Below are 57,671 nucleotides of genomic sequence, written 5' to 3'. Positions count from 1 at the left end.
GACACCGGCTGGCAACGTGGGAGCGGTGACCGGGTCGTTGTGGTCGATGCGGAGCCGCTGGAAGGTGGTGCTCTGGGTCATCCCATGCTCGGTGATGACCTCCAGCAGCGTCTGGTCGGCGCGGAGCAGGCCGAGTCCCACGGTGATCTCGGCGTGGCCCTGCTCGCGGCCAAGCTGCTCGGATCGGGTCATTGCCTTGGACAACAGCCAGTTCGCGGCCTCGCGCGTCTCCGCCACGAGGTCGAGGTTGAAGCGATCGCCGCTGCCCTGCTTGGAGGTGGTCGAGTAGCCGATCAGCCGACCGGCCTCATCGTGCACGGCCCAGCTGTCGAGGTCCGGATCGAAGCCAGGTGCTCTCAACTGGTTGGCGATGTTCGCCAACGGCCTGCCCACGCTGCCGATCAGACGCAGGCTGTACGCCGAGATGAGGTCCGCCATGTCCTCGGCATCGTCCAGGTGCAATGGGCGAGTCGAGGACCCGGCGGCAAGCGTCACGGCAGCAAAGCTACTGCCGACCACCCCGCGTCAGCCTGCCGGGTGGACGTGGGTGAGGCGTTGACAAGATTTAGACGGTGTGCAAATAATTCGAACTGTGGTAAAGACCTCGGTGGCGAGTGGGTGGCGGGAGGCTCGGCGGGAGAACGCCCGGGCGGCCGTGCTGGTGGCCGCGTGGAAGTTGGTGCGGGAGGACGGGCTCGCCGCTCTGTCGCTGCGGGAGCTGGCGCGGCGAGCGGGGATCACCACGCCGACGGTCTACGCGTACTACGAGTCGAAGAACGCGATCTTCGACGCCATGTTCGCCGAGGCGGCGCAGGAGTTCGTCGACCTCAAGGCCTCGCTGCCCGTCACCGACGACCCGCGCCGGGACCTGCTCACCGAGGCGAGGGCTTTCGTCGACTTCTGCGTGTCGGACGTGCCCCGCTTCCAGCTTCTGTTCCAGCACTCGGTGCCCGGCTTCGAGCCGTCGCCGGAGTCCTACGAGCTCGCGGTCGGTGCCCTGGAGGTCACTCGCGAGCTCCTCGCACGCAACGGCGTGCACGATCCGCGGTACCTCGACATCTGGACCGCCGTGACGACCGGCCTGGTCGATCAGCAGATCTCCAACGACCCCGGCGGTGACCGGTGGAGCCGGCTCGTCGACGACGTCGTCCAGATGTTCCTGGCTCAGTTCTCGACGACCTGAGCCACCGAACCAAGGGGACAGTCATGTCCACAGTCAGTCAGCCCAGGCTTCATCATCTCGCGCTCACCGTGACCGATCTGGAGAGCAGCGTCGAGTGGTACGGGGAGGTGTTCGACGTCCACCCGGTGATGGAGGTCCCGCATCCAGGCGGCGTCGGGCGGGTGCTCGCCGATGCCGACAAGCAACTGATGATCGCGCTGCACCGGCACGACACCAACGACGGCGAGCCCTGCACGGAGACGAGGACCGGGCTCGACCATGCCGGCTTCATGATGCCCAGCCGCGCCGATCTCGAGCAGTGGCAGGACCATCTCGAAGCGCACGGCGTCGTCCGCAGCGACCAGGCAGACAAGCCGCTGACCCAGTCGCCCATCGTCGACGAGCCGTACGCCTCGATCCTGGTCTTCCGCGACCGCGACAACATCCAGCTGGAACTCTTCGCTCCTCCAGCGCAATAGCCGCGACCTGTAGTGCTGCCGGCGAGGTGGACGAGGTGCTCGATGGGTAGATTGTCGACAATGCTGACCCCAGGCCGGTGTGTCCAGCGATCAGTCAGGAGTTCCCGCCGATGAGCCAGTACGACGTACCGCGGCTCGCCCGGGAACTCGGGGGACAACTGCGCGGGTCCGTCGGCGCTGACGCGAGGAGCCGGGCGCTCTATGCGGCGGACGGGTCGAACTACCGGGCCGTGCCGGATCTGGTCGTCGTACCGGCCGATCGGGAGGATCTGGCCGCCGCGGTGGCGCTGACCGCGGCGGCGGGTGCACCAGTGACGTTGCGCGGCGGCGGCACATCGATGGCGGGGAACGCGATCGGCGGGGTCATCATCGACGCGTCGCGGCACGTGAACCGGATCCTGGCCATCGAGGCGGAGGCGCAGACCGCGGTGGTCGAGCCGGGGGTGATCCTGACCCACCTGCTGGCCGCCGCGAGACCCCACGGGCTGGCTTTCGGCGCGGACCCCTCCTCCGGCAGCCGGGCGACGCTCGGCGGGATGATCGCGAACAACGCCTGCGGCGCGCACTCTGTTGCCTGGGGCACCACCGCGGACAACCTGGTCGACCTCGACCTGGTGCTTGCCGACGGCACCAGGCTCACCGTCGATGCGCCCGGCGCCAAAGGACGCGAGTACTACGCCGCCCGGCCCGGCCGCGAAGGGGAGCTCCACCGGGCGCTGCAGGCGTTCGTGGACCGGCATGAGCTGTTGATCAGCAGGAGGTTCGGCCAGTTCAGCCGGCAGATCTCCGGGTACGCACTGCACAGGTTGTTGCCTCAGCACGGCTATGACGTGGCGCGGTTGCTGGCCGGGAGCGAAGGCGGCTTCGCGGCGACGCTGCAAGCCACCGTGCGGCTGACGCCGTTGCCTGCGGCAAAGGTGCTTTGTGTGCTCGGGTTCGGCGATTCGATCACCTCGGCCGACTGCGTGCCGGTGGTCCTGCGGCACGGTCCGCTGACGATGGAGTCGATCAACAGCGATCTCGTCGAGCGGTTGCCCGCGGAGGTCCGGGACGCGGCCGTCCATGCAGGGCTGCCGGCCGGACGGGCCTGGCTGCTCGTGGAGCTGGGCGGCAGCGACCAGGCCGCTGCCACGATCGCCGCGGAGAAGATGCTCGAGGAGCTTCGCGATTCGGGTTCGCCTGCGACCGCTTCGCTGGTGACCGATCCTCGTGCGCAAGGAGTGCTCTGGCGCTGCCGCACTGATGCCGCCGGACTCGCGACCCGCCGGGCCGATGGTGCTGAAGCCTGGGGTGGTTGGGAGGACGCTGCCGTTCCGCCCGAACGACTCGGCGCGTACTTGCGTGGACTCGACGAACTCCTCGCCCGCCACGGGCTGTCCGGCGCGTCGTACGGGCATTTCGGTGAGGGCTGCATGCACATGCGGATCGACTTCGACCTGTTCAGCGCGCGCGGCCTCGCGACGTACCGGGCCTTCGTCGAGCAGGCGACCGATCTCGTCGTCGAGTTGGGTGGATCGGTATCCGGTGAACATGGCGACGGGCGGGCGCGGTCGGAGTTGCTTGCCCGCATGTACGGCGCTGACGGCGTGCGGCTGTTCCGCGAGGTGAAGGAGATCTGGGATCCGGCCGGGGTGATGAACCCCGGGATGATTGTCGATCCGCCGCCGCTGGACGTGAACATCCGGCACGACGGGCCGGCCAAGGATCGCCAGCTGCTGACGGTGTTCGCCTATCACGACGACGACCACGACTTCGCCCAGGCGCAGCGGCGCTGTGTCGGGATCGGCAACTGCCGGCAGACCGCCGGCGGGGTGATGTGCCCCAGCTATCAGGTCACCCGGGAGGAGTTGCACTCCACGCGAGGGCGCGCACACCTGCTCTGGGAGATGCTCCAAGGGGATGTGATCACAGACGGCTGGCGGTCGACCGAAGTACGCGACGCGCTCGATCTCTGCCTGTCCTGCAAGGGCTGCCTCTCCGACTGCCCGGTGAACGTGGACATGGCGACCTACAAGGCCGAGTTCACCCACCACCACTACGCAAGAAGGCCGTGGGCCCGGCCGCTATCGCACTGGTCGATGGGCTGGCTACCCGTCTGGGCGCGACTGGCCGCCCGCGCCCCACGCCTCGCCAACAGACTCGCCGGCCTCGCGCTGGCCAAGCGCCTCGGCGGGATCGCTCCCGAACGCGAGGTCCCAGAGTTTGCGCAGCAGACCTTCACGGATTGGTTCCTTGCCCGGGGCAAGCATGGTCGGGGTGAGCGCGGGAAGGTGGTGCTCTGGCCGGATACGTTCACCGATCATCTGTCTCCGCAGGTCGGGCGCGCGGCCGTCGAGGTGCTGGAGGCGGCGGGGTTCGAGGTGGTGTTGCCGGACAAGCGGGTCTGTTGCGGGCTCACCTGGATCTCCACCGGTCAGCTCGGCGTCGCCCAGCGAGTCATGAAGCGCTCTCTCGCGATCCTCGCACCGCACCTGGCGGCGGGTACGCCGATCATCGGCCTCGAGCCAAGCTGCACAGCCGCCTTCCGCCAGGACGCCCCCGACCTGCTGAACGACAACCCATTGGCCCACGCAGCCGCCAAGTCGACCTTCACGCTCGCCGAGTTCCTCACGAAGTCGAACTGGAAGCCGCCACAGGTAGGAGGGGAAGCCCTGGTCCAGCCCCACTGCCACCAGCACGCAGTCCTCGGCTTCGACGCCGACAAAGCCCTGATGGCCGCGGCCGGCATCACCGCCGTGATCCCCGACGCCGGCTGCTGCGGCCTGGCCGGCAACTTCGGCTTCGAACGCACTCACTACACCGTCTCCAAAGCTGTAGGAGAGCGCGCTCTATTACCCGCAGTCCGCGCAGCAAGCAACGACACCACCATCCTCGCCGACGGCTTCAGCTGCCGAACCCAGATCGAACAAGGCACCGACCGCCACCCGCTGCACCTCGCCGAGATTCTCGCCGCGCGGCTCGCCCGTAATGCTTCAGATTCCGAACCGCGCTGAACACTGCGGGGCCACGATCAATCGCCTTGCCATCCACGGATCCATCGCCTGAGATCGCTCGGTCAATGAGGCGCTTCCGCCGTTGACAGTCACTGGGAGTAAGCGTTCACTGAAAGTCGGGGGTGGGGATGATGGGGCGGATAAAGAATCCTGAACCGGGGCGCTTCTTTGATGACGGCGAGGTGGATGGACCCGCTGAGCCTGGGTATCCGAGCGAGATGCAGGTGTGCCTCAAGAGAGTCGAAGAGGAGAAGAAACCTCGGTACCCGAAGCTCGCGAGCCTCGTGCCGAGTTGGCTCAAGGCTCCACCGACTCAGGAATTGTTCATCCTGGAGCGGCGGATCGGTTACAAGTCGCGGGACTACGGCGACCACGTGGTGCCCGCCGACAACACTTTCCGTTCGGACCTGACGTCCGTGCCCAATCTGTTCACCTGGTTGGTTCCGAGAACCGGGAGCCACCTACCGGCGGCCTTGCTTCATGACGGACTGGTGCACGACCCGAATCAACCTGTGTCGTACATAGGTCCGAAAGTCACCAGAGCACAAGCTGACTTGATCTTCCGGGATGCGATGGCGGACCTCGGTACCGGCTGGGCCAGGCGGTGGCTCATGTGGTCGGCTGTCAGTGTGGCCACTGTCTGGTCGGGGCTCGATACCCCAACCGTCGAGGCTGCTGCCCAGGAAGAGCAGCCGCGCGAGGTCAACCTCGCCAACTGGTACTACCGCGTTGTCGTCTTCGGCTCGATGCTGGCCATCGCACTGCTCGGCGCCGTAGCGACGCTGGACCTGCTCGACATCTGGAACGTGCTTCCGTGGATGGGCGAGCGAGCAGTGGGGTGGGAGCTCCTCTATGGAGCAGCTTTTGCCGTCCTGATCCCCGCAGTACTGGCCATTCTCTGGGCACGGCTACGGGTGGCAGGTCTCTTCGTCGGAATCAGTCTGTCGCTCCTTCTGCATGTGACTGTCGCCTTGATCTTCCTGAGCGGGCTCTTCCAAGCTCTGGAATGGGCCGCCAGGTGTCATAGCCGCTGGCGCCGGTGGCGCAACAGGTCGTCAGTCGACTCAGCCGATCCGAGCTTGGCCGCGCCGCCGGTATAAGGAAAGTTCCGAGATGTTCGCGCGGATGAACGACCCGGAGTTCATCCGCGCGCTGGAGTATGTGCAGAGCGCTGACTTCTTCCCAGGCCGAGGTTGATCAGCCGAGCAGACGCAGCGCCGTGAGGGTGTAGGCCCGCGCGGCGGTCGTGAGCTCGGAGATCGCTACCGACTCGTCGGCGCGGTGGGCCTGTGAGGTCACCGATCCGGGGCCGAGGACGACCACTGGTACGTCGAGGTCGCGGGCGACGAATCCACCGTCGCAAGCGGCGGTCCATCCGCCCAGCGGAAGACCGGGACCACCGGCGTCGGTCAGAGCTGCGTCGGTGATCCTCACCAGGTCGGTATCCGCGGCGGTCTCGAAGGCGGGCATCTCCATCGGCATGTCGAGGTCGACCGACAGGCCACGTTCCTCGAGCTTCAACCCCGCCACCCGAGCGCGGAGATCGTCGAGCACCGCCGCGGGAGACTCACCCGGAAGCAGGCGCCGGTCGGCGACGATGACGCATTCGGCCGGGACGATCGAGCCGCCGGTGCCGCCGTTGATCTGACCGACGCTCCAGGTGGCCGGACCGAGCAGGGGATGGGGGGCGGCGGCGAGTTCCGCGTGCAGGCGTTCGATCTCGGCGACCACCGCGGCCGCGCCGTAGATCGCGTTGGCGCCGTCGGCTGGGTTACCCGCGTGGCTCGCACGACCGTGGATCTCGACCCGCAGGTACGAGTCACCGCGCGCGCCGATGATGGTCTGCAGGTCCGTCGGCTCCGCGGTGATGCACCCGAGCCACGAGCGGGACGCAGTACCGACGTACGAGCGGATGCCTTTGCCGGTCTCCTCCTCGTCCACGAGTGCGGCCAGTTCGACCGGGCCGCTGAGCCCGGCGCCGCGCAGGGCTGCGAGCGCGACCAGGGCGGAAGCGAGGCCGCCCTTCATGTCGGAGGCGCCGCGGCCGTAGATCCGGCCGTCGGCGACCTCCCCACCGAACGGGTCCTTCGTCCAGCCTTCCCCGACCGGTACGACGTCGGTGTGGCCGAGCAGGAGCAGGCCCGGACCGTTGCCGCCGGCAAGGATGATGCTCAGGTTGTCCCGGCCGGGCTGGACCCGGGTGGCGACGACGTCGAGGCCGAGCTCGATGCCGGCGGCACTCAACGCCCCGACCGTCGCCGCCTCGTCACCGGGCGGGTTCTGCCCGGTCGCCTGCAGCAGACTCCGGGTGATCCGGACGAGGAGCTCCTCGTCGATCCGGTCAAGGACCTGCTGTTCCGCGGGCGTGATCGTCATGCACGGCATGCTAGTGCCCTGCACTAGGCCAGATAGTTTCGCCAACTGCCGTGTTCCGTGATCTCGCGGTCGGGATCGGCTCCGTCGGCGGTGCAGACGAAGCCGAGGACCCGCTGCCCGTCGGACAGCTCCAGCGGACCAAGCGCCAACGGCGGGTCGACCGTCGCCGCGAACCCGGCGAACTCACCGGCCGGCAGACTCCACACCTCCACCGCGATCCCAGGTCCGCCGGCCAGAGGTTCGACTGTCCGAGTGAGCCCCGGCCGAGGACCTTCCAGCAAGTACATCCGGTACTCCGGTGCCGTCCGCGCGTCGAATGCCAACCGCCCACCACGTCGTACGAGCTCGTGGTTCAGCGGCTGGCCGGACAGATGCGCGCCCGCGACGGCGAGCAACACCTCGGACGAACGCGTGGGTTCACCGCACCAGACGGCGGCCAGGTCGATCACCACGTTGTCGTGACCCGCCGGTGCGAGCAACTGGATCCCGAAGGGCAGCCCGTCGGCCCGGGCAGGTCCAGGAAAGGCGACCGCGCAGAGGTCGAGCAGGTTGACCATGTTCGTGAATCGGCCGAGCTGGCTGTTCACCCCGATCGGATCCGCCGCCACCGCGGCCAGGGTCGGATGAGTCGACGTGACCGGCAACAACAACGCGTCCAGCTGCGCCCACAGGGATTCGCTGGCGCGGGCGAGCGTCGCCAACCGGTCGAAGCCCGCGAACGCCTCAGCCGCGGTCAGCCCCGCGCCGTTCCGGACGATCGTGCGCACCGTCGGGTCCACCGCCGGGTCGTCGACCATCTTGTCCCCGAAGGCGAGCCACCTCTCGGCGAGCCACGGCCCGGAGTACAGCAGTTCAGCGGCCTCGAGCAGCGGCCGGACGTCCACCTTCACCACCTCGCCCAGCCGATGGGCCTGGTCGAGGGTCTCCTGCCAGGCCTGCTCGTGCAGGGGATCGAGCTCCAGCGGAAGGTCCGGTACGCCGATCACCGCCGCGGCGCCCGGCGTACGCGTCGAGCGGCCGCGCGGGAGATCGGAGGCTCGTCGAGACCAGGCATCGTCCGGATCGAAGGTCGCCATCACGTCGAGGACTTTGCGCGCAGTCCCGACCGTTCGCGCCATCACGGTGACGCAGTCGAGCGAGCGACAGGCGGGCATCACCCCCTGCGCGGACACGAGACCGCGGCTGGGCTTGATCCCCACCAGGGCGTTGAACGCGGCGGGCACCCGACCACTCCCGGCCGTGTCCGTCCCGAGCGCGAAGTCCACCGCGCCCGTCGCCACGGCGACCGCGCTGCCCGAGCTCGAACCGCCCGACACGTGCAGCTCGGAGAACACCGAATGGCAAGCCCCGTACGGCGAACGCGTGCCGACCAGGCCCGTCGCGTACTGGTCGAGGTTGGTCTTCCCGAGCGGCACCGCGCCGGCCTCGACCAGCCGGTCCACCACGAACGCGTTGTGCTCTGCCGGCTGGTCGTTGCGCGGATCGCCGGCCGTGGTCGGTACTCCGGCGAGGTCGATGTTGTCCTTGAGCGCCATCGTCAACCCGTGCAGCGGACCCGTCGCAGGCTCGACGGGATCCACCCGAGTGATCCAGACCGTCATGCTCCCCACCTGGCCCTCTCGGCCTCGAAGGCCGCTCGTCGCTTCGCACGGAGGGTCGCTATGTCCACAGGTGCCTCCTGCTCGATCCGGTGGATGTCGGCGATCGAGAACGTCGCCGGGCTGACCCGCAGGTCCGCGCGTCCCGCCGCGATCTCGACCCGCTCGTGCGCGAGCTGCTCCGCACTCACCGGGGTGAATCTGATCAGGTCGAACTGCCGGAGCAACCACGGCTGCTCGTCGGTCCGGGAGATCCGCCAGACGGGCACGGTCCGCCCGACCAACTGGTAGCCGCCCGGTCCTTCCATCCCGTACACGCACAGGTAGATCCCGCCGATCCCGACGGCGTTCTGCGGCGTCCAGGTCCGGGCCGGGTTGTACTTCGTCGTGACCAGCCGGTGCCGCGGATCGACGGGTACTGCGACCGGCGCGCCGAGGTAGACGTCGCCGAGCCCGACGACCAGGTACGTCGCCGCCTGGATGATCTCGAAGACCTCGTCCCGGCGGCCGAGGTCGTTGACCCGCCGGATGAACTCCACGTTGTCCGGGCACCAGGGCGCGTCGGGCCGGACCGAGGTCGCGTACCGCCGCATCGCCTCGTGCGCCTCCGGATGGTCGAACGCGATCGGCAGCGTCACCTCGCGAGCGGGCAGCACCACCGTCGCCGGATCGGCCAGCCCGGCGGCGAGGAACGCCAGCCGCTCGGCCAGTTCGACCAGCCCCAGTCGCGACGAGTCCACCGCCACCAAGAGCGACCGCACGCCCTCGACGATCTCGACCACGCCCGCTGGTCGATCGTGCCGCAACGCCTGCGCCAGCAGGTGAATCCAGACCCGCACGGTGAGGTCGAGCTCCGCCGGCCCGGCCTCCACCAGCAGGTGCCGCTCACCCGCACATCTGATCGTGTACGCCGGTGAGGTGGGCCCGGCGCCGCCCTGATGGAGGTCCTTCGGGCGCTCGGAACCGCTCATACCGGCCCCGACCGCGACGGGCTCCTGCCGGAGATCCGCCAACCACGCCCGCCGCGCCTGGATCGCCTCGGCCGCGGCGCCCATCGTCACGGGCACCAGCTCCACGGAGTCGCCCGGACGCAACTGCCCGAGCATCCACCGATCCGCTTCGATCACCACCGCCGGTACGACGAAGCCGCCGAGCGACGGCCCGTCCTTCCCGACGATCACCGGGGTGTCCCCGGACAGCATGATCCCGCCGACGGGATAGGCCGAGTCGTGCACGTTCGACGGATGCAGCCCGGCCTCACCGCCATCGGTCCGAGCCCAGTCCGGCGTCGGCCCGACCAGCCGTACTCCGGTGCGGTCGGACCGGTGATCCACCAGCCACGAGGTCCCGAAGAACGCCTCGACGCCTTCGTCCGTGAGGTGATCCGGAGCGCCGTGCGGGCCGGGAATCACGCGCACCTGCCAGCTGTCCGACAACGCCGGCAGCTCGACCGGCGTCGGGCTGAGCAGGTTCTCCCGCCGGCCAAGGGGGAGCACGTCACCCGCGGCGAGCGGTCGCCCTTCCTGACCACCGAAACCGCCGAGGATGAAGGTCGACCGGCTGCCGAGGACTCGCGGTACGTCGAGGCCGCCTTCGATCGCCACGTAGCCGCGCATGCCGGGTCCGTCGAGCGGGCCGACGTCCAGAACGATGCCCGCCGGTAGCCGGACCACCCGACCAGGACGCAGCGGGCGTCCGCCGATCGTCGCTCGCGTGGCTGCGCCGCCGACGGAGACCAGCCGGTCCTCGTCAGTGGTCAGCACCGGCCCGGTCAGCACGCACTCCAGGCCTGCTGCGCCGTCCGGGTTGCCCACGGCCGCGTTGACCAGCGCGAAGCTGAGCTCATCGGCCGCGCCGGAAGGCGGCACGCCGACATCCCACAGCCCCTGCCGGCCGGCCAGGTCCTGCACCGTCGTTTGGGCGCCGGGGGCAACGATGGTGATGGTCGCCACCGTCACCACCAGCCCAGCAGTTGCACGGGAGTCGGGTTCCACCCGTTGCAGGGGTTGTTGAGCTGCGGGCAGTTGCTGATCAGCACCAGGAGATCCCGGCCGGCGGTGATCTCGACGTACCGCCCGGGCGCTGACAGGCCGTCCTCGAAGGAGAGATCGCCGTCCGGGCTGACCGGCACGTTCATGAAGAAGTTGACGTTGTGCGTGAGCTGTCGTTGCCCGATGCCGGCCCGCGCGCCGTAGTACAGGAAGGTCTGGCGGCAGGCGTGCTGGTGCCGGGTGAACTCGCCGTACCGGATCACGTTGCTCTCCTGCGAGCAGGCGCCGCCGACCGTGTCGTGCCGGCCGCAGGTGTCGTCGCTGATCACGGCGAGCTCGTCGAGTCTGGTGGAGAGCAACCGCGATCCGGTGGTCAGGAAGACGGCCCGCTGCTCGCGGATCGTGTCGAACGCCGAGTAGCGGTTGTCCACATCGTTCGCGTCGTAGAACAACGTGTCGACGGCCTGGTTGCCGTGCAGGTCGACGATCCTCAGGCGCCCGCCGGACGGCACCGGGATCATCGCGCCGTCGCCGGGCTGTACGACGGTGTCCAGAGCGGTAGTCGTCTCGGTGATCGTCATACCAGCAACCCCCTGGTCACCTCGAGAGCCCGAACCGCTTCCTCCCGCAGCTCCGGCGGATCGCCCACCTCTTCACCAGCTTCGATCCGTACTGCGACCCCGGCCGGGCTGGTCTCGGAAGCGAGCGGATGAGCTGCCGTCGACACGAACACCACCAGGTCCTGGTCGGCCCGGAGCGTGACCGTGTCGCCTGCCGTGGCGTGGTCCGGCACGAAGGTCAGCGAGGCGCGCGAGTCGTCGCTGATCCCGACCTTCGAGAAGAAGTTGATGCAGGCGTGCAGGTCCGCCTCGCCGAAGCCGTGCTTGGCGAGTTCGAGCTGCAGCAGCCGGTCGGGTCCGCGTCCGGCCAGGCCGTCATGCCAGTCGAGAGACGACGCGAGCACGGTCGCCAGCGCAGTACCGCGGTCGGACATCAGTACCATCCCCGCTCGGATGCGAGCTGACATCTGGGACTTCAGGGTGTCGGGAATGTTGAGGCGATCGAGGCGGTCGGCGCCGATGATCAGGACGGAGGCGTTCGCGCCGTCGGCGAGCGCGGTCAGCGTGAGCGTGCGTCCGGCTTTGACGGCAGCCGACCAGGCGGCTCCGCCGGGGATGTCGTGGTTCATGCTTCCGCCCCGACGGCGGCCGTCTCGATGGAGGCGTGGTACCGGCTGTGCTGGGTGCGGTAGGCGATCAGCCCGCCGATCGCGACGATCGCGAGCGTGATCAGGGGGAGGTAGTGCAGGTACCAGCCCTCGCCGGCGGGGTCGTACACCTCGGCACGCGGCCAGCCCAGGTTGATCGCCATCGCGAGGCCGTAGGTGACGGCGACGATGTTCACGGCCACGCCCGCGCGGCCCAGGGAGAACAGCGGGCGGCCGTCCTCGTCAGTACCGGCGGTCAGCGGATTGCCCTTGAAACGCTGGATCAGCAGGGGAGCGGTGACCATCAGGTAGGCGAAGTACAGCAGCATGATGCAGACGCTCGCCAGGCCGAGGAACAGCCCCGCGTTGCCCACGTTGACCACCAGGCAGAGACCGGCGAGCACGCCCGGCACGATCGTGGCCGCCACCGGTGTACCCGTCCGCTCCGACACCTGACGGAGCCTGGCGGAGAACGGCAGGACGTTGTCCCGCGCCATCGAGAAGATCATCCGCGCCGCCGCCGTCTGGATCGCCAGGGTGCAGACACAGACCGCGAGCGCGACGTCGAGCAGCAGCAGCTTGCCCGTTGTCGTGCCGAGCCGGCTGGTCAGCACGTACGGCAGCCCTTGTCCGGCGAGGTCTCCGTCGGTCAGGGAGGGAGCGGCCATCAACGCGGCGATGATCAGGAAGGCGCCGCCGATGCCCGACGCGATCACCGCGCGGAGGATCGTCCTCGGCGTGGTCGCGCGCGGCTTGTGGGTCTCCTCGGACAGCTCGCCCGCGCTGTCGAAGCCGACCAGCACGTAGGCCGCCATCAACGCCGAGATCAGCAGCGGTACGACGTACCCGGTGCTGCTGTCGAGGTTCGTCGTGTGCAGGACGACCGAAGGTCCGCGCTCCGCGTGACTGGCGAGCAGGATGATGATCAGGACGACGCCGACGAGCTCACAGGTCACCCCGGCGGAGTTCACGATCGCCGTCGTCCGGACGCTGGTCGCGTTGAGCAGCGTGGTCGCCACCAGCAGGATGCAGCCGAGTACGACGGCGTTGGCCGCGCCGTCCCTCGACGCGAGCGTGGAGTCGGTACCGACCAGCTGGAAGCCTGACCACACCGCGGGAAGAACCACCTGCAAGGCGATCGCCGCGGTCGCCAAGGTGATGATCTGCGCGATCACCATCGTCCAGCCCGCGAACCACCCGACCACGGCGCCACCGAGCCGCCGGGCCCACTGGTAGATCGCGCCGGACAGGGGATATCGCGCGGCGAGCTCGGCGAAGCAGAGCGCCACCGTCAGCTGGCCGACCAGAACGGCGGGCCAGGTCCAGAAGAACGCCGTACCGCCGAAGCTGAAGCCCAGTCCGAACAGCTGGAAGACGGTGGTGAGGATCGAGACGAACGAGAAGCCGGCGGCGAACGAGGCGTAGCTGCCGACGCGGCGCGAGAGTTGCTGGGGGTAGCCGAAGGTCCGGAGGTCCTCGGCCCCGTCCGTCGGCAGTGATCCGTTCGGTGGCAGTGTTTCGGTGCTGGCTGACATTCCGGCCTCCGCAGAGAGTCGGCCCGGAATGCGCACGGCAGCCCGGGGCCATCAAGGCCTCCCGGGCTTTTGTCCCGCCGTGGAGCGGCACCACGTGCACGGCGCCGCCTCCCCTCTCGGACCAGGCCTGCCGTCGCCGGCAGCGGAACCCTAGGGGCGCCCCGCCGTCTCGGCGGGTCTCCAACAGTTCAGGGGGCGGCTGTTTCAGCGGCCCGCGTCCTGTGTAACAAGGACGTAAACGAATCCTCTCACCTGCTTGTAGTTGCTGCAAGCAACGATCAGCCGAGGAGATCGACGGCTCGCCGCAGCCGGGCGACGCAACCCGGCGTACGGCTACGAGAACGAGACCGGCACCGGGACCACCGGCGCGACCGTCGCGACCAGGCGTCACTCAAGGGGCGTGGGAGATGACGCCCAGGCCGTGGTCGGCGGTGACGACCTCGACGGTGTCGAAACCGGCCGCCTTCACCGCCTCCGCGACCAACGCGGTGACCCGGTCGCCGCCGGTCGGCCCCTCCGCGCCGTACAGGATGAACAGGGGAGCACCCGAGCGCAGACCTTGCCGGAGTGCGGCGAGTTCGGCCTCGGCGTCGCTGACCCAGAAGAGGTTCACGTTGACGCAGAACGCCTTGTCGATGCTGTCCTCGGGCAGCTTCAGCTCATCCAGCGCGGTGCGTTGAACGGTGAGGCGCCCCGCCTTGACGTACTGCGGATTGCGCCCCGCCGTGCGATTCACCGCCACCGCCGACCGATCCGTTGCCAGCAGGTGACCGGTGGTGAGCCGCTCGCAGACCAGTTGCGCGGCCGCCCCCTGGTCCGCAGCCGATCTCGAGGATCTGCTCACCGGGCTGGGGATCCACCGCGTCCACGGCCCACCGGATCCGATCGGGAACGGTCGCCATCTGCCCTCCTCGGGGAGCACTCGGCTCCCCTCAGAGTTCTAGTCCCCTAGAGGCCGTGGCGGAAGCCCTGGCGCCAGGAGGTATAGGTGGGTTCCCAGTCGAAGGTTGCCTTGGCCAGGGAGTTGTCGGCGCCGCGGATCTTGGTGAAGGCGGAGACGCCGACCTCGCCGACGGCCAGGCGGGCCAGCCAGACGGGGATGTGCCGCGGTGGTTTGGCGCCGAGGATCTTGGCGAACTCCGGCAGCCAGACCGAGGCGGGCGCGGGGTCGTCGTCGGCGATCTGGTAGATCCCGGTGGCGCTGCTCTCGACCGCCTTGACGGTGGCGTCGGCGGCGTCGTCGTAGTGGATGAACGACCAGACGCCCGAGCCATCGCCGACCAACGGCAACTTGCGCTGCTCGATCAGCTTGACGACCTCGCCGCCCTTGCCGATGAAACCGGTCGGACCGTAGAAGCCCGCGTACCGCAGTGCGACGCCTTCGATGCCCTCGGCACCGGTCACGGCCGACTCCAGATGACGCAGCCCGGCCATCGTCTTGCTCGTCGCCGGCACCGGGTCGGGGTCCAGCGGGATCCGCTCGCTCTTGATCTCGGAGCCACCGTGTTCCAGGTTCCAGCCGGCATAGCTCTGGACGACGAACCGCCGTACGCCGGCGGCCTGGGAGGCGGCGAGCAGGTTGTCCGTGCCCTCGGTCCGCAGCCGGTTCGTCAGCGCGAAGCTCTCGTCGAACTTCTTGAAGTCGATGCCACCCTTGAGCGCGGTCATCTGATGTACGACGACCTCGGGCTGGGCGGCAGCGACAGCGGCCTTCACCGCACCGGCGTTCAGCCCGTCCGCGAGCACCACCTCAGCGCCCTGCGCCCGGAGGCCGGCCGCACTCGACTCGGACCGCACCATGCCGGTGACGTCGTGTCCTGCCGCGATCAGTTTCGGCACCAGCGAACGTCCGAGCCCGCCGGTCGCGCCTGCCACTAGAACCTTCATCTCATCCTCCATGTCACCTTTGGTCGACCCAGGGGACACGGCGAACGCCGCCGGTGTGACAGTGACCTAGCTCACATCACAGCGAGTGCAGGGTGAACTCCGTCGGGCCGAAGGAGACGTTGTACCGGACGTCGATCGTCAGGGAGTCGCCGTCCGGGCGGCAGGTGAACGTCGCCACGTAAGGGGTTTCCAGGTAGCGGAAGGTAGCTACGAAGGCGTCATTGTCGGTCGACGCGTTGGTGACCATGCGCTGAGGTGGGTCCACCAGGTCGTCGGTCAGTTCGCGCCAGTCGCCGGGAGCGCAGACGACGTCCTGCGTCGTGCCGGGCGGAACCGTGGTGTCGAAGTCGTGGGAGCTGACCTCGAAGGTGAAGGTGCCGGTGCCGTCCGGGTCCAGCCTGACCGCCGACAGTGAGGCGACGCTCGGATCGAATCGGTAGGTGCGGCCGTCTCCACTCGGAGCTTTGCCTGCGGGGGCCGGGATCTCCAGCTTCGCGGGCCGAGCAAGGTCGGCTCCCGATTCCGCTTGCAGTGCGGGGAGAAGGTGCTCCCAGACGACGTCCAAGGTGGCCTGCATGTCGGGTGAGGCGCTGGTGATGATGAGGGCGGCGTCGTGCTCCGGGAAGATCAGGCAGTACTGCCCGAAGGCGCCGTCGCCGCGGTAGGTGTCGTGCCGCGACCGCCAGAACTGGTATCCGTAGCCCTGCTGCCAGTCGGGGTTGTCCTGGTTGTTCGGCACCTGCTTCGAGGTGGCCGCGTCGATCCAGCTCGCCGGCACGAGCTGCTGCCCGTCCCACGACCCGCGCTGCAGCAGGAGCTGCCCGAAGCGGGCCAGCGACTCGGTGCTGAGGCTCAGACCCCAGCCACCCTTGGTGATGCCCTCGCGGGAGATCTCCCAGGTCGCCTCGCTCGCCCCGAGCGGCTCGAACAGCCGCGGGCGGAGGTAGTCGAGCAGGGTCTCGCCGGTGATCTTCTGCAGGATGGCGGAGAGCAGGTACGTCGCGCCGGTGTTGTAGACGAACACCGTGCCCGGCTCGTGCTCCACCTCCAGGTCGAGGAAGATCCGCACCATCCGGCGGTCCCGCGAGAGCGCTTCGACGGTGTCCTGCGAGTGCCCGGTCGTCATCGTGAGCAGATGGCGGATCTCCATCGCGGCCAGGTTGTCGCTGATCTTGTCGGGCAGGTCGTCGGCGTCGAAGAACGACACCACCTTGTCGTCGACCGACAGCTTGCCGTCCTCGACCAGCAGGCCGATGCCCATCGAGGTGAAGGACTTCGACACCGAGAACAGCAGGTGCCGGTCGCGCAACCGGTACGGCGTCCACTCCTCCGCCAGCACGACGTGACCGTGCCGGAGCAGCATCAGGGTCTGGATCTCCTGGTCGGAGGCGTCGAGCGCGGCGACGAAGGAGTCGAGGGCGGTGGCTGACAAGTGCTGGGCTTCTGGCGTACTCCGTGGAAGGCTGCTCACCTCATCAACGCTATCCCCCTCGAACGGACAAACTGACGTGAGCCCTCGTGCCGCCGTGATCATGAACCCGATCAAGGTTCCCGACCCGGACGAATTCCGCAAGAAGGTCGACACGGCTCTGACCGAGCGTGGCTACGAAGACGCCCTTTGGCTCGAGACGACCGAGGAGGACCCCGGCTCGGCGATGGCGAAGCAGGCGATCGACGAGTCCGTCGACCTGGTCGTGGTGGCCGGCGGCGACGGCACCGTCCGGGTCGCCTGCGCGGAACTGGCCCAGTCGAACATCCCGGTCGCGGTGCTGCCCGCCGGCACCGGCAACCTGCTCGCCCGCAACCTCGGCATCAACCTCGATCTCGACATCGCGCTGACCGAACTGCTCGGCGGCAACGAGCAGCGGATCGACAGCGTCCAGGTGGAGGGCGACGGGCTCGACGCCGACCGGTTCGTGGTGATGGCCGGGCTCGGGCTGGACGCCGCGATCATCGCCGACGCCCCCGACGAGCTGAAGAAGCGCGTCGGCTGGGCGGCCTACGTGGTGTCGACGCTGATGAACCTCAACCACCCGTTCGTCCGGGTCGAGATCATCGTGGACGACCGGCCGCCGCTGGCCCGCCGGGCCCGCACGGTGGTGATCGGGAACGTCGGCACCCTGCAGGCGAACATCCCGTTGCTGCCGGACGCCGTGCCCGACGACGGCATGATCGATGCAGTCGTGCTGGCTCCGCGCCGGATCAGCGACTGGCCCCGGCTCGCGCTCAGCCTGGTGATCAAGTCCATGCGGGAGGGCCGAAACATCGAGCGGTTCACCGGCAAGAGCATCCAGGTCAAGGCGAGCAAGACCGTCCGCCGTGAGCTGGACGGTGATCAGATCGAGGACGGCCGGACTCTCAGCGCGACGGTGGACCCGTCAGCCCTGCTGGTCCGCATTCCCTGAACCCAGGGGCTGCAGATGGGTGAGCTTGTCGGGGTTCACCACGCCGTGGATCGCGACGACGACCCCCTCGGCGACCAGCAGTGACCAGACCGCCAGGGTCCGGTCCACGGCATCGCACATCCTGAGGGCCGGTTGCCCACCGACATGCACCGGCTCGATCCGCAGACCGAGCCGATCGAGTCTTCCGAACGCCCCGAGCAGCGTCCGGGCGACCCGGTCGGCGCCGAGGATCGGCCGCGGGAAGGCGTCCGCCTTGCCGCCGCCATCGCCGGTGAACGTCGCATCCGGTGCGAGCAGCTCGAGGAGCCCCTCGAGCTCGCCCTCACGGCACGCCGCCAGGAACCGCTCGGCGAGCTCGTCCCGCTCGCGCGGCGAAGCGTCGTACCGGGGTCTGCCGTCAGCCAGCTGCCGACGAGCCCGTACTGCGAGTTGCCGGCAGGCCGCCTGGCTCTTCAGCACGATGGCGGCGACCTCCTCGTAGGAGTAGCCGAACACGTCGTGCAGCAGGAACACGGCCCGCTGGTCGGGCGACAACCTTTCGAGGACGACGAGGAACGCCGTGGACAGGGAGTCCGACAGTGCCGCCCGGTCGGCGAGATCGACGTACTCGTCGACGGCCGGATCGGGCAGCCAGGGACCGATGTAGGTCTCGCGTTGACGCCTGGCCGAGCGGAGCTGGTCGATCGCCAGCCGGGTGGTGACCGTGGTGAGGAAGGCCTTGTCCGACTCCACCTCGGGCTCGCGATGCAGGCGCAGGTACGCCTCTTGCACGACGTCCTCCGCGTCGCCGAAGCTGCCGAGCATCCGGTACGCGATCGACAGCAGCAGCGGTCTGAGCGCAGTACTGGTCTGTTCCATCACGTCCTCTAGGACGGTCGAGGGCCCCTTCTTGTGACAGCTGCCTGTGACAGTCACGGGAGACCGTCGTCGTTCGTCTCCGACCGTAACCGAACAGTTGGAGGACTGAAGATGAACGTCGCAGCCTGGATCGTCACCGGACTGCTCGTGGGCGTGTTCACGGTGTCCGGCGTGGCCAAGTCGACGATGTCCCGCGACCGCCTGATCGCCACCGGACAGACCGGCATCGCCCCCTTCCCGATGCCGCTCGTCCGCGTGGTCGCACTCTGCGAACTTCTGGCCGTCGTGGGCCTGCTCGCGCCCTGGTTGACTGACACCGCTCGCTTCCTGACGCCGACAGCAGCAATCGGTCTCGGCATCGTGATGATGGGCGCCGCCACCTCCCACGCCTCCCTGAAGGAGCCAGGGCCGGTGGCGGCGAACGTCCTGCTCCTCTCCGCCTGCGCCTTCGTAGCAGCCGAACGCTTCGCCGCCCTGAACTGACCAAGAGACACTGCCTACTTCTGGACCAGTACTGCGACCGTGCGGGCCGGGACTGACACTGTGCCGGTCGACGCGGTCCAGGTGGTTTGTTTGACGACCGGGTCCGAGCCGGCGGCCTGGATGGGGGACAAGGACAGGTTGGCGCCGGTCAGGGCCTGGACCTGCTGGGTGACCGGAGCGCCGGTGGAGTTGAAGACGACCAGGGCGCCCTCGAGGGCGGGGTCGACGTTCGGGCCAACGGTGTCGTCGATCCGCATCACGACGACCCCGGGCACGGCGGCCGGCGTACCGCTCAGCGGGTAGGAGACCTTCTGGTTGATCAGGTCGGCCGAGCCCAGCCGGAAGAGCGGAGTGGAGAACCGCAGCTTCAGCAGGTCGACGGCCTCGTCGTTCGCCGTCGCCACGTCCGCGGCAGACGGCTTCAGCGCCGCGTTGCCGAGGAGCGGCTTCATGAACGACCACTTTGCCTCGTTGTCCGGCTTCGGTGGCAGACCGTGGCCGAAGCCGTTGTCCGCGCCGGTCCAGTCGAGCGTGTTGAACCAGTCGCCCGAGTCGTACGAGTTCCGGTCGAGCGACTTGCTCCGCAGCAGGTCCGCGCCGGCGTGCCAGAACGACGGCGTCTGGGCCAGCGCGGTGGTTGCCAGCGACAACGTGTTCATCCGGACCCGGTCCGCCATCGGCAGGTTCGCCGGCAGCTTGAAGGTGAGCGAGTCCCACAGCGTCTCGTTGTCGTGGGCATCCACATAGGTGATCACCTCGACCGGCTGATCGGCGTACCCGGCGGGTGATCCGTTGTAGTCGACGCCGTCACCTCGTACGACGGCGCCGGTCTCCGCGGACTTGAACGAGAACGCCCGCAGGTTCCCCGCCAGCCCGAGCTGGACGAGATCCGTGTCGTGCGCGAGCCGCTTCGCCCGGTCCTCCGGTGAGCCGTTGACGGGGGCGCCGTTCGGGTCGCTGGCCGCGCCGGAGCCGAAGCCCTGCAGACGAGGGTCCTCGTCGAACGGGCCACCACCGCGCACCGCGTCGCGCAGGCGGTCGGAGAAGGTGCCGATCCCGGTGCCGCCGAGCTGGCCCTGAGTGGCCTGGACGAACAGCGCGTTGTTGGCGACCTCGCCGAAGTTCCAGCCCTCGCCGTACAGGTAGATCTTCTTGCCGTCCACCCCGTCGCGCGCCAGGGTCAGCTGGTCGAGCGCGGCGCGCACCTTGAGCATGTTCGCCTTGCTGTGGTGGCCCATCAGGTCGAACCGGAAGCCGTCGACGCGGTAGTTCTTCGCCCACGACACGGTGCTGTCGACCATGATCTTCTCCGCCATCGCGTGCTCGGTCGCGATGTTGCTGCAGCAGGTCGAGGTCTCGACGCCACCGGTCGAGTTCAGCCGCTGGTAGTAGCCGGGCACGACCTTGTCGAGCACGGACGTCGGTGCCTGACCGGCCGCCGGCGTGTGGTTGTAGACCTGGTCGAGCACGACCCGCAGGCCGGACTTGTGCAGCCCGCCGACCATCGTGCGGAACTCGGCCACCCGCGCCAGGCCGTCCTTGGCCGTTGCGTAGGAGCCCTCCGGCGCGAGCCAGTGGTACGGGTCGTAACCCCAGTTGAAGCCGTCCTTCGCCGCCACCGCGGTGACGCACGCCTGCTGCTGCTCGGAGTCCGGCGGGAACGACTTGAGATCACACGCGGGAGTCTGCTGCCCGGTCTCCGGGATCGAGGCGATGTCGAACGTCGGCAGCAGATGCACCGTGTTCAACCCGGCTGCCGCCAGCTTGCGCAGGTGCTTCGTGCCGTTGCCCTCGTCCGCGAACGCCAGATACGTCCCGCGGTGTGCGGCCGGGACGGTGGAGTCGCTGATCGAGAAGTCCCGCACGTGCAACTCGTAGATCGTCGAGTCCACCGCCCGAGCCAGCTTCGGCGACGGCGTGCGCGACCACAGCGACGGCATACCGGCCTGATCGTCGAGATCCACCGCCACCGAGTACGCCGAGTCCGTGGTGAGTGCGAGCGAGTACGGATCGGTGACGACGTTGGTCTCCACCTTGCCGGTGCTCGGCGCGAAGACCACGACCTCATAGCGGTAGGTCGCGTTCTTCCAGGACCGCGACCCGTTCACGTACCACGAGCCGTCGTCCGTGGTCCGCATCGGAACCCGCTGCGACCCGACGAGCAAGGTGACCTCCTGCGCGGTAGGCGCCCAGAGCGTGAAGGTCGGAGCACCCCCGCGCCACGTGACGCCGTACGAGCGCCCGGCGGCCGACCCGCCGTACAGGTCGTCCAGGACACCGGGGATCTGTACTCCGCTCGCGTCGAGCAACCGCCCCGCATCGTCGTACTGCGCGAGCCCGAGCTGTCCCGTGAGGATCTTCCGGACGTCATCATGATCGAGCCGGAGCGCCGTGTATCCCTTCAACGCGGGGAACTTGGCAAGCACCTTCGGTGGGATCCCGGCCGGGTCGACCCGCAGCCCGGCAGACGATCCACCGATGTCGTCGGCATCCACCGCGAGCGAGCCCGTCGTCGACCAGTGCAGGCGCCAGCGGGACCGCTCGGGATGAGCGACGGCCGGTACGGCGAGAAGGTCCTTGCCGAGCCAGTGCGCCTTGGCCTGCTTGAGGTCGGGTTGTGCGCCCGGCTTGGCCGTGGTCACCGTCAGCACGTGCGTCGCCAGGACGTAGGAGAAGGTGACGACGAGTCCGTCCCCGGGCACGGTGATGGGGATGTTGCCGCCGGTCGGGCTGCCGCCGGCGCCGTAGCTCTCGTCCCAGGACAGGCCGTGCGCGACCTTCGCCTCATAGCTGCCCGCTCCGATCTTGCTCGTCGACCAGGTGAACGTGCCGTCGCCGTCCTGGTCGGTCAACCAGGGTCGCATGCAGTCGGGCGACCAGTCGGCCGGACAGCCCAGCTCGGACTGGAACGAGCCCGGCACGGTGACGATCGGGCCCTGCGCAGTCGACGTGACGAAGTGCCGGCCGTGCTCGTAGTAGAAGGTCACCGGTCCCGCGGGTCCGGTGTAGGAGATGTTGGCGCCGTTCGCGGCGCCGCCGGCGCCGTAGTTCTCGTCCCAGGTCTTGTTGATCGCGGCCTTGTAGGCGTGCTCGCCCTGCAGCCCGGTGAAGGTTCCCTTCCAGACGTTGTCCTTCGGGTCGAGCGTCAGTTGGGCCTGGTCGCAGTCCGGGGACCAGTCCGCGGGACAGCCCATCTCACTGTTGTGGTCGCCGGGCACGCTGACGTTCGCGGGCTGCGTCGCCGGGTCCTCGCCGCCGCCTCCACCGCCGCCGCCGGGCGTCGGGGCGTCGCCGACGATCCCGTACGACCCGGAGACCGAGTAGTTGCCGGACGCATCCTTGAGGACGGCCCGGTACTCGAGCAGCGTCCCCTTCGGCAGGCCGCTCACGTCGTGGAACACCCGGTACGGCGCGTTGTCGTCCGCCCCGAGCCGCTGCCACGCCGCAGTACCGACCGGGCGGTAGCCGAAGGTGACGGTGACGGGTGTGTTCTCCGGCACGGCCGCGGCGATCTCCGCACGGCCGCCGATCGTCGCGCCGGCCTCGGGCGAGCTCATGTAGACAGCGGGCGCCTTCGAGCGGTTCGGCAGCGTCGACGTCGCGCGGTAGACCGTTACGGACAGGGGAGCCGCCGTGACCGACACGCGTCCCTCACGGTCGGTCCTGAGGTCACCGCCACCGCCATAGATCGGCTTGAACCGGCTGTTCTTCAGGTACGTCGGGATGGTCGCCGACTTCGCGGTGGTCGCGTTGTTGGCGACGACCACGTACTCCGTCTTGTCGTTCCCGATGCGGCTGAACGCGTACAGCCCGCCCGCGTTCGACGAGTAGCGGTGCACCTGGGTGCCGTCGGCCAGCGTCGGGTACTGCGCCCGCAGTTTCTGCAGCGCGGCGATGTGGTTGTACATCGGCGCGTTGACGTCGAAGCGGTCCTGGCTGCCGATCGTGGTGGTGCCGGTGCCGTCGACCACCTCGTCATCGGTGTAGTCGGCGGTCTTCGTCGCGAACATGTCCTGCCGGGCGTCCTTGTCGCCACCCGGACCGGTGAAGCCCTGCTCGTCGCCGTAGTAGATCACCGGCTGGCCGCGGGTCAGGAACATCAGCGAGTGCGCAAGTTTGTCCCGGGCGAGCAGTTCCTGCCCGGCCGCGCCGCCCTGTTTGAGGAACAGGCCGATACGGCCCATGTCGTGGTTGCCGAGGAAGGTCGGCAGCTGGTACGCGTTCGAGTCGGCGTCGGTGTAGTAGTCGTCGTTCGCGTAGAAGTCGCGGAGCTGGGTGCTCGGCTTGCCCTGGGCGAAGGCGACCGCGTTCTGCTGGAAACCGAAGTCGAGCGTCGCCTGCAACGCGCCCTGGGTCGTGTAGGTCGACATCAACCTCGGGTCGGCGTCGAACACCTCGCCGAACATGAAGAAGTCCTTCTTGCCCGTGGCTTTGGCGGCTTCCAGGATCTTCGGCGAGAACTTCTGCCAGAACTCCATGTTCACGTGCTTCACGGTGTCGATCCGGAACCCGTCGATGCCAAGCTCGGCCCACGTCTTGTAGACGTCGATCATCCCGTCGCGGACCTTCGGCTGCTCGGTGAACAGGTCGTCCAGCCCGACGAAGTCGCCGTACTCGGCCGATTCGCCGGCGAAGGTCGAGTCGCCGCGGTTGTGGTAGAGCGTCGGGTCGTTCAGCCAGGCCGGCTGCTTCACCGTCTCGTCGGCCGGAGTCTTGAAGATCGGCACGTTCGGGAACGAGGTGTTGCTGTCCAGCGGCGGGAAGGTGTCGCCACCGGCGTACTGCTTGTCGTCGAAGACGTTGCCGTTCGCGTCCTTGTACGGGCTCGTCGACTTCGGGATGTAGCCGTACTGGCCGGACTGGTACGCGATCACGTCCGCGGTGTGGTTGGTGATGATGTCGAAGAAGACCTTCATGCCCTTCTGGTGGGCGAGGTCGATCAGCTGCTGCATGTCCGCGTTGGTGCCCAGGTGCGGGTCGATCTGGGTGAAGTCGGTGATCCAGTAGCCGTGGTACCCGGCGCTGACGTTCGCGCCCTCGCCCTGCACCGGACGGTTCTTGAACGACGGGGTCAGCCAGATGGAGGTGGTCCCGAGCGACTTGATGTAGTCGAGCTTCTGCATCACGCCGGCCAGGTCGCCACCGTGGTAGAAGCCCTTGTCGGTCGGGTCGAGGCCGGTGGTCAGCCGGTCGCCGGTCAGGCCGCCCGCGTCGTTGGACTTGTCACCGTTGGCGAACCGGTCCGCCATCAGGAAGTAGAACCGCTCCTTGGTGAGGTCCTTGCGCAGGCTCGGGCTCGCCAGCGCCTTGTCGGCCGGGGTCAGCCCGCCGGCCAGGTCGACAGGCTTCACCGACACCACGTGGCTGGTGTCGTCGTAGCTGAACTGCACCTTGGCCGGTCCCTCGAGCCGCAGCGGGATGTTCGGCCCGTTCAGGACCCCGCCTGCGCCGTAGTTCTCGTCCCAACTGCCGTTGACGGTGACCTTGTACTCATAGGCACCGGCGGGCACGTCGAAGACCTTGCTGTACTGCGTGCCTGTGGTGCTCTTGGTGAGCTCGCTCTGGGAGCAGGCTGGAGTCCAGTCGCTGGGGCAACCGAGCTCACTCTGCAGGGACCCGGCGACGGTGATCACCCGGTCGGCGGCGACGTCCGCGGGCGCGGCGACCGGCGTACCGAGGCCGAGCGCGACCACGGCCACCGCCGTCACCGCTGCGGTCAGACGTGCATGGGCATTGCGCAATCTGAACATCACGGGACCCCTCCCAAGGCAGGACAACCTGCGGGGACGCTAACCCGCCACCCACCCCGACGGAAGACCTCGAAGGTCGCGGTCAGGTCACTGCGGTGCGGATGATCAGTCGGACGACGTGACGAGGGCGGGGAGGCATTGTTCGATCGGGGTGGTGAGGACGGCGATTGCCTGGTCGTCGTACGGGGTTGGCTCGGCATTCAGGATGAGGAGGTCGGCGCCGGCTGACAAGGCGACGTCGCAGAGGCCGGCGGCCGGGTAGACCTGCAGAGACGTGCCGATGGCGATGAAAAGGTCGGCTTGCTCGGTGGCGGCGACTGCTGCGTCCAGGACCGCCTGGTCGAGGGTGGCCGAAGGAGACCGTCGCGGACTTGAGGATGCCGCCGCAGACCTCGCAGGCTGGGTCCTCGTCGCCTGCTTCGAGACGGGGGAATACGTCGGCCATCGGGATCCGGCGGGCGCAGTTCAGGCAGTCGACGTACCAGATGGTGCCGTGGAGTTCGTGCACCAGCGCGGGGGAGGAGCCGGCCTTCTGGTGGAGACCGTCGATGTTCTGGGTGATCAGCCCGGTCAGGCGGCCCTGGCGCTCGAGGTCGACCAGGGCTCGGTGGCCGCCGTTCGGCTCGGCGGTCCAGGTCGGTGCGGCGAGGCGGAACTTCCAGGCCTCGATCCGTACCGCGGCCGACGCGACGTACTCGTCGATGTCGAACATCACCTGAGCCGCCGGGTTCTTCGTCCACACTCCCTGTGGACCCCGGAAGTCCGGGATGCCCGACGCGGTGGAGATCCCCGCACCGGTCAGGACGGCGATCCGCTCGGCCTTGGCTACGAGTTCGAGGGTCACGCCTCCGAACGTAACGCAGCCTTCCAGTCCGGGGCCAAGACGGCCATCACGATGTCGTCGTAGCGCTCGCCCTCCCACAGCAGCGCCTCGCGCCGGACGCCTTCGACGACGAACCCCGCCTTCTCGTAGGCACGCCGGGCCCGCGGGTTGAAGCTGAAGACGCCGAGCTCGATCCGGTGCAGGCCGAGCTCCTCGATGCCGTAGCCGACGATCAGCCTGGTCGCCTCGCTGCCGAGCCCGCGGCCCTGACCGGCCGGACCGATCAGGATCCGGAAGCCGCAGGACTCGTCGTCCTTGCTCCACTCGTTCAGCACGGCCTCGCCGACCGTCTCACCGGTCGCCTTGTCGACGATGGCCAGATCCAGCCGGTCGGTCTGGTCCTTGCGGGTCCGCAGCCACTCGCGGTACTCCGGCTCGGTGATCTCGCCGCGCGACCCGGTGAACCTGGTGACGTCCGGATCCAGCATCGCCGCCATCAACGACTCGTAGTCGCCTTCGTCCAACGGCCGCAGGATCACCAGCTCACCGACCAACGTCGGCTTGTCCGAGAAGTCGCTCACGCCCCGGAGTCTCCCAACGAACCACCCGCCCGGCCAACGGATTTAGGTCAGCCGGCGGACGACGTACTGGTGGTCGAGGGCGGAGACGAGTTCCTGGGCGCGCATCCGGCACCAAGCGGGGATGTCGGTGGCGGCGGCCGGGTCGTCGGCCAGGATGGTGATGGTGTCCCCGACCGCCACGGTGGGTAGCGCCTGGGCCAGTTTGATCACCGGGAGTGGGCAGAGCAGGCCGCGGCAGTCCAGGTCGAGGTTCACATCCCCACCTCAGCACGGATCCGCCGGACCAGCCCGGGCAGCACCTCGGCGAACTGGTCGACCTCTTCGTAGGTCGTGGTCCGTCCGAGCGAGACCCGAACGTTGCCATGCGTGAGAACCCCCATCGCCGCCAAGACGTGCGACGGCCGCAGCGTGCTCGCAGTACAGGCCGAACCGCTGGAGACGGAGAAGCCCTCGGCGTCGAGAGCGGTGACCAGGGCCTCGCCGTCGACGTACAGGCAGGAGAAGGTCAGCACATGCGGCAGTCGGTCGTCCGGATCGCCGACCACCTCGACGTCGGCGATGTCCGCCGCCACGCGCCGGCGCAGTTCGTCGATCCAACTGCGGTGCTGCTTCTCCAGCGCCTCAGCCTCCTGCAGCCGCGCCTGCAAGGCGGCCGCTGCCGCCAGGGCCGCCGGGACGTTGGGATGCCCGGGGGCGAGGCCTTCCTCCCGCTCATCCACCGGCCAGGCAGGAGACAGGCGCGTCCCCTTCCGTACTGCGAGCAGGCCCACGCCGGCAGGTCCGCCCCACTTGTGCGCACTGGCTGCCAGTACCGACCACCCGGCCGGTACTGCGTCGCGCCCGATCGAGGCGGCCGCGTCGACGAAGAGGGGGACGCCTGCCTGGGCGCAGATCTCGGCCGCCCAGGCGATTGGTTGCCGCGTCCCTACTTCGTGGTTCGCCGCCTGGAGCGCTGCCAGGGCGACTCCTGGCTGGGTGACCTGGGCGGAGAAGGCGTCCTGGTCGATCCGTCCCACGGAGTCGACGCCCACCTCGGCCGCAGTACCGGCTGCTGCCGCGGCGTGCAGGACTGCCGAGTGCTCCACCGCGGAGTGCACGATCGTCGAGCCGACCCGTCGCCGGGCGGCGGCTACAGCGGGTAGTCCGGAGTGGATCGCAGCGGTGCCGGAGGAGGTCAGATAGAGCTCGTCAGGCCGTACTCCGACGGCGTCCGCGAGCACCGCGCGAGCGTTGTCCAGCAGCAGTCTGGCGTTGCGTCCTTCATGGTGCAGCCGGGCCGGATCGGCCCAGCCGGAATCCAGCGCCGACAGCAGGATCTCCCGCGCTGCCGGATGCAACGATTCGGCCGATGCCGCATCCAGATACGCACGCTCGCTCATACGGGAAACGCTAAGCCCTACCTATGCGCAGAACCGAGGAAGGTGTCCAGTAGTGTTCTGTCGTCAGTCTCACCTGGGAAGGGAAAGGCGCCCCGTGGGTTCGAACGGCACGCCCGGAGTGCGCGCAGCAGGTCTGAAGAGGACCGGCGCGGGAGCACGTCCGGCGAAGCGACGCCTGCTGGTTCCGGCGGCAGCGGTAGTCGGCACATTGTTGCTGACCGGCTGTTCGCAGGCGAACAAGGAGCAGTGGAAACGACTCGGCCTGCCCGTGGGGGCATCTGACCGGACCGAGGCGATGGAGAGCCTCTGGATCGGCGCCTGGATCGCCGCGCTGATCGTGGGCGTGCTCGTCTGGGGCCTGATCCTGTGGGCGTCCGTGCGGTATTACCGGCGCAACGAGAACGCCCCGCGGCAGACGCGGTACAACCTGCCGCTCGAGGTGCTCTACACGCTGGCACCGTTCGCGATCATCGGGGTGCTCTTCTTCTACACGATCGAGCACGGCAACGAGATCACCCACATGTCGGACGACCCGTCCCACACCATCAATGTGGTCGGTCAGCAGTGGCAGTGGACCTTCAACTACAAGGAGACGGTCGACGGGCAGGAGGGGGTCTGGGAGACCGGCACCCTCGAGAAGCCGGCCGAGCTCTGGCTGCCGATCAACGAGTCGGTGCAGTTCGACCTGACCTCGCCGGACGTCATCCACTCCTTCTGGGTGCCCTCGTTCTACTTCAAGCTGGACGTCATCCCGGGCCGGACCAACAAGTTCCAGCTGACCCCGACCAAGACCGGCACCTTCGCCGGCAAGTGCGCGGAGCTGTGCGGCCTGTACCACAGCCGGATGGTGTTCGCCGTCAGGGTGGTCACCCCCGACGAGTACCAGGCGCACCTCAGGGAACTGGCCGCCAAGGGCCAGACCGGCGCCGCCACCGGTGGCCAGGACGCGACCACCATCCCCGGTCACGGTGAGCAGGAGGGCGAGAAGTGACGGAGTACGCCGAGCGCACCGGCACAGTCGGTGCGACGACGGCGCTGCCCAGGCGGCGCAGCAAGGGCCAGATCGCGGTCAAGTGGCTCACCACCACCGACCACAAGCTGATCGGCCACCTGTACCTGATCACCTCGTTCGTGTTCTTCCTGATCGGCGGTGTGATGGCGCTGCTGATCCGCGCCGAGCTCGCCAAGCCGGGTCTGCAGATCGTGAACGAAGAGGTCTACAACCAGCTCTTCACGATGCACGGCACGATCATGCTGCTGCTGTTCGCGACGCCGCTGTTCGTCGGGTTCGCGAACGTGATCATGCCGGTCCAGATCGGCGCGCCCGACGTGGCGTTCCCGCGGCTCAACATGTTCAGCTTCTGGCTGTTCCTGTTCGGTGGTCTGATCACCCTCAGCGGCTTCTTCACCCCGGGCGGCGCGGCCGACTTCGGCTGGTTCGCCTACGCGCCGCTGTCCAACGCGGTCCGCTCGCCGGGCATCGGCGGTGATCTGTGGATCATGGGTCTGTGGATGGCCGGTCTGGGCACCATCCTGGGTGCGGTCAACTTCGTCACCACGATCATCACCATGCGCGCGCCGGGGATGACGATGTTCCGGATGCCCATCTTCGTGTGGAACATCCTGATCACGTCGCTGCTCGTGCTGATCGCGTTCCCGATCCTGGCCGGCGCCCTGCTGATGCTGGAGGCGGATCGAGCTCTGGGGGCTCACGTCTTCGACGCGGCTAATGGTGGTCCATTGCTGTGGCAGCACCTGTTCTGGTTCTTCGGGCATCCCGAGGTCTACATCATCGCGCTGCCGTTCTTCGGCATCATCACCGAGATCCTGCCGGTGTTCAGCCGCAAACCGATCTTCGGCTACATCGGCCTGGTCGCCGCGACGCTGTCCATCGCAGTCCTCTCGGTGGCGGTGTGGGCGCACCACATGTTCGTCACGGGAGCGGTCAACCTGCCGTTCTTCTCCTTCATGACGTTCCTGATCGCGGTGCCGACCGGGGTGAAGTTCTTCAACTGGATCGGCACGATGTGGGGCGGCTCGGTGTCGTTCGACACCCCGATGCTGTGGGCGGTGGGCTTCTTGACCACCTTCCTCTTCGGCGGTCTGACCGGCGTCATCCTGGCCTCCCCGGCGCTGGATTACCAGCTGTCCGACTCGTACTTCGTGGTCGCGCACTTCCACTACGTCGTCTTCGGCACGGTGGTGTTCGCGATGTTCGCCGGGTTCTACTTCTGGTGGCCGAAGATGACCGGCCGGATGCTCGACGAGCGACTGGGCAAGCTGCACTTCTGGCTGTTGTTCATCGGCTTCCACACGACGTTCCTGGTGCAGCACTGGCTGGGTGTCGAGGGCATGCCGCGGCGCTACGCGTCGTACGGGGCGAACGAGGGCTTCACCACGCTGAACGAGGTGTCCAGCGTCGGGGCGTTCATCCTGGGTCTGTCGATGTTGCCGTTCTTCTACAACGTCTACAGGTCGCGTAGATCGCCGCTGGTGGGGGTGGATGACCCGTGGGGCTGGGGCCGCTCGCTGGAGTGGGCTACCTCGTCACCGCCGCCGCGGCACAACTTCGTCAGCCTGCCGCGGATCAGGTCCGAGAGCCCTGCGTTCGACCTGCACCACCCGGACATCGCGATGTCGGAGTACCCGGACTCCGGTGCACCCCGGGACAACCTGCTCGACGCGGGTGAGGACAAGGGCCGGGTGGAGAACCTGGAGCGCAACCTGAACACCGGCACCGGTGTGGACACGGAGGACAAGGCATGAAGGTCGAAGCCTGGGTCTTCGGCATCCTGACGCTGTTCGTACTGATCGTCACGCCGATCTACTGGATCATGTCCGAGGATCCGACCGGCACCACCGCGCTGGTGATGACGTTCTTCCTGTCGCTGCTGGTGGCGTTCTACCTGAGCGTCACCGGCCGGCGGATGGACACCCGGCCGGAGGATCGCAAGGAAGCCGAGATCGTGGAGGGCGCCGGTGAGCTCGGCTTCTTCCCGCCGTACTCGTGGTGGCCGCTGTGGTGCGCGCTGACCCTGTCGGTGATCGTGCTCGGCCTGGTGTTCGGCTGGTGGCTGTTCATCGTCGGCAGCGGCCTGGGCATCATCGCGCTGTCCGGTTTCGTCTTCGAGTACTACCGCGGGGACCACGCCCACTGAGCTGCTTGAAACCGATCGGTTTTACCGATCGGACGTGATCCTTGTCGCGCCGGCCGTAACGTTTTCGGCCGGCGCGACGTCAACTAAAACGTGTGATCGAACGTCACCAGTACTGCGGGCCTGTGGGGCCTCGCCGTACTGGTGATTTTGTGCAGTGCGCGGGTACGACCGGCCGGGAGGTACCGTTGCCCCGGGCGGCAGATCGTTTCTCAGGGGAGCTCAGGTGTCGAGTAGTTCGGTGCGGAAACACGGCCTTGCCGTGGCGGGGGTTTGCGCGATGCTGCTGGTCGGCACCGCCTGCAGCGACTCGGAAGCGGCGGATCCGGCGCCCTCGGCGAGTACGACGCAGAGCAACTCCACGCCTGGCGCGTCCAGCAGTCCCGGGGGCAGCACGCCCTCGCAGGACCCGGCCGCCGCGAACCTCCAGATCGTCCCGGCCCAGGGTGCCTCCGCGGTCCGTCCGGACAAGCCGGTCACCGTCGCCACCAGTTCCGGAACGATCGAGGACGTCACGCTGAAGGACTCCGACGGCGACAAGGTCGACGGCAGCCTCAACGACCGGAAGTCCCAGTGGACCTCCGAGTCGGGGCTCAAGCCCGGCGAGAAGTACACCCTCTCCGGCACCGCCAAGAGCAGCGACGGCAAGGACGTGCCGATCAGCTCGACCTTCCGGACGCTGGCCGCTGCGAGCAACCTGAAGGCCTCGGTCGCCCCGCTGAACGGCGAGACCGTCGGCGTCGCGATGCCCATCCAGATCTTCTGGAACCACACCGTCAAGGACCGCGCCGCGGTCGAGAAGCGGCTGTCGGTGAAGACTTCGGTCCCGGTCGAGGGCACCTGGCACTGGATGAACAGCCAGCAGGTCAACTACCGCCCGAAGACCTACTGGCCGGCCGGCACCAAGGTGTCCGTCAGCATCGACACCCAGGGCGTCAACGCCGGCGCCAACGTCTGGGGCGCCGCCAGCCGCAAGATCGACTTCACCATCGGCAAGTCCGTCGTCACCAACATCGACGTGGTGCGCCATACGATGACGGTCGCCATCAACGGCAAGGTGGCCCGCACCATCCCGATCACCGCCGGCAAGGACGGCTTCACCACCCGCAGTGGCGTGAAGGTGATCATGGAGAAGTACGCCACCAAGCGGATGGACGCCCGGACCGTCGGCATCAAGCCGGGCGACCCGGAGTACTACGACATCCACGACGTGAAGTGGGCCCAGCGAGTGACGAGCTCCGGCGAGTTCATCCACGGCGCTCCCTGGTCCGGCGGTGCGCAGGGCCGCGAGAACGTCAGCCACGGCTGCGTCGGCATGAGCCTCAAGGACGGCGCCTGGTACTTCTCCCAGACCCTCCGTGGCGACCCGGTCGTCGTCACCGGCACCGCCCGCAAGATGGAGACGGGCAACGGCTGGACCGACTGGAACCAGCCCTGGGCCGCCTACAAGGCCGGCTCAGCCCTCGCCTGACCCACTCCAGGCTCCAGGTCTATGTTTGTGAGATGGCGGATGAGGCGGGGAGTCGCCTGATCGGGCTGGCGGGTGGCCGGGCGGTAGAGGTGTGGGAGGGCGGGGACGCGGACGGCGTACCGGTGGTGTTTCACCATGGGACGCCGTCGGGGCGGCTTCAGGCGCGGCTGGGCGAGGAGGCTGCGCGGCGGTCGGGTGTGCGGCTGGTCTCGTTCAATCGGCCGGGCTATGGGCGTTCGACTGACACGCCGCCGAGCCTCGCCTCCGTCGGCGTCGACACGCTCGCCGTGGCGGATGCCCTGGGCATCGGAGAGTTCGCCGTACTGGGTGCCTCGGGAGGCGGTCCGTACGCGCTGGCCACGGGGCTTGCCGACCAGGTGAGAGTGCGGGCGGTCGGGATCGCAGGTGGGGTCGGCCCGTGGCGACTGGTCGAACCGCCCGACCCTCTGGATCCCGATCTGCCGATTCTCGCCCTCGCGGATGCCGGCGACATCGAGGGCGCGTTGAGGGGCTTCCGGGCGGAGGCGGGCGGAAGGTACGAGAAGCTGCTCGCGCTGCCGGATCCTGCCATGACGGAGGAGTTCTTCGCCGGCATGCCCGAGAACGACGCCGGCTGGCTCACTGCGGAGAACAAGCGGCTCTTCGGCCTGGATCTTCGCGACACCCTGCGGACTCTCGATGGCTACGCCCGCGACAACGTCGCCTGGGGCGGCGAGTGGGACATCGATCCGGCCCGTCTCGAGGTGCCCACCTGGCTCTGGTTCGGAGATCTGGATCTGATGGTGCCGCCGTCGCACGGCCGCTGGTACGCCGAGAGAATCCCGAACTCCACCCTCGTCACCAGGTCTGGTATGGGCCACGGCAGCACGCTCTTCGAGTACTGGGACGACATGCTCACCACCCTCCGAGATCAGCTAGACCGCTGACCGCAGGTGGTGCGCGACAAAGTCACGCCAGTGCGCGATCGCTTCCGGAGGCGTGGTCGCGTGCGACCCCGCGAAGGCCATCAGCTGCTTGTCAGGTGATCCCAGCAGGTCGAACAGCTCGAACTGGCCGGCGCGATCGAAGAGCTCGTCATCCCACTGCACGTGGAAGAGAAGCGGCGTAGTGATCCGTGGCGCATCCCGGGCGAACCGCGGAGCCATGTCCACCCCTGCAGGCATAGCCGACGGCTGCTGCATCCCGTACTTCCCCAGTACTGCGCAGCGCAGCCGGCTGCCCACTGCGGCTGCGAGCGGCAGGCCGAAGCGCGTCCCCATCGACAAGCCCACGTACCCGAGCCGGGAGGCATCGACGGCGTCGAGCTCGCCGAGAGCATCCGCCGTCGCGAGCCAGTCGTCGACCATCCCGTCGGTGATCCTGTCCACCCCGGTGGATGCCATCCGCTGCTGGTAGTCGCTGCTCTCGACTGGCTCGGGCACGCGCTCACCGTGGTACGGGCCATCGATCCCCACGACCGCTAGCTGAGCCTCGCCGGCGAACCACCGCGCCAGACGCAGCTGACGATCGGCCCGCTTGTGTCCGCTGCCCCCATGCCCGAGCAGGACGAGCGGCAGGGCCCGCTCAGGTGCTGCCGGCAACCACAGGATCCCCGGGACGCCAGCCGGATCCGGCGCGCCGCCTGCATCCCGCACCAGCCGGAATGGTCGCTCGGTCACTGCGCCCTCTACAACCGGTTCACCGACCCACTGCAGTTCGCCCACACCGCCTCCTCCGACCACGCGACCCGGCCCGGCGAGCCTATGCCGCGCCCAACGCCGACAGCTGGGCCACCGAGGACGAGACCCGGGCCGAGATCATCGAGTCCTGACTGACAGCACCACCCGCAATCAGCTGAGGTGCTTCTCGAGGGCTGCTGCTAGTTCTTCAGTGTGGGCTGCGGGGAGGGAATGGTGGGTGGCGGTTGGGAGGTGGGTGATGGTGGCTGTGGGGATGAGGGTCTGGACTCGGGTCGCGAGCTGAGTTGGGTTCTGGGACTTGCTGTGGTCGGCGATGACCACAAGGAGGTCTTGGTGGAGGGTCCGGAGGGCCTCGTCGGTGGGGCGCTCGGGGCGGACCAGACGGGGCTTGGGGAACTCGGCGGCCAGGCCGGCTACCTCGAGCCAGGCCGGGTTGATGGGGACGCCCTGGGTTTCCCACCGGAGGAACGACTTGGTGCGCGCGCTGCTGGGTTTGAGGAGGGACGGGAGCGCTCGCAGTACGTAGGAAGTTCGCAGTGGGGTGAAGCAGTCTGTGGGGTCGATCAGGGCGAGCTTGTCGACGCGGTCAGAGGCGTGGAGCGCGTAGCTGAGTGCCAGCCAGGAGCCGTATGAGTGGCCGCACAGGTGGGTCCGGGGGAGTTGCAGGCCGTCGAGTACTGCGGTCAGCCACTGCTGGAGGTCTTCGGGCTTCGTGAGCTTGCGCCCGGAATTCACGCTCAGCCCGGCATCGATGATCAGGTCGATCGCGTAGATCCGATGGTTCTGCCCAAGGTGGTTGGCCTGGCCGAACCACACCGGGGAGGTCGCGCCATGGCCGGCCAGTAGGACCAGGGGAGGGGCATCCGGTGGGCCGCAGGCGTTCACGTGGGTGGAGCCGAACTCGGACTCCAGCGTCAGCGACTCCACCGGGAGCGTCCAGTGGCGGAGGAGTTCGGCGTACGCGGCGCGGAAGGCTGAGTCCATGGTTAGCAGATTACCTCACTGAGTGAGGTAATCTGCAGCCCGTGGATACCCGTGAAGGAGTCACCCCGTCGGACCCCGAGCGCAAGGCGGCGCTCGAGCTGATCCACCAGCTGAGGGAGGTCGTCGTACGGCTGGAGTTGGCCGCGGGGGAGTTCGCACGGAGTACCGGGCTGCATGCGACCGACGTACGGGCGCTGATCAGGCTCCTGGACGCCGAGAGAGCCGGGGTGGAGGCGACGCCCACATGGCTCTCCCAACAGCTTGGAATGACCTCTCAGGCGACCACAGCGGTAATCCACCGCCTGGAGGCCGCCGGCCACCTAGAACGCCGCAGAAGCCCGACAGACGCCCGCAGCACCCACCTAGCCGTCACCGAGTCCGCAGTAGCCCTCGGCTGGGACTTCTTCGGCCCCCTCCTGGACCGCCTGATCGCCGTCACCACCCCCCTCACCCCCACAGCCCGCACCACCATCACCACCTACCTAACCGCCATAACCACCGCCACAGACCCCACCTCCACCTGACCCCCGGAGTACACGCGAAAGGCCCCGGCTTGGTAGCCGGGGCCTCTCGGGTGCTGCTGTGGTTAGTGCTCTACAACCTTGTGGGCTGTGGCGTCGTCTACCTCGACGGTGCCGGTGACGCCTTCGACTGCCTCGTGGTGGTCGTCCTCGTGGGCGGTATGGGCGTGGGCTTCCTCGATCTCGGTGGCCGTGGGCTTCTGGACCGCGTCGGCGAAGTAGAACCGCGACAGGCTCGCGCGGACCTTCTTGAGTGCCCGGTGGGGAGCCCGGACGCCGTTGTCGTCGGTCTCGGGACCGATCTCGAGCGGCAGGGTGCGGTCGTGGGCCGTGAGCGAGTAGGCCTCGTACTTCGAGATCGGGGTGTGCTTCTCGTAGTACTCGCCGTCGGGCGTCCGGACGATGATGCCGGATTCCAGGCCGTGCAGGAGCCGATCGTTGTCGGCGCGCTGCAGCGAGATCGCGACCCGCCGGGTGACCCAGAAGGCGAGCACCGGGCCGATGAAGACCGCGAACCGCAGGAACCAGGTCACGTTGTTCAGCGAGAGCCCGAAGTGGGTGGCGATCAGGTCGTTGCCACCGGCGATCCAGAGCAGGCCGTAGAACGTGATGAACGCTGCGCCGATACCCGTCCGGGTCGGCATGTTGCGCGGCCGGTCGAGCAGGTGGTGCTCGCGCTTGTCGCCGGTGATCCAGCCTTCGATGAACGGATAGAGCGCGACCAGCGTGACGAAGGCGGGCGGTATCAGCAGAGCCGGGATGATCAGGTTCCAGCTGAGCGTGATGCCCCAGAAAGTGGACTCAAACCCCGGCATCAGGCGCACGGAGCCCTCCAGCCAGCCCATGTACCAGTCGGGCTGTGAGCCGGCCGTCACCTCGGCCGGGTTGTACGGACCGTACAGCCAGACCGGGTTGATCTGCAGCAGCGCACCCATCAGGGCGGTGATGCCGAAGACGACGAAGAAGAAGCCACCGGCCTTGGCCATGTAGACCGGCATCAGCGGGTAGCCGACGACGTTCTTCTCGGTCCGGCCGGGGCCGGGGTACTGGGTGTGCTTGTGGTACACGACCAGGAACAGGTGGGCCGTGACCAGGGCCAGGATCAACCCCGGGATGAGCAGCACGTGCACGGTGAAGAACCGGGGGACCATGTCGTCACCTGGGAACTCGCCACCGAAGATGAGGAAGTTCAGCCAGGTACCGATCACCGGTGACGACTGGATCATGCCCTGGGTGATTCGCAGACCGGTGCCGGACAGCAGGTCGTCGGGGAGGCCGTAGCCGATGAAGCCCTCGATGATGCCGAGGAACAGCATCGTGAAGCCGATCACCCAGTTCAGCTCACGCGGCTTGCGGAACGCGCCGGTGAAGAAGATGCGGAGCAGGTGCACCATCATCGCGGCGATGAACAGCACAGCCGCCCAGTGGTGGATCTGCCGCATCAGCAGACCGCCGCGGACGTCGAAGGAGAGGTCCAGCGTCGAGGCGTAGGCCTCGGACATGTGCAGGCCCTTGAGCAGGCTGTACGAGCCCTGGTACTCGACCTCGGCCATCGACGGCTTGAACCAGAAGGTCAGGAAGATGCCGGTGAGGATCAGGATGATGAAGCTGTAGAGCGCGATCTCGCCGAGCATGAAGGACCAGTGGTCGGGGAAGACCTTGCGCAGGTTCTTCTTGCCGATCTTGCCGATGCCGAGGCGATCGTCGGCCCATTTGACCGGTGGGGGGAACTCTTTCGTAGCCACTGGTGTCACCCTCGTTCGAAGAAGCTCGGGCCGACCGGCTCATGGAAGCCGCTCTGCGCGACGATGTAGCCTTCCGCGTCCACTGCCAAGGGTAGCTGGGGCAGCGGACGGGCAGCCGGACCGAAGATGACCTTGGCTCCATCGGCCAGGTCGAAGGTCGACTGGTGGCACGGGCAGAGCACGTGGTGCGTGGTCTGCTCGTACAGCGAGATCGGGCAACCGACGTGGGTGCAGATCTTGGAGTAGCAGAGGATCCCGTCGATGCCCCAGTTCTCCCGGCCGGGAGGCACCTGGATCTCGGCCGGTGGGATCCGGACCATGATCACCGCGGCCTTGGCCTTGGCGTTCTGGTACTCGACCGGGCTGTCCTCCTGCATCGCGGCCAGGTTGGCCGGCGCCCCATTGACCAGCTGGCCGACGACCAGGTCGGCGGGCTTGATCGGGCGCAGCGTGACGTCGTTGACGACTCGGATGCCCGCTGCCCAGATGGTGCCGAAGAGCTTGTTGCCCGGCGCCGGGCCGAGGTCGCGCAGCAGCACGATGGCCGGCAGGCCGAGCAGCGCCATCGCCCCGATCAGGGAGCGGCGGATCAGCTTGCGGCGGGTGAAGCCCGACTCGTCGACCCCGACCTGGAAGGCGTCGATGATCTCGGTCTTCTGCTCCGGTGAGGAGTGCGCCGGATGCCGGTCCTCGGAGATCTCGACGTCGACCATCAGCTTCTTGGCCCACTGGATCGCGCCGGCGCCGATCAGGAACAGCCCGAACCCGAGGCACAGGCCCAGGGTGAGGTTGTTCGCGTTGCCATTCAGCGGACCGACGGTGACTTCGCTTTCGCGGGGGATCGCGAAGTACGCGACGCAGGCAACCACCGCGAGCAGGCCCGCGAGGCTGAACATGGTGGCCACCTGGCGCTCGACCCGGTCGGCCGCCTTCGGGTCGATGTCGGTGATCCGGTTCTCGTGCGGCTCGATGCCCGGGTCCGGGATCGGCTCGGCCACCTGGACCTGACCGTGTTCCTCTTCCGCCGTCACGGCGGGAAGGTTCGGCTTCTCGTCGCTCATTCGGCCCTCACTCCCTTGGCCTTGACGCCCTTGGCGCCGATCCAGACCGCTACGCCCACCAGCAGGCCGATGCCGACCAGCCAGCCCCACAGACCCTCGGAGACCGGGCCGAGCCGGCCGAGGCCGAAGCCACCGGGGTCCTTCTGCTCCTGCAACGCGTTCAGGTACGCGATGATGTCGCGCTTGTCCTCAGGCTGCAGCACCTGGTCGGAGAAGACCGGCATCTGCTGCGGACCGGTGAGCATCGCCTCGTAGATGTGCTTGGGGTCGACACCCATCAGGGACGGGGCGTAGCGGCCGTTCGGCAGCGCACCGCCCTTGCCGGCGAAGTTGTGGCACGCCGTGCAGTTCGTCCGGAACAGCTCGCCACCGCGGGTGACCTGCTCGTCGGTGGCCTTGCTGATGTCGTACGACTCCTCGGCCGGGACGGCCGGGCCCGGGGCCAGCGACGCGACGTACGCGGCCAGCGCCTCGATCTCCGCCGGCGTGTACGACGGGGCCTTCTGCGGCACCTGGGCGCCGGTCTGGGTCGCCGGCATCCGGCCGGTGCCGACCTGGAAGTCGACCGCGGCGGCACCGACGCCGATCAGCGAGGGTCCGGCCATCTTGCCTTCGCCGTTGCCGCCGCCTTCGGCGTTCAGGCCGTGGCAGCTGGCACAGCCGACCGCGAAGAGCTTCTTGCCCTCTTCGATCTGCTGGGACTGGGCCGAGGTGTCCGCCACCGCGTTGTCAGGGGCGAACGCGGCGTACGCGGAGCCCACCGCCAGGAGGCCGAAAAGAAGCACGACGAGGCCGGCTGACCGATGCCGTCGTCGCGCGGAAAGGAAACGCGCCGGTGACAAGGAAAGTCTCTTCTCACTCATTGGAGCAGGTAGATGGTCGCGAACAGGGCGATCCAGACCACGTCGACGAAGTGCCAGTAGTAGGACACGACGATCGCGGAGACGGCCTGTTCGTGGGTGAACTTGCGAGCCATGTACGTCCTGGCGAGGACGAACACGAAAGCGATGAGACCGCCGGTCACGTGCAGACCGTGGAACCCGGTGGTCAGGAAGAAGACCGATCCGTACGGCGACGACGAGATCGTCAGGCCCTCGTGGACCAGGGCGGCGTACTCCGTCACCTGGCCGGCGATGAAGACCGAGCCCATCAGGTAGGTGAGGATGAACCACTCGCGCATGCCCCAGCCGCGGACGTTCGCCACCGAGCCGGACCGCCCGACCTTGCCGTGCTCGGCGGCGAAGACGCCTGCCTGGCAGGTGAACGACGAGGCGACCAGGATGAACGTGTTCACCGAGGCGAACGGGACGTTCAGCATTTCCGTGGACGTCGCCCAGAGCGTTTCCGCCCCAGGTGCCGCCGCGGCGGTCGTTACCGACCGGATCGTGAAGTAGGCCGCGAACAGGGCGGCGAAGAACATCAGTTCGCTCGAGAGCCAGACGATCGTGCCGACACTGACCATGCTGGGACGGTCGTGGTGTCCGTGTTCACGGGACGCTGGGAGCGCGGTTGCAGTGGCCACGCGGTCATTATGTCGGTCCGGGGATCCGACAGCACGCCCACCCCCATGCATGTCGGCTACCAATGCTTTCTAGTGTGGAAGCGTGCTTCCCCTCCACGCCGGACCCGGCGACCAGATCGAACCGTTCACGCCGTCGCGTCTGCTGACCGCGTGGACCTTCGAGCCGGTGTTACTGGCTGTGATCGTGGTCGTCGGAGCCCTCTACCTGTACGGCGTGCACAAGCTCCGCGCGCGGGGTGACAAGTGGTCCCGCGGCAGGACCTTCTCCTTCGTCGGACTGGGTCTCGGCAGCGCGGTGATCGCCACCCAGTCGGCTCTGGGCACCTATGACACCGTGCTTCTGAGCGTGCACATGGCCCAGCACATGATCCTGTCGATGATGACCCCGTTGGCGATGGCGCTCGGCGCGCCGGTGACCCTTGCTCTCCGCACCCTGCCGGGCCGGCCGCGGAACTGGTTGCTCTCCGTGTTGCACTCCCGGTTCGCCAAGGTCATCTGCTTCCCGATGATCGGCTTCACGCTGTTCGTGCTGAGCCCCTGGGCGCTCTACTTCAGCGGCTGGTACGACGCGACGCTGCGCTCGGCGCCGCTGCATGATCTTCTTCACGTCCACTTCATCGCGGTCGGCGCGTTGTTCTTCTGGCCGCTGCTCGGGCTGGATCCGGTCCCCGGCCGGGTGATCTACCCGTTCCGGCTGATGCTGGTCTTCCTGACGCTGCCGTTCCACGCGTTCCTCGGCATCACGATCATGTCCGCGAACAAGCTGATCGCGGAGGACTGGTACACCAGCTTCGGCCGGTCCTGGCCACCCTCGCCCCTGCACGACCAGTACATCGCCGGTGGCTTGCTGTGGGGATCCGGTGACATCGTCGGCCTGGTCTTCTTCGCCGTCCTGTTCGTCCAGTGGGTGAAGCAGTCGCAGCGCGAGGCCCGGCGCGAGGACCGCCGGCTGGACCGGTTGGAGGAGCAGGCGCGCAGAGCCGGGCGGGCTCCCCGGTAGCATTCGCGATGTCCACTCGTCACAGACATACAGCTTGGGATGAATCGATGAGTTCAGAGCGTCCTCTGAAGGTGCTGGTCTACAGCGACGACCGCACCACGCGGGAGTCCGTCCGGCTGTCGCTGGGGAAGCGGCCCGCCGCCGATCTGCCCGAGCTCGAGTACGTCGAGTGCGCCACCGAGCCGGCCGTGATCAAGACCATGGACAAGGGCGACGTCGACCTGGCCATCCTGGACGGCGAGGCTGTCCCGGCCGGTGGACTCGGGATCGCCCGGCAGCTGAAGGACGAGATCTTCCAGTGCCCTCCGGTGCTGGTGATCACCGGTCGTCCGCAGGACGCGTGGCTGGCCACCTGGTCCCGGGCTGAGGCAGCCGTCTCGCACCCGATCGACCCCATCCAGCTGGCCGAGGCCACCGCCGGACTCCTCCGGCAGCGGGTCGCCTCGCTGCCCGCGACCACCTGATCCCGTGACCGGCTTGTCGGGTGACCCGGCGCGCGAGCTGACCTGGTCCCAGGTGCTCAACCCGTTGCTGCGGCACGAAGATCTGGACTCGTCCGCGACCGCGTGGGCGATGAAGCAGATCCTTTCCGGAGCGGCCTCTCCGGCGCAGCTCGCCGGGTTCGTGATCGCGCTGCGTTCCAAGGGCGAGACGGTGAGCGAGGTCGAGGGGCTGGTCGCCACCATGCGCGACTTCGCCACCCGGATCGAGGTTCCCGGCCGCACCCTGGACGTCGTCGGCACCGGAGGTGACCAAGCGCACACCGTCAACATCTCCACGATGTCGGCGATCGTTGCCGCGGGCGCCGGTGCGAAGGTGCTCAAGCACGGCAACCGCGCGGCCTCCTCTGCCTGTGGTGCGGCCGACGTGCTCGAGGAGCTGGGGATTCCGCTCGACCTGCGCGCGGACCAGGTCGCTGCGGTGGGGGAGCTGGCCGGGATCACCTTCTGCTTCGCCCCCGCGTTCCACCCGGCGCTGCGGCATGCCGCCGTACCGCGTCGCGAGCTGGGCGTGCCGACCACCTTCAACTTCCTCGGGCCGTTGGCGAATCCGGGCAATCCCTCCGCGCAGGCGGTTGGCGTGGGGGATGGGCGGATCGCCGGGCTGATGGCCGGAGTACTGGCGCGGCGGGGGATCGACGCGCTGGTGTTCCACGGCGACGACGGGCTGGACGAGCTGACCACGATGACCACGTCGCAGGTGTGGACGGTGGGGCGCGGCCTGGTCGAGGGTCCCGAGACTCTGGATCCGCGAGAACTGGGGATCACCCCGGTTCCGGCGGATGCGCTGCGCGGTGCGGACGCGACGTACAACGCCAAGGTCGTCCGGACGCTGCTGGACGGGGAGTCCGGGGCGGTGCGGGATGTCGTGCTGCTGAACGCGGGCGCCGCACTGGCCGCGCATGACGCGAGCACCGGGCCGCTGGTCGCGCGGATCCGGGCCGGGATGGATCGTGCGGCCGAGGCGATCGACTCCGGCGCCGCCAAGGACGTGCTGGACCGCTGGGTCGCAGCCTGCGTCGAGGTCCGCGGCTAGCAATCGAGGTCCACGGCCGGCGGTCGAGGTCCGTGCCTGCTCTTGCCGAACGTGCAACGGCCCGCCGGTCGGGCGGGCCGTTGTCGTCCAGCTCACTGGCCGATCTTGATCTCGGAGACCTTGGCGCGCCAGATCGGGATCCACTGCGGGGTCGAGCCGGCGATGTCACCGACCGCCACGTCCGCGGTACCGTCGCCGCGGTCGATCACCGCGACCAGGACCGTGGAGAACGTCTCCTTCAGCTTCGGCTGGCTCACCACGACCTTGATGCTGAGCTCGTGGCCCGGGTGACCGTCGACCGTGATCGGCTTGTGCACCGCCTTGCCGATGAACTTCACGTTCTCGTCGTACAGCCGGATGATCGCCCGGGACGCGGCCTGGATCGTCGCCTCCTTCCGGCCGGCCGGGGTGTTCGCGTACGGGATGTTCTTGGCCAGGCCGCCGAACGCGACGTAGTTGCCCCAGCTCGCGGTCTTGCCGTCGTAGTTCCTGTGCACCGTCAACCAGATCGCCGCACCGCCGTACAGGCCGGAGTTCTCGCCGTTGTCCGACCACGCCGAACCCATCAACGGCATCATGTCGTTGTTGGAGGCAACCAAGTTGGAGCCGACCACCTTGCCCATCGGCGGCGGGGTCGGCGTGGGCTTCACGGACGGGCTGATCGTCGTCAACGGCTCGGGCTTGGCCGAGGGCAGGGCGATCGGCGTCACCGCGTTCGCCTTGTCCCAGATCCAGTTCGCGCTCAACCCGGTCGTCAGCAGAGCAGCCGCCACCAGCCCGACCACTCCGATCAACCGAGCCCGCTGCCCCTGATCCCCACCACCACCCCCGCGAACCGCGTGCTCCTCCTCATACGGCCCAGCATCAGTAACCCCATACGGCTGCCCCCCACCGTGCGGCGGCTGCCCATACGCCCCGTACTCCGCCCCGCCGCCAGCGGCCCCGCGCTGCAGAGGTCCACCGAACTCCGGCCCGCCGTGTTGGGGTCCGCCCTGCTGAGGTCCGCCGTGCTGAGGTCGCGCGTACTCCGGCAGCCCATGCTGCTGCACCCCACCTTGCGGCCCGGCTCCAAACGGCTGCCCAGGCTGCCCGTACGGCCCCGGCTGCCCGGCCCACTGCTGCCCGGCCCACTGCTGCCCGGCCCACTGCTGCCCGGCCCACTGCTGCCCGGGCTGGCCTTGCCCGTACGGCTGCGGTGCCTGGGGTCCGCCCGCCTGGGATCGGCCATATGGCTGCTGTCCCTGAGATTGGCCGGCCTGATGCTGCCCGTACGGCTGCGAGCCTTGGCGGCCACCCGCCTGCGGCCCCCCGTGCGGCTGCGGCCCCTGAGGACCACCCACCTGGGGTCGGCCGTAGGGCTGCTGGCCCTGCTGAGCTGCGCCGTGCGATTGACCGCCCTGGGGCTGGCCGTACGGCTGCTGCCCCGGCTGCTGCGGGGCCTGCTGCCATGGACCCGGCGCACCTGGCCCCTGCGGTTGAGTCCCGGGCGCCTGCGGCCGGGGTCCCGGCGGAGGTCCGTCAGCGGCGGGTCCAGGAGCAGCGGATACGTGAGGACCTGGCCCCTGAGCAGCTGGCCCGTGAGTAGCCGGCCCCTGAGCGACTGGTCCCTGAGCAGTTGGTCCCTGGGGAGCGGGCCACTGGGGGGCTTGTGGTTGTTGTGCTTGGGGACCTGGCTCCGCTGGTGGCTGCCTCCTCGGCTGTTGGGCCGCCGGAGCAGGGGTTTCGGGTTGCGGCCACCAACCTTGTTCGGCTGGCTGCGGTGGCTGCTCCTGCTCGAACCACGACTGGCCGGCCGGCTGCTTTCCCGGCTGGTCGCCCGCAGGCTGTGCGTCGGCGACTGGCTGGGCGGAGTGCTGTGGGCGCGGCGGAGGAGGAGGTGGCGGTGCCGGCGCGCGGAACTCGCCGAACAGGGGATCCCCGGAAGACAACGGGTCCTCGCCACCCGACAGGGGGCCCGAAGGCTGGCCCGACAGCGGATCCTGGCCACCTGACAGGAGGCCCGAAGGGTGGTTCGAGCGCGCTTCCGCTGGGCGACTCGACAGAGGGTCCTGAGCGGAGGGTGTTTGGGCGGAGGGGGATTGGGCGGAGGGGGGTGGGGGCTGCGGTTGGTGCGGGGGGGCGCTGTGCCGGGCCGGGGGGCGGGGCGGGTGGGGGTTCTCGTTCTCAGCCAACGTTGATTCCCTTGTAGACCTGGGCCTCGGCCGTCCTCAGATCCGGCCGGTTCACGGGGATGTCACTGATATAGGCGACCGCGGTGCCGTCGCCCAGGTCGAAGACGGCAACGGTCAACGTCAGTACCCGTGATGTCACTTTCGTGGAGTTCACCGTGACGGTCTGCCGGTAGAACCAGCCCGCCTTGCCCGAACGCTTCACCGGGCCGTTCGCGCGCGGCTTGAACGTGACCGGGATGTCGCCGTACATCGAGCTGCGGGCCTGCAGCATCAGGTCCGACGCGGTCGCCTGCGGGTTGCCGTTGAACGGCGTGCCGGTACCGAGCGCGCCGACGAACATGTCCGCGTACCAGTCGTTCTCGCCGTCGAAATTCTCCTGCAACCGGACGTACTGCCCGCTGGAATTGATCAGTTGCGCGATCAGCCGCTTGCGTTCGGACCACGGCTGACCCTGGCGCGGGAAGGAGATCGCCTCGGAGGCGACGCGCGGAACCTCGTGCAGCTTGGGGTTCTTCGACTGGCCGGGCGCGCCGGTGGGCTGGTTGCCGGGCGTCGTCGGAGCGTTGGTGGGCGACGGCGGCGCGGAGGTGGGCGGAGGCGTCGGGTTCGGGCCGGCCGCCTTGTCGTCGCGTTGCGAGAGGAAGAACACACCCGCCGCGACGATCAGTACGAACGCCACGGCCGCCGCGATGATCAGCGGCAGTTTGCTCCCGCCGCCCTTGCCTTCCTTGCCGCCGTTGTCCGGCTCGATCCTTCCAGGCCCGCCGCCCTGCTGAACCGGCCACTGACCGGCCCCACCGGACTGCCACTGCCCGACGCCCTGCTCCTGACCAACGCCCTGCTGCTGACCACCCTGCCACTGCTCGGTTGCGGTCTGGCTTCCACCGCCGGTGAGCCACTGTCCCGCACCAGCCTGGTTGCCCTGCCACAGATCGGCAGTAGCCTGCCCGTCTCCAGAGCCCTGCCACTGGTTCAGGCCGCCCTGCTGCTGCGCAGCAGCCGCCTCCCACTGAGTCGGAGCCACCTGCTGTCCCGCCGACGCAGCCCACTGGTCAGGCGCGGTCTGCTGCTCGGCGAAGGCTTGCCACTGGTTGGGCGCGGTCTGCTGGTCGCCGGAGGCTTGCCACTGGTTGGCGGCGGTCTGGTGCTGGTCGGCCGAGACCTCCCACTGGTTGGGCGCGGTCTGCTGGTCGCCGGAGGCTTGCCACTGGTTCGGCGCGGGCTGCTGGTCGGCCGCGACCTCCCATTGGTTGGGAGTTGGCTGCCACGGGGGCGGTGGAGTTTGCAGGTCGCCGTGGTCCGGAACCGCCTGCTCGTCAGGCAAGCCCCAGGTATTGACTGCGGTCTGCTCCTCGTCGGGGACGCCCTGGGTGTTCGCGGCAGTCGTCTGCTCGCCGGGCAGTCCCCAGGTAGTGGCGGCGGTCGTCTGCTGCTCGTCTGGGAGACCCCAGGTGTTGGCTGCCTGCGTCGGCTCCTCGCTCACAGGCTGGCTGGGCTGCTGCGTCCAGCTTGTAGGTCCCCAGCCTTCCGCCTGCGGGGCGGCGCTGATCGGCTCCGTCCAGGAGTTCTCTTGCTCGTCCTTACCCTGAGCCCCTGCATCCGATCCAGCAGCACCAGCGTCAGCGAGCTTGAGGGTCCAGCCAGTCTGAACAGGCTCCGTGTCGGGCCTAGTGACCGGCTCCGGAGCGGTGTCAGGCTCGTCCGGTGCAGGCTGCTGGGTCCAGTGGTTCGCGGCCGACGGGATGGTGGCCGGCTCCATCCAGGTCGACTTCGCCTTCTCCGCGGCACTGATCGCGGCAGCCTCGGGTTCCGACTCAGCCGCGTCCGGAGTGACGTCTTCCTTCTCGGTCTTGTTGGTCCACTGGGTCCCGTTCCACCACCGCAGGGTGTTCGGCTGTCCGGTGGGATCCGGATACCAGCCGACCGGAGGGTTGCTCATGCGTTCACCGTAACTTCAGCGCGTGTCAGTCAGGCCTTCGAATCCGGCCTTCAGACACCCTCGTCCTGACCGAGGCTGAAGGCCGCCTCGAGGTCGTGCGTGGAGTAGGCGCGGAAGGCGATGTGGGTCTCGGTGCTGACCACTCCCGGCACGCGGTTCACGTGGTCGGGAATCACCCGGGCGAGGTCGTCGTGGTGGGCCACCCGGACCATCGCGATCAGGTCGAGCGCGCCAGTCACGGAGTACACCTCGCTGACGCCGTCGATCGCCGCCACCTGTTCGGCGACCTCCGGGATGCGTGCGACGTCGGCCTTGATGAACACGATCGCGGTGACCATGTCGTCCTCTCCTCGAATAGCAGCGCCTACCGCGCTGAAGCATAGTGCCGGGCCGGGCCTGACGAGTCAGCTGGCGCGGGTGGCTCCGAGCGGCCGGAGCCGGCGGCGGCGTTCGCTGGGGGCCCGGTGGTCCTCGGACGCGTGCGCGTTGTCCAAGCGGCTGATGTGGCGGCCTGCTCCGCTCACCGGGCAGGTCCAGGTGCCGTCCATCTCGACCAGCCGGATGCCGGGAGAGTCGAGCCAACGGAGGACCAGGTCGATCTCCTCCGGCGACGCGGACGCAACCGGTCCGATTCCGGGCAGAACCGTCTCGGCGGACGCTCGCAGCATCTCCAGGTACCTGCGGGGATCCGTCCCGCGTGGGCTGATCCCGGCCGCGGCGAGCCGGCCGCGCCGGATCACGTGCAACTCCCAGCCGCCGTCTTCGGTCCGCCGGGCGGCACAGATCTCCGCACACCCGGTGACCGAGGCCATCCGCTGCATCTTCGCGCTGCTCCGGACGAAGGCGCTCAGCCGATCACGATGTACCGCGGCGTCCTCGAACCGCTCGTCCGCGGACAACAGGTCGATCCGCCGGTCCAGTGCCTTGACCACCGGCGCCGGATCCACCGTCAGCGCCGATCGCAGCGCGGTGACGAATTCGCCGTAGGTCTCCGGGGCGATCCGCCCGTCGCAGGGCGCGACGCACTTGCCCATCTCGGCGAGCACGCAGGGCGACAGCCGCGGCGTACGCGACATCCGGCCTGTGCACTGCCGGATCGGGAAAGCCTCGTGCAGCGCGGCCATCGCCCGCTCCGCCGTCTTGCGCGAGGTGAAGGGCCCGAGGTATCCCGCGTCGTCGTCGCGGACCTGTTTCACCAGCGAGAGCCGTGGAAAGGGCTCGACCGTGACCTTCAACCAGTGCTGGCGTTCGGGGAACTTGGAGCGCCGGTTGTACCGCGGTTTGTGCTCGGCGATCAGCCGGAGCTCCCGGACCTCGGCCTCCAGCGACGTGCCGCACTCGATGCCACGGACGCCGGACGCGATGCCGATCATCTCGCCGATCCGGGTGCGGGTCTCGGAGGCGGTGAAGTACGACCGGACCCGGTTCCGCAGGTCCTTCGACTTGCCGACGTAGAGCACTTCGCCCCGGTCGTCGGTGAACAGGTAGACGCCAGGTGCATGAGGCAACGACTCGGCGAGATGCCGCTTCGCCCGCACCTGCGGGGCGACCCGAGACGAGTACGTCTGCAGGTCCTCCAGCGTCTGCACCCCGAGGGATCCGACCCGCTCGAAAAGCCCGTGCAGTACGTCGACCGTGGCGCGCGCGTCGGACAACGCGCGGTGGTTCGGCGTCGTCGTGGTGCGGAACAACTTCGCCAGTGTGCCGAGCTTGCAGTTCGGCGTCTCGTCCGGGGTCAGCACCCGGCGGGCCAGCAGCGCGGTGTCGACGACGGCGAAGTCGGGCCAGTCGTAACCGTGCACCTGGCTGTCGTGCTTGAGGAATCCCACGTCGAAGGGGGCGTTGTGCGCCACCAGCACGCAGCCGCGGGCGAACTCGAGGAAGGCCGGCAGCACCGAGTCGATCCGGGGTGACGAGGCAACCATCCGGTCGGTGATCCCGGTCAGCACGGCGATGAACGGCGGGATCGGCTCGGCCGGATTCACCAGGGTCTGGAACTCGCCGAGCAGTTCGCCGCCGCGCACCTTGACCGCGCCGATCTCGGTGATGCCGGAATCGCCGGGCGCGCCGCCGGTGGTCTCGAGGTCCACGACGCAGAAGGTGACATCGCGCAGCGGCGTACCGAGGTCGTCGAAACTCGGCTGCACGCCGCGGATCGGCGTCACCGGCCCGGACGCCGGGGCAGCGGCGGGATCCGGCAATGAACTGCTCATGCCGACGACGCTAGAAGCCCGCACCGACAATTCGTGGCTGACACGCGGTCGCCGGCGTCCCGCCCACGCTGAAACAACATGGCTAACGGGGCGCTACCGACTAGTCTCTGTGTATGCGTACACAAGCGATCACCGCGAATCCGGGCCCCGCGCCCGTTCGTTGTGGTCTGCGTCACTGGCTGAGCCAGACCACCGTTCCGGCCGGACTGCGGACCGGTGACTGAGGCAGGCACCGCCGCCGGCTCTGCTGCTACCACTTTGCCCGAACCCGTGCGGCAAAGAGTTCTGAACCTGGCCGCCCAGGCTCTGGGGCAGCTGCCCGCGACCGACATCCCAGCCCCACTGCGGCGGTTCGCCAGCTTCGCGCCCGGCAAGCGCGCGAAGCTCTCGGCGTCGGTGCTCGGCCCGATCCTGGACACCGACGAGCACTTCCGCCGCCTGGTCGCCTTCGAGGTACGCCGGGAGCACCCCGAGCTCGGTGACGCCGTCGCCGAGGGAGTGCCGGTGCCCGCCGCGGAACCGACCGAGGTGGCCGCGCTGGCCTACCTCCTCCGGCCCGAGGAGTGGGAGCAGCGGGTCGCCGACGCGGCCCAGTTGCCGCCCGAGAAGCCGCGGGTGGACGACGAGGCCCTCGGGCGCCTGACGGATCAGCTTGATCAGGCCCGCACCGAGACCCGCCAGGTGCGCGAACGCCTGCGCGAGCAGGTCTCCGAGCTCAAGGCCGAGAACGTCACCCTCCGGCGCAAGCTGAACGAGGCCCGCCAGCGGATCGCCGGCCTGCAGACCGATCTCGAGAAGCGCACCGTCGAGGCGGAGACCGCCGACGAACGTGTCGACGCCGCCCGCGCCGAGGTCGAACGCGAGCTGCGCAAGCTCCGCGCCCGCATCACCGAGCTGGAGGCGGTCGAGCACGCGGCACGTCGTACTGCGGGGCAGGAGCGCGAGCTGGCGTCCACGAGGACAAGGCTGCTGCTGGATACGTTGGTCGAGGCAGCGGGAGGACTCCGTCGCGAACTGGCTCTGCCGCCCGGGGGAGAGCTGCGCCCAGCCGACACCGTCGCCGGGGTCGAACCGTCCGCCGCGCCGATCGGGCGGTCCGCGCCGGACGACGATCCGGCCTTGTTCGACGAGCTGCTCGCGCTGCCGCAGGTGCACCTGATCATCGACGGCTACAACGTCACCAAGACCGCCTGGCCGAACTCCCCGCTGCACTCCCAGCGGCAGCGGCTCGTCACCGCACTCGGCGCGTTGGTGGCGCAGCGGCGGATCGAGGTGACAGTGGTGTTCGACGGGGCTGAGCTGTCCGGTCCGGTCCAGCTGAACCCGCCGCGCGGTGTCCGGGTCCGGTTCAGCCCGGCCGGCGTGATCGCCGATGAGGTGATCCGGCAACTTGTCCGCGCGGAGCCCCCGGGCCGTCCGGTGGTGGTCGTCTCCACCGACCGCGAAGTTGCCGAGAGCATCATCGCGATGGGTGGCCGGGCGCTGTCCGCGGCCAGCCTGATCGCCCGCATCGCCCGCGCCTGAACGGTACTGCGGTCCGCGGCGCGGCGGCTCGCCGTACGGGGTCGGTGACGCATGGCCGGCGGAAACTGTCGGTGGGGGTCTCTAGCGTCCTTCTCAGCCGGATGCAAGTCCGGGTGCTTCCCCACTTGGAGGACGTTGTGCTGATCGACTGCGACGCGTGTGTGATGAGAGGGCCGGGCTGCCCGGACTGCGTGGTCAGCGTGGTGCTCGGGATGCCGCCCGAGCAGAGTTCGCTGCGGGTCGACGACGAGGAGCTGGCCGCGCTCGACGTATTGGCCCAGTCCGGTCTGGTGCCGCCGCTGCGGCTGGTGCACGCGGTCAGCAGTGTCGAGCCGAACACAGCTGGTGAAGGCGAGACCGCGGCCGACGCGGTCTGATCCCGACGGCTGCAAGGCCTTTCCCGACGTTAAGTTTGGATCAAACCAGAGGGGCGGATTGCACCGGTCACGAATCGGTTACTACTGTTACCTCTCGTTGCCGCAGAGCGCCGGTTGACCAGACCGGCCGGGCAACACCGATTCATGCCGAGGTGTGACCCGCCGGGCGTGCAGGAGTACCTGGTACTCCGGGCACCGCCGGGCGAGTTGACGGGGACGGCGTCGAACAGAGGAAGGGACCGACCGGGCTGTGTCCATCGGCCGCACGAACCGCTTCAAAGGGATTGCCCTCGCCGCCATCACCACCACCGCCGTTGCGACGGGGGTGATTTTCATCCAGGCATCCGCGGACGCGGACCCCAAGCCGACGCTGCCTCAGGCGAAGGCCCAGGTCCAGGACCTGCAGCACAAGGCCGAGACCGCCGGTGAGGCGGCCAACGACCTGCGCGGCAAGATCCAGGCATCCACCGCCCGGGTGAACGCGCTGAAGGCCGGCATAGCCAAGCAGCAGTCCCAGGTGGACGTGGTGAAGCGGCAGATCGGCTCCCTCGCGGTGGCCGGCTACCAGACCTCCGGGATGGCGACGACGGCGCAGTTGCTGCTGTCGACGAACCCCGACCAGTTCCTCAGCCAGGCCTCCACCGCGCAGGCCTTCGCCGGCCAGCAGAACTCGGCGCTCCGCCGCTTCCAGGCCGCCCAGGGCAAGCTCACCGACCTGCAGGCCAGCGAGCAGACCGAACTCGCCGCGCTGCAGTCCGTGCAGGCCCAGCAGAACGCGCTGAAGAAGCAGATCCAGACGAACCTCGACGCCGCCGAGAAGGTCCTCGACAAGTTGACTGACGCCGAGCGGGCGAAGATCGAGGCCGAGAACGAGAAGGAAGCGCAGGACGCCCGGGACGAGCGCCCGAGCCGCGACGGCGACCGGACGGACAACCTGCCGGTGCCGGCCAACGGCCGCGCGGGCACCGCGGTCCAGGCCGCGATGGCCCAGCTGGGTGACAGCTACGTCTGGGGCGCCGACGGACCCGACTCGTTCGACTGCTCCGGCCTGATGATGTACGCCTGGGGCAAGGCGGGCGTCTCGCTGTCGCACTCCTCCAGTGCGCAGGCCAGCGAGGGCCGCCGGGTCAGCAAGGGCGATCTGATGCCCGGCGACCTGGTGTTCTACTACTCGCCGATCAGCCACGTCGGGATGTACATCGGCAACGGCCGGATCGTGCACGCGAGTCGCCCGGGCAAGCCGGTCAAGACCGACCCGATCGACCTGATGCCGTACAACACCGCGGTCCGCCCGGGCTGAAGCACGCCCGCTCAGACCTGCTCGACGGCTCCGGGGATCCTTTCCCCGGAGCCGAGTCGTTTCCCCCGCCAACCTGTGTTTGACTTGTCTGAGGAGGCACCTGACGTGACTCCCCTGACTGGGGCAGGTGAGCAGCGAGGGGCCGAGGTGATCGACGAGCAGAGCGGCGCGCGAGCTCAGTCCCCGGTGGATGGTTTCCCGGAGCAGGCCTCGCCGTCCGAGCAGACCACGATCCAGATCCCCGCCCAGCATGCCGCGGCGGACGCCCCCAAGCGGCCGCCGACGTTCGAGGCGCTCGGCACCTGGACGCTCGCTCACGGCACGCTGCTCCGTCGGGTGGCCCTGGGCGTCGCGATCAGCGTGGTCGCTGTCACCGGGTACGTAGGTCTGCAAAAGCTCGCCGACGCGCCCGCCGAGCCGGGTGCCCCGGGCAACACCGCTCAGCCGCAGACGTCCTCGACCCCGGACGAGGCCGCCGAGGGAGTACGCCGGGCCGCGGCCGGCCAGCCGGTGCTGCAGAAGATGGCGGACGCGGTCCTGAACGAGAGCCGCGGCAGCTTCCTCAGCACCGTCGACCCGGAGGCGAAGGCGTTCGACGAGCAGGCCCGCACCATCTACACGAACCTCGGCAAGTTGCCGTTGGCCACGTTCCAGCTGCGCTACGTGAGCGACGACACGGGCGCGCTGGCGCCGGACCGGCAGGCGGAGCTGGGTGGCACCGAGTCCTGGCTCGCCCAGGTCGAGGTGTCCTGGCAGCTCACCGGCTACGACACCAAGCCGGCCCGGGAGACCCTGCCCGTGACCTTCGTCACCCGCGACGGTACGACGTACACGGCGTCCTTCTCCGAGCGGTTCGTGGCGGGGCAGCGGCGGCCGATCTGGGCGCTGGGCAGCATCGACGTGGCCGAGGGCGACGACAGCCTGGTGATCAGCCTCGACTCGCAGAAGGACGCGGACGACTACGCGGTGGTCGCCGATCGCGCGGTCGACTCGGTCAGCAGGGTGTGGGGCAAGAACTGGAAGCAGAAGGCGGTCGTCTACCTGCCCGCCAAGCAGTCCGAGATGGAGTACGTGCTCGGCGCCCAGCCGAACACCTACACCCAGATCGCCGCGGTCACGATGGCCGAGCTGGACAGCCCGCAGGTAGGGGCGCCGGTGCGGATCGTGGCCAACCCGAAGCTGTTCGAGGAGCTCGGCAAGCAGGGCCGCCGGATCGTCCTGACGCACGAGACCACGCACGTCGCGTCGACCGCTACCGCCTCGCCGGTACCGTTGTGGCTGGCCGAGGGTTTCGCCGACTACGTCGCCTTCACCGCCGTGTCCGTGCAGGACGAATCGGCGGCGAAGGAGCTGTTCAAGGCGGTCCGCGCGGGCAAGGTGCCGAGGACGCTGCCCCCGCCGGAGGCGTTCGCAGCGTCGTCGGCGGACCTGCCCCAGGCCTACGAGTCGGCCTGGCTGGCCTGCCGGCTGATCAGCGAGCGGGAGGGGCAGAGCAAGTTGGTGAAGTTCTACCGGGCCGTGCACGCGTCCAAGAGTCCGACCGGTCTGGCCGACGCCTTCCGGACCGTGCTCGGCACCACCGAGGCGGAGTTCACCGCCGACTGGCAGAAGTACCTCAAGAGGCTCGCCGGTGTCTGAGCGGGCCGAGAAGTGGGCGCCCCGGGGTGCCGCTCTCGTGCTCGCCGCCGCGCTGGTCGTCGTCATCGTCACCACGACGCCGTGGCACCTGATCGACCTGCCGAAACCGGACCCGGCGCTGGACTTCACCGCGGCCGAGATCGCCCGGCAGGAGCAGTTCCGGCGCGAGTTGTTGCCGTGGTCAACGACCTCCTGGGTGTTGTCGCTGCTGGTCCCGCTGGTGATCGGCTTCAGCCCGCTCGGCCGGCGCATGTACGACGCGATCAAGCTGCGCCGCTGGTACCTCGCCGTCCCGGTGCTGGTGGCCGGGATCGGGCTGCTGACGAGCGTGATCACCTTGCCGACGGACATCATGGCCGAGCGGGTCACCCGGAAGTACGGGCTCTCCACCGAGGCGTGGGACCTGTGGCTGCGGGACCGGCTGGTGAACTGGGTGCTGACGTCGGTCGCGCTGATCGCTGTGGCCGTCGGGTTGATCGCCTTGGCGAAGAAATGGCGGACGTGGTGGTGGGTGCCGGCGGCGATCGCCGCGGCGGTGCTGGTGCTCGGCGTCTCGTTCGCCTACCCGGTGCTGGTCGAGCCACGATTCAATGACTTCACCTCCATGGCGCCCGGTCCGCAGCGCGACGAGTTCATGCAGCTCGCCCGCGAGGACGGGGTGCCGGTCAAGGACGTCCTCGTCGCGGACGCCTCCAAGCGGACGACCACGTTGAACGCCTACGTCTCAGGATTCGGCTCGACCCGCCGGCTCGTCGTTTACGACACGTTGCTGAAGACCGCGCCACCCGGCCAGGTCCGGCTCGTGGTCGCGCACGAGCTGGGCCATGCCGCTGAGAACGATGTCCTGCACGGCACGCTGATCGGAGCACTGGGCGCCGCCTTCGCCGTCGTCCTGCTGAAGTTGTTGCTCGGCGCCCGGATGGCCGATCCGCGCCGGACCGCGTTGCTGCTCGCGCTGATCGTGGCCGGGACCTTCCTGGCATCACCGGTGCAGAACCTGGTCAGCCGCAAGATCGAGGCCCGCGCGGACTACCACTCGCTGCGGCTGACGAACGACCCGACGACCTTCGTCGCGATGCAGCATCAGCTGGCGGTGACGAACCTCTCCGGCCTGACGCCGAGCCGCTGGCGGTACTGGTTGTTCGCGACCCATCCGACGACACCCGAGCGGATCGCGATGGGCCGGGCCTGGGCCGAGGCCCACGGCCAGACGATCCCGCCGCTGGTCCCACGATGACCGTCCTGGTCGTCACGAACGACTTCCCGCCCCGCCAGGGCGGCATCGAGACGTTCGTGCGCTCCCTGTGCGACGAACTCCCCGACGACCTGGTGGTGCTGACCGCCCGGATGCCCGGCGACGCGCAGTACGACGCGGGGTTGTCCTTCCCGGTCGAACGCGACCGTACGACGATGCTCCTGCCGACGCCCCGCGTCACCCGGTACGCCGTACAGGTGATGAGGCGGTACGGCGCTGACCGGGTGGTCTTCGGTGCGGCCGCGCCGCTCGGGCTGATGGGTCCCGCCCTGCGCAAGGCGGGAGCAAGGCGGATCGTCGCACTGACGCACGGGCACGAGACGTGGTGGGCCGGAACTCCGGGAGCACGCCAGGCGCTGCGGCGGATCGGCGACGCGGCGGACACGATGACGACGGTGTCCTCGTGGTGCGCGGAGCAGATCGCGCCGGCCCTGTCGACGGCCGCGGCCGAGCGCATGCGGCGGCTCACACCAGGGGTCGACACGTCGCGGTTCTTCCCGGACTGCGGGGGAGAGCAGGTGCGCAAGGGCCTCGGGCTCGAAGGCGTGCCACTGGTGGCGTGCGTGTCGCGGCTGGTCGCGCGCAAGGGGCAGGACACCTTGATCCGGGCCTGGCCGCAGGTGCTCGCCGCCGTCCCCCACGCGGTTCTGCTGATCGTGGGCGGCGGACCGGATCGCGATCGGCTCGAACGACTCGCCGCAGACGTCGGTGTCGCCCGGTCGGTCCACTTCACCGGCGCCATGCCGTGGGAGGAGATCCCGCCGTACGTCGATGCGGCGGACGTGTTCGCGATGCCCTGCAGGACAAGGCGATTCGGCCTGGAGCCGGAGGCGCTCGGCATCGTCACACTGGAGGCCTCCGCGACGGGGAAGCCGGTGGTGGTGGGCGATTCCGGCGGGGCCGGCGACACCGTGCGCCACGGTGAGACGGGGTACCTGGTCGATCCCTACAACCCGGTCGCGACCGCAGTACGACTGGTCGAGCTGCTGACGGATCCCGACAAGGCTCGGGCGATGGGCGCGGCGGGACGGGCCTGGGTCAGCGAGGAGTGGACCTGGTCGCGGTCCGGCGCGGTGTTGCGAGCACTGCTGGACATCCGCTGACCGGGTGCCTGAAATGGCCGTGACAGATCATGTACTGTTGATGACATGCATCAGATGTCCCGACTTGCAGCAGCCGTACGAGCTTTCCGCTCTCCGGCTGCCGCTGCCTGACATCTTCTTCTCCCACACCGGCGACCGGAAACGGTCCGCCGGTGTTTTGCTGTTCAGCCTGGCCAGCGGTCCCTTTCCGGTCCACCCCCGAAAGGACCACTCCCATGAGCCTCGACAAGACCTTCATCGACTTCTTCGTCCAGCGCGGTCACATCCCGACCACGGGATCCTCGCTGATCCCACGACCTGGCGACCCCGTTCTCTTCACCACCTCGGGCATGCATCCGCTGACGCCCTATCTGGAGGGCGAACCCCATCCACTCGGCCGCCGGCTGGTCGGGGTGCAGCGATGCCTGCGCACCACCGATCTCGACGAGGTCGGTGATCCGACCCACCTGACCGTGTTCGAGATGCTCGGGTCCTGGTCGCTGGGCGACTACGGCAGCGAGCAGACCCTGCGGTGGGGGTTCGAGCTGCTCCGCGACGGGTTCGGCATCGACCCGGGCCGGATGTACGTCACCGTCTTCGGTGGTGACGACCAGGTCGAGCTGGACCAGGAGTCGCTGCGCACCTGGCAGTCCCTCGGCGTCCCGGTCGAGCTGACCACCGACGACAACTGGTGGTCCAACGGCCCGACCGGACCGTGCGGCCCGGACTCGGAGATCTTCCTGTGGACCGGCGACGGCTCACCGGAGGGCACACCGACCACCGACGACCGCTGGGTCGAGGTGTGGAACCACGTGATGATGCGCTACCGCCGGTACGACGACGGTTCGCTGGAACCCCTGCAGCAGCGCAACATCGACACCGGCCTCGGCCTCGAGCGGCTGAGCATGCTGCTCGAGGGCAAGAAGTCCGTCTACGAGACCGAGCTGTTCGAGCCGTGGATGCGGATCATCCCCGAGCTGTGGAAGCTGGACGAGGAGTCCGAGCGGATCGTGATCGACCACCTCCGCTCGAGCATGGTCATCATCGGCGACGGCGTTCACCCGTCGAACACCGGTCGCGGCTACGTGCTGCGCCGGCTGATCCGCCGGGTGCTGACCCTGCTGTGGCGGACCGACGACTCGAGGACGCTGTCGGACCTGCCGCTGGAGCTGTTCGAGCACACGCTGCACCACTTTCACCAGGGTGAGGTCGTCACGCTGGTGCGGCGGATGCTGATCGACGAGGAGATCCGGTTCACCAACCTGCTCGAACGGGGCCGGCGGATCCTCAGCCACGAACGCTTCCAGAAGACGCTCGACCAGAACGACTTCGAGTACCTGCACGAGACCCACGGCCTCCCGCGCGAGCTCGTCCTGTCGCTGGTCGGCTAACCCCAGAGGGCGAGTTCGCCGGCTCGCGGGTTCTCCAGCACCCGGGACTCCGGATGTCCGAACGTCATCACCGGCCGGGCGGTCGCGTCGTACTGCGACCAGCCCGGGCTCCCGGTGGTCACGAAGCTCACCCAGGCGGCGTGCATCCGATCGGCCAGTTCCTGCGGCGGATCCGGCTGGAACAGCGGGGACGTCGCCGTACCGAGGGTGTCGAACACGAACGGCAGCTCCAGCGCGTGGCACGAGCCCAGCCCGGCGAGCGGCGACCGCCAGCAGAACTCGTACCGGTACGTCGCCGTGTGGGAGCACCGGGAGCCCTGTGCCTCCCGGTGTTCAGACGTTCAGGTTGAGGAACTCGGGCCCGAGCTCGATCGGGTTGGTCAGCAGCACGTCCATCGGCGGCTCGTACGGCGGTTGCGGCGCCGTCGGCCCGAGCGCGGTCGCCTCCCGTACTCCGTCCCAGGGCTTCACCGGCGCGGGGGGGGGGGGGGGGGGGGCCCCCCCCCCCCCCCGGCCCCCGGGAACCCCCCCAAAGGGGATCCCGGGGAACCCGGTGAACCCAAACAAACACCGGCCAAGAAGCAGTACACCCCGCGTCAA

Annotated in this window: 49 protein-coding genes, 1 pseudogene and 1 riboswitch (1 of these 51 cut by a window edge); of the genes and pseudogenes, 22 read left to right on the top strand and 28 right to left on the bottom strand. The window is 68.6% G+C overall.

Annotated elements, in window-relative coordinates; translation table 11 throughout:
• Nucleotides 1-495, bottom strand: the 5' portion of a protein-coding gene (locus tag EV644_RS07665) for a GNAT family N-acetyltransferase (protein WP_132187874.1). Its footprint begins 447 nt before the window's first position; 495 of the gene's 942 nt are visible here — the first part of the coding sequence; the start codon lies at nt 493-495; its stop codon lies beyond the left edge, outside the window.
• A gap of 97 nt (nt 496-592) precedes the next feature.
• On the opposite strand from EV644_RS07665, the gene EV644_RS07660 reads away from it, so the two are divergent.
• The 4 genes from EV644_RS07660 to EV644_RS07645 all read left to right on the top strand — a co-directional run bounded on the left by EV644_RS07660 (nt 593) and on the right by EV644_RS07645 (nt 5,734).
• Nucleotides 593-1,183, top strand: a complete 591-nt coding sequence (locus tag EV644_RS07660; RefSeq protein WP_241997969.1) for a TetR/AcrR family transcriptional regulator — start codon at nt 593-595, stop codon at nt 1,181-1,183.
• 23 nt (nt 1,184-1,206) lie between these two features.
• Nucleotides 1,207-1,641 carry a VOC family protein gene (locus tag EV644_RS07655; protein ID WP_132187875.1) on the top strand — a complete coding sequence of 145 codons (435 nt, stop codon included), beginning with the start codon at nt 1,207-1,209 and terminating at the stop codon, nt 1,639-1,641.
• Nucleotides 1,642-1,751: 110 nt separating this feature from the next.
• The gene (locus EV644_RS07650) at nt 1,752-4,634 is read left to right on the top strand and encodes an FAD-binding and (Fe-S)-binding domain-containing protein (RefSeq protein ID WP_132187876.1); all 2,883 of its coding nucleotides are present in this window, start codon (nt 1,752-1,754) and stop codon (nt 4,632-4,634) included.
• A 128-nt stretch (nt 4,635-4,762) separates the two neighbouring features.
• On the top strand, nt 4,763-5,734 hold the full coding sequence (locus tag EV644_RS07645) for a DUF1353 domain-containing protein (protein ID WP_241998079.1): 972 nt from the start codon (nt 4,763-4,765) through the stop codon (nt 5,732-5,734).
• 97 nt (nt 5,735-5,831) lie between these two features.
• On the opposite strand, the gene EV644_RS07640 is transcribed toward EV644_RS07645, so the two are convergent.
• From EV644_RS07640 to EV644_RS07600, 9 genes are all read right to left on the bottom strand, one after another.
• Entirely contained in the window at nt 5,832-7,010 is a 1,179-nt protein-coding gene (locus EV644_RS07640; protein WP_132187878.1) for a M20 family metallopeptidase, read from the bottom strand.
• A 23-nt stretch (nt 7,011-7,033) separates the two neighbouring features.
• A complete protein-coding gene (gene atzF, locus EV644_RS07635) occupies nt 7,034-8,611 on the bottom strand; it encodes an allophanate hydrolase (RefSeq protein WP_132187879.1) in 1,578 nt (525 codons plus the stop codon).
• A complete protein-coding gene (locus EV644_RS07630; protein ID WP_132187880.1) occupies nt 8,608-10,560 on the bottom strand; it encodes a 5-oxoprolinase/urea amidolyase family protein in 1,953 nt (650 codons plus the stop codon). Before EV644_RS07630 ends, atzF begins: the two co-directional genes overlap by 4 nt.
• Before the next feature lie 2 nt (nt 10,561-10,562).
• Entirely contained in the window at nt 10,563-11,180 is a 618-nt protein-coding gene (locus EV644_RS07625; protein ID WP_132187881.1) for an urea amidolyase associated protein UAAP2, read from the bottom strand.
• Nucleotides 11,177-11,788: a DUF1989 domain-containing protein gene (locus EV644_RS07620; protein ID WP_132187882.1), complete on the bottom strand. Its 612-nt coding sequence runs from the start codon at nt 11,786-11,788 to the stop codon at nt 11,177-11,179. Before EV644_RS07620 ends, EV644_RS07625 begins: the two co-directional genes overlap by 4 nt.
• The gene (locus EV644_RS07615) at nt 11,785-13,341 is read right to left on the bottom strand and encodes an amino acid permease (RefSeq protein ID WP_132187883.1); all 1,557 of its coding nucleotides are present in this window, start codon (nt 13,339-13,341) and stop codon (nt 11,785-11,787) included. The genes EV644_RS07620 and EV644_RS07615 overlap by 4 nt, the downstream gene beginning before the upstream one ends.
• Before the next feature lie 56 nt (nt 13,342-13,397).
• A riboswitch (guanidine-I (ykkC/yxkD leader) is annotated at nt 13,398-13,506 on the bottom strand.
• Between the two features lie 226 nt (nt 13,507-13,732).
• The gene (locus EV644_RS07610) at nt 13,733-14,185 is read right to left on the bottom strand and encodes a class I SAM-dependent methyltransferase (protein ID WP_132187884.1); all 453 of its coding nucleotides are present in this window, start codon (nt 14,183-14,185) and stop codon (nt 13,733-13,735) included.
• 104 nt (nt 14,186-14,289) lie between these two features.
• Nucleotides 14,290-15,228, bottom strand: a complete 939-nt coding sequence (locus EV644_RS07605) for an NAD-dependent epimerase/dehydratase family protein (RefSeq protein ID WP_132187885.1) — start codon at nt 15,226-15,228, stop codon at nt 14,290-14,292.
• Nucleotides 15,229-15,304: 76 nt separating this feature from the next.
• A complete protein-coding gene (locus EV644_RS07600) occupies nt 15,305-16,699 on the bottom strand; it encodes a serine hydrolase domain-containing protein (RefSeq protein ID WP_241997971.1) in 1,395 nt (464 codons plus the stop codon).
• Nucleotides 16,700-16,736: 37 nt separating this feature from the next.
• Between EV644_RS07600 and EV644_RS07595 the strand changes: the two genes are divergently transcribed.
• Nucleotides 16,737-17,633 carry a diacylglycerol/lipid kinase family protein gene (locus EV644_RS07595; RefSeq protein WP_132187887.1) on the top strand — a complete coding sequence of 299 codons (897 nt, stop codon included), beginning with the start codon at nt 16,737-16,739 and terminating at the stop codon, nt 17,631-17,633.
• Here EV644_RS07595 and EV644_RS07590 read toward each other — a convergent pair.
• Entirely contained in the window at nt 17,607-18,491 is an 885-nt protein-coding gene (locus EV644_RS07590; RefSeq protein ID WP_132187888.1) for an RNA polymerase sigma-70 factor, read from the bottom strand. The two genes, EV644_RS07595 and EV644_RS07590, sit on opposite strands and share 27 nt — an antisense overlap.
• A 111-nt stretch (nt 18,492-18,602) precedes the next feature.
• On the opposite strand from EV644_RS07590, the gene EV644_RS07585 reads away from it, so the two are divergent.
• Entirely contained in the window at nt 18,603-18,974 is a 372-nt protein-coding gene (locus EV644_RS07585; protein WP_132187889.1) for a DoxX family protein, read from the top strand.
• Nucleotides 18,975-18,988: 14 nt separating this feature from the next.
• Here the strand turns inward: EV644_RS07585 and pulA are convergent, their stop codons facing one another.
• The 5 genes from pulA to EV644_RS07560 form a co-directional block, all read right to left on the bottom strand.
• Complete coding sequence (gene pulA, locus EV644_RS07580) at nt 18,989-24,724, bottom strand: pullulanase-type alpha-1,6-glucosidase (RefSeq protein ID WP_132187890.1); 5,736 nt, start codon at nt 24,722-24,724, stop codon at nt 18,989-18,991.
• Nucleotides 24,725-24,806: 82 nt separating this feature from the next.
• Entirely contained in the window at nt 24,807-25,568 is a 762-nt protein-coding gene (locus EV644_RS07575) for an SIR2 family NAD-dependent protein deacylase (RefSeq protein WP_241997973.1), read from the bottom strand.
• Complete coding sequence (locus tag EV644_RS07570; RefSeq protein ID WP_132187891.1) at nt 25,565-26,128, bottom strand: GNAT family N-acetyltransferase; 564 nt, start codon at nt 26,126-26,128, stop codon at nt 25,565-25,567. Before EV644_RS07570 ends, EV644_RS07575 begins: the two co-directional genes overlap by 4 nt.
• Nucleotides 26,129-26,170: 42 nt before the next feature.
• Nucleotides 26,171-26,383 carry a sulfurtransferase TusA family protein gene (locus tag EV644_RS07565; protein WP_132187892.1) on the bottom strand — a complete coding sequence of 71 codons (213 nt, stop codon included), beginning with the start codon at nt 26,381-26,383 and terminating at the stop codon, nt 26,171-26,173.
• On the bottom strand, nt 26,380-27,507 hold the full coding sequence (locus EV644_RS07560; protein WP_132187893.1) for a cysteine desulfurase family protein: 1,128 nt from the start codon (nt 27,505-27,507) through the stop codon (nt 26,380-26,382). The genes EV644_RS07565 and EV644_RS07560 overlap by 4 nt, the downstream gene beginning before the upstream one ends.
• Before the next feature lie 94 nt (nt 27,508-27,601).
• Here EV644_RS07560 and ctaC point away from each other — a divergent pair, with 94 nt between their 5' ends.
• The 5 genes from ctaC to EV644_RS07535 all read left to right on the top strand — a co-directional run bounded on the left by ctaC (nt 27,602) and on the right by EV644_RS07535 (nt 33,059).
• A complete protein-coding gene (gene ctaC, locus EV644_RS07555; protein WP_132187894.1) occupies nt 27,602-28,498 on the top strand; it encodes an aa3-type cytochrome oxidase subunit II in 897 nt (298 codons plus the stop codon).
• On the top strand, nt 28,495-30,273 hold the full coding sequence (ctaD, locus tag EV644_RS07550) for an aa3-type cytochrome oxidase subunit I (protein WP_132187895.1): 1,779 nt from the start codon (nt 28,495-28,497) through the stop codon (nt 30,271-30,273). The genes ctaC and ctaD overlap by 4 nt, the downstream gene beginning before the upstream one ends.
• The gene (locus tag EV644_RS07545) at nt 30,270-30,665 is read left to right on the top strand and encodes a cytochrome c oxidase subunit 4 (RefSeq protein WP_132187896.1); all 396 of its coding nucleotides are present in this window, start codon (nt 30,270-30,272) and stop codon (nt 30,663-30,665) included. Before ctaD ends, EV644_RS07545 begins: the two co-directional genes overlap by 4 nt.
• Before the next feature lie 223 nt (nt 30,666-30,888).
• Nucleotides 30,889-32,133 (top strand): L,D-transpeptidase, encoded by a 1,245-nt coding sequence (locus EV644_RS07540; protein ID WP_241997975.1) that lies wholly within the window; start codon nt 30,889-30,891, stop codon nt 32,131-32,133.
• 32 nt (nt 32,134-32,165) lie between these two features.
• A complete protein-coding gene (locus EV644_RS07535; protein ID WP_132187897.1) occupies nt 32,166-33,059 on the top strand; it encodes an alpha/beta fold hydrolase in 894 nt (297 codons plus the stop codon).
• On the opposite strand, the gene EV644_RS07530 is transcribed toward EV644_RS07535, so the two are convergent.
• Together EV644_RS07530 and EV644_RS07525 are read right to left on the bottom strand one after the other, a co-directional pair.
• Complete coding sequence (locus EV644_RS07530) at nt 33,048-33,836, bottom strand: alpha/beta hydrolase (RefSeq protein WP_158292764.1); 789 nt, start codon at nt 33,834-33,836, stop codon at nt 33,048-33,050. The genes EV644_RS07535 and EV644_RS07530 overlap by 12 nt on opposite strands.
• A gap of 126 nt (nt 33,837-33,962) precedes the next feature.
• Nucleotides 33,963-34,796, bottom strand: coding sequence for an alpha/beta fold hydrolase (locus tag EV644_RS07525; protein ID WP_132187899.1), 834 nt, complete (start codon nt 34,794-34,796; stop codon nt 33,963-33,965).
• A 41-nt stretch (nt 34,797-34,837) separates the two neighbouring features.
• Between EV644_RS07525 and EV644_RS47105 the strand changes: the two genes are divergently transcribed.
• A complete protein-coding gene (locus EV644_RS47105; RefSeq protein WP_158292763.1) occupies nt 34,838-35,320 on the top strand; it encodes a MarR family winged helix-turn-helix transcriptional regulator in 483 nt (160 codons plus the stop codon).
• Nucleotides 35,321-35,382: 62 nt separating this feature from the next.
• On the opposite strand, the gene qcrB is transcribed toward EV644_RS47105, so the two are convergent.
• The 4 genes from qcrB to ctaE are packed head-to-tail and all read right to left on the bottom strand — an operon-like array spanning nt 35,383 to nt 39,696.
• The gene (gene qcrB / locus EV644_RS07515) at nt 35,383-37,062 is read right to left on the bottom strand and encodes a cytochrome bc1 complex cytochrome b subunit (protein ID WP_241997978.1); all 1,680 of its coding nucleotides are present in this window, start codon (nt 37,060-37,062) and stop codon (nt 35,383-35,385) included.
• 5 nt (nt 37,063-37,067) lie between these two features.
• The gene (gene qcrA, locus EV644_RS07510) at nt 37,068-38,123 is read right to left on the bottom strand and encodes a cytochrome bc1 complex Rieske iron-sulfur subunit (protein ID WP_132187902.1); all 1,056 of its coding nucleotides are present in this window, start codon (nt 38,121-38,123) and stop codon (nt 37,068-37,070) included.
• Nucleotides 38,120-38,986 carry a cytochrome bc1 complex diheme cytochrome c subunit gene (gene qcrC / locus EV644_RS07505; protein ID WP_132187903.1) on the bottom strand — a complete coding sequence of 289 codons (867 nt, stop codon included), beginning with the start codon at nt 38,984-38,986 and terminating at the stop codon, nt 38,120-38,122. Before qcrC ends, qcrA begins: the two co-directional genes overlap by 4 nt.
• On the bottom strand, nt 38,983-39,696 hold the full coding sequence (gene ctaE, locus EV644_RS07500) for an aa3-type cytochrome oxidase subunit III (protein WP_199239698.1): 714 nt from the start codon (nt 39,694-39,696) through the stop codon (nt 38,983-38,985). The genes qcrC and ctaE overlap by 4 nt, the downstream gene beginning before the upstream one ends.
• Nucleotides 39,697-39,727: 31 nt before the next feature.
• Here ctaE and EV644_RS07495 point away from each other — a divergent pair, with 31 nt between their 5' ends.
• Genes EV644_RS07495 through trpD form a run of 3 tightly spaced genes read left to right on the top strand, consistent with a single transcriptional unit; the run spans nt 39,728 to nt 42,181 of the window.
• Nucleotides 39,728-40,645 carry a cytochrome c oxidase assembly protein gene (locus tag EV644_RS07495; RefSeq protein ID WP_132187905.1) on the top strand — a complete coding sequence of 306 codons (918 nt, stop codon included), beginning with the start codon at nt 39,728-39,730 and terminating at the stop codon, nt 40,643-40,645.
• A gap of 47 nt (nt 40,646-40,692) precedes the next feature.
• Nucleotides 40,693-41,109 carry an Rv3143 family two-component system response regulator gene (locus tag EV644_RS07490; protein ID WP_132187906.1) on the top strand — a complete coding sequence of 139 codons (417 nt, stop codon included), beginning with the start codon at nt 40,693-40,695 and terminating at the stop codon, nt 41,107-41,109.
• A 13-nt stretch (nt 41,110-41,122) separates the two neighbouring features.
• Nucleotides 41,123-42,181: an anthranilate phosphoribosyltransferase gene (gene trpD, locus EV644_RS07485; RefSeq protein WP_199239697.1), complete on the top strand. Its 1,059-nt coding sequence runs from the start codon at nt 41,123-41,125 to the stop codon at nt 42,179-42,181.
• A 92-nt stretch (nt 42,182-42,273) separates the two neighbouring features.
• Here the strand turns inward: trpD and EV644_RS07480 are convergent, their stop codons facing one another.
• The 4 genes from EV644_RS07480 to EV644_RS07465 all read right to left on the bottom strand — a co-directional run bounded on the left by EV644_RS07480 (nt 42,274) and on the right by EV644_RS07465 (nt 48,504).
• Nucleotides 42,274-42,966 (bottom strand): hypothetical protein, encoded by a 693-nt coding sequence (locus EV644_RS07480; RefSeq protein WP_132188331.1) that lies wholly within the window; start codon nt 42,964-42,966, stop codon nt 42,274-42,276.
• A 1,378-nt stretch (nt 42,967-44,344) separates the two neighbouring features.
• The gene (locus tag EV644_RS07475; RefSeq protein WP_132187908.1) at nt 44,345-46,291 is read right to left on the bottom strand and encodes a DUF2510 domain-containing protein; all 1,947 of its coding nucleotides are present in this window, start codon (nt 46,289-46,291) and stop codon (nt 44,345-44,347) included.
• A gap of 50 nt (nt 46,292-46,341) precedes the next feature.
• Nucleotides 46,342-46,629: an Lrp/AsnC family transcriptional regulator gene (locus EV644_RS07470; RefSeq protein WP_132187909.1), complete on the bottom strand. Its 288-nt coding sequence runs from the start codon at nt 46,627-46,629 to the stop codon at nt 46,342-46,344.
• Between the two features lie 66 nt (nt 46,630-46,695).
• Nucleotides 46,696-48,504, bottom strand: coding sequence for a DEDD exonuclease domain-containing protein (locus EV644_RS07465; protein WP_132187910.1), 1,809 nt, complete (start codon nt 48,502-48,504; stop codon nt 46,696-46,698).
• A 216-nt stretch (nt 48,505-48,720) separates the two neighbouring features.
• On the opposite strand from EV644_RS07465, the gene EV644_RS07460 reads away from it, so the two are divergent.
• From EV644_RS07460 to EV644_RS07430, 7 genes are all read left to right on the top strand, one after another.
• A complete protein-coding gene (locus EV644_RS07460; protein WP_132187911.1) occupies nt 48,721-50,028 on the top strand; it encodes an NYN domain-containing protein in 1,308 nt (435 codons plus the stop codon).
• A gap of 137 nt (nt 50,029-50,165) precedes the next feature.
• Nucleotides 50,166-50,405, top strand: a complete 240-nt coding sequence (locus EV644_RS07455; protein ID WP_132187912.1) for a hypothetical protein — start codon at nt 50,166-50,168, stop codon at nt 50,403-50,405.
• A gap of 250 nt (nt 50,406-50,655) precedes the next feature.
• A complete protein-coding gene (locus EV644_RS07450) occupies nt 50,656-51,705 on the top strand; it encodes a C40 family peptidase (protein ID WP_132187913.1) in 1,050 nt (349 codons plus the stop codon).
• A 105-nt stretch (nt 51,706-51,810) separates the two neighbouring features.
• Nucleotides 51,811-53,343: a hypothetical protein gene (locus EV644_RS07445; protein WP_132187914.1), complete on the top strand. Its 1,533-nt coding sequence runs from the start codon at nt 51,811-51,813 to the stop codon at nt 53,341-53,343.
• Nucleotides 53,336-54,580 (top strand): M48 family metallopeptidase, encoded by a 1,245-nt coding sequence (locus EV644_RS07440; RefSeq protein ID WP_132187915.1) that lies wholly within the window; start codon nt 53,336-53,338, stop codon nt 54,578-54,580. Before EV644_RS07445 ends, EV644_RS07440 begins: the two co-directional genes overlap by 8 nt.
• Complete coding sequence (locus EV644_RS07435; protein WP_132187916.1) at nt 54,577-55,701, top strand: glycosyltransferase family 4 protein; 1,125 nt, start codon at nt 54,577-54,579, stop codon at nt 55,699-55,701. Before EV644_RS07440 ends, EV644_RS07435 begins: the two co-directional genes overlap by 4 nt.
• A gap of 215 nt (nt 55,702-55,916) precedes the next feature.
• The gene (locus EV644_RS07430; RefSeq protein ID WP_132187917.1) at nt 55,917-57,071 is read left to right on the top strand and encodes an alanine--tRNA ligase-related protein; all 1,155 of its coding nucleotides are present in this window, start codon (nt 55,917-55,919) and stop codon (nt 57,069-57,071) included.
• Here EV644_RS07430 and EV644_RS07425 read toward each other — a convergent pair.
• A pseudogene (locus EV644_RS07425) lies at nt 57,068-57,385 on the bottom strand (carboxylesterase family protein); the annotation flags it as partial. The gene EV644_RS07430 and the pseudogene EV644_RS07425 sit on opposite strands and share 4 nt — an antisense overlap.
• 19 nt (nt 57,386-57,404) lie before the next feature.
• Nucleotides 57,405-57,542: a hypothetical protein gene (locus EV644_RS44410; protein ID WP_158292762.1), complete on the bottom strand. Its 138-nt coding sequence runs from the start codon at nt 57,540-57,542 to the stop codon at nt 57,405-57,407.
• Between the last annotated feature and the right edge of the window lie 129 nt (nt 57,543-57,671).

Source organism: Kribbella orskensis (assembly GCF_004342085.1).
GTDB classification, from domain to species: domain Bacteria; phylum Actinomycetota; class Actinomycetes; order Propionibacteriales; family Kribbellaceae; genus Kribbella; species Kribbella orskensis.
This window is presented reverse-complemented; position numbering and strand designations above follow the sequence as displayed.

What these genes read in the sequence shown, in the direction of transcription:
- EV644_RS07655 (WP_132187875.1), top strand. Translation starts at nt 1,207, where the DNA reads ATGTCCACAGTCAGTCAGCCCAGGCTTCATCATCTCGCGCTCACCGTG.
- EV644_RS07650 (WP_132187876.1), top strand. Translation starts at nt 1,752, where the DNA reads ATGAGCCAGTACGACGTACCGCGGCTCGCCCGGGAACTCGGGGGACAA.
- EV644_RS07645 (WP_241998079.1), top strand. Translation starts at nt 4,763, where the DNA reads ATGATGGGGCGGATAAAGAATCCTGAACCGGGGCGCTTCTTTGATGAC.
- EV644_RS07640 (WP_132187878.1), bottom strand. Translation starts at nt 7,010, where the DNA reads ATGACGATCACGCCCGCGGAACAGCAGGTCCTTGACCGGATCGACGAG.
- atzF (WP_132187879.1), bottom strand. Translation starts at nt 8,611, where the DNA reads ATGACGGTCTGGATCACTCGGGTGGATCCCGTCGAGCCTGCGACGGGT.
- EV644_RS07625 (WP_132187881.1), bottom strand. Translation starts at nt 11,180, where the DNA reads ATGACGATCACCGAGACGACTACCGCTCTGGACACCGTCGTACAGCCC.
- EV644_RS07620 (WP_132187882.1), bottom strand. Translation starts at nt 11,788, where the DNA reads ATGAACCACGACATCCCCGGCGGAGCCGCCTGGTCGGCTGCCGTCAAA.
- EV644_RS07615 (WP_132187883.1), bottom strand. Translation starts at nt 13,341, where the DNA reads ATGTCAGCCAGCACCGAAACACTGCCACCGAACGGATCACTGCCGACG.
- EV644_RS07605 (WP_132187885.1), bottom strand. Translation starts at nt 15,228, where the DNA reads ATGAAGGTTCTAGTGGCAGGCGCGACCGGCGGGCTCGGACGTTCGCTG.
- EV644_RS07590 (WP_132187888.1), bottom strand. Translation starts at nt 18,491, where the DNA reads ATGGAACAGACCAGTACTGCGCTCAGACCGCTGCTGCTGTCGATCGCG.
- EV644_RS07585 (WP_132187889.1), top strand. Translation starts at nt 18,603, where the DNA reads ATGAACGTCGCAGCCTGGATCGTCACCGGACTGCTCGTGGGCGTGTTC.
- pulA (WP_132187890.1), bottom strand. Translation starts at nt 24,724, where the DNA reads ATGTTCAGATTGCGCAATGCCCATGCACGTCTGACCGCAGCGGTGACG.
- EV644_RS07560 (WP_132187893.1), bottom strand. Translation starts at nt 27,507, where the DNA reads ATGAGCGAGCGTGCGTATCTGGATGCGGCATCGGCCGAATCGTTGCAT.
- EV644_RS07545 (WP_132187896.1), top strand. Translation starts at nt 30,270, where the DNA reads ATGAAGGTCGAAGCCTGGGTCTTCGGCATCCTGACGCTGTTCGTACTG.
- EV644_RS07535 (WP_132187897.1), top strand. Translation starts at nt 32,166, where the DNA reads ATGGCGGATGAGGCGGGGAGTCGCCTGATCGGGCTGGCGGGTGGCCGG.
- EV644_RS07525 (WP_132187899.1), bottom strand. Translation starts at nt 34,796, where the DNA reads ATGGACTCAGCCTTCCGCGCCGCGTACGCCGAACTCCTCCGCCACTGG.
- qcrA (WP_132187902.1), bottom strand. Translation starts at nt 38,123, where the DNA reads ATGAGCGACGAGAAGCCGAACCTTCCCGCCGTGACGGCGGAAGAGGAA.
- qcrC (WP_132187903.1), bottom strand. Translation starts at nt 38,986, where the DNA reads ATGAGTGAGAAGAGACTTTCCTTGTCACCGGCGCGTTTCCTTTCCGCG.
- ctaE (WP_199239698.1), bottom strand. Translation starts at nt 39,696, where the DNA reads ATGCATGGGGGTGGGCGTGCTGTCGGATCCCCGGACCGACATAATGAC.
- EV644_RS07490 (WP_132187906.1), top strand. Translation starts at nt 40,693, where the DNA reads ATGAGTTCAGAGCGTCCTCTGAAGGTGCTGGTCTACAGCGACGACCGC.
- EV644_RS07475 (WP_132187908.1), bottom strand. Translation starts at nt 46,291, where the DNA reads ATGAGCAACCCTCCGGTCGGCTGGTATCCGGATCCCACCGGACAGCCG.
- EV644_RS07470 (WP_132187909.1), bottom strand. Translation starts at nt 46,629, where the DNA reads ATGGTCACCGCGATCGTGTTCATCAAGGCCGACGTCGCACGCATCCCG.
- EV644_RS07465 (WP_132187910.1), bottom strand. Translation starts at nt 48,504, where the DNA reads ATGAGCAGTTCATTGCCGGATCCCGCCGCTGCCCCGGCGTCCGGGCCG.
- EV644_RS07435 (WP_132187916.1), top strand. Translation starts at nt 54,577, where the DNA reads ATGACCGTCCTGGTCGTCACGAACGACTTCCCGCCCCGCCAGGGCGGC.
- EV644_RS07430 (WP_132187917.1), top strand. Translation starts at nt 55,917, where the DNA reads ATGAGCCTCGACAAGACCTTCATCGACTTCTTCGTCCAGCGCGGTCAC.